The sequence below is a fragment of the Bacteroides sp. MSSM.1001136sp1_RTP21357st2_D2_RTP21359_211015 genome, from assembly GCF_040913205.1.
Taxonomy (GTDB): Bacteria; Bacteroidota; Bacteroidia; order Bacteroidales; family Bacteroidaceae; genus Bacteroides; species Bacteroides ovatus.
This window is the reverse complement of record NZ_JBDFVF010000040.1, coordinates 1-57,598: the sequence shown is the minus strand read 5'-3', so window position 1 is coordinate 57,598 and position 57,598 is coordinate 1. Positions and strand designations below refer to the sequence as shown.

Annotated in this window: 50 protein-coding genes and 1 riboswitch; of the genes, 27 read left to right on the top strand and 23 right to left on the bottom strand. The window is 41.2% G+C overall.

Annotated elements, in window-relative coordinates:
• Positions 1-74: 74 nt before the first annotated feature.
• A complete protein-coding gene (locus AB5217_RS21255) occupies positions 75-1,517 on the top strand; it encodes a UvrD-helicase domain-containing protein (protein WP_368112849.1) in 1,443 nt (480 codons plus the stop codon).
• 117 nt (positions 1,518-1,634) lie between these two features.
• A complete protein-coding gene (locus AB5217_RS21250; RefSeq protein WP_032844269.1) occupies positions 1,635-2,840 on the top strand; it encodes an IS256 family transposase in 1,206 nt (401 codons plus the stop codon).
• An 81-nt stretch (positions 2,841-2,921) separates the two neighbouring features.
• Here AB5217_RS21250 and AB5217_RS21245 read toward each other — a convergent pair whose 3' ends face one another.
• From AB5217_RS21245 to AB5217_RS21235, 3 genes are all read right to left on the bottom strand, one after another.
• Positions 2,922-3,323 (bottom strand): helix-turn-helix domain-containing protein, encoded by a 402-nt coding sequence (locus AB5217_RS21245; protein WP_032844268.1) that lies wholly within the window; start codon positions 3,321-3,323, stop codon positions 2,922-2,924.
• A gap of 134 nt (positions 3,324-3,457) precedes the next feature.
• Complete coding sequence (locus tag AB5217_RS21240; protein WP_032844267.1) at positions 3,458-3,868, bottom strand: helix-turn-helix domain-containing protein; 411 nt, start codon at positions 3,866-3,868, stop codon at positions 3,458-3,460.
• Between the two features lie 45 nt (positions 3,869-3,913).
• Positions 3,914-4,303 carry a helix-turn-helix domain-containing protein gene (locus AB5217_RS21235; protein WP_004315228.1) on the bottom strand — a complete coding sequence of 130 codons (390 nt, stop codon included), beginning with the start codon at positions 4,301-4,303 and terminating at the stop codon, positions 3,914-3,916.
• Between the two features lie 331 nt (positions 4,304-4,634).
• Between AB5217_RS21235 and AB5217_RS21230 the strand changes: the two genes are divergently transcribed.
• The 3 genes from AB5217_RS21230 to AB5217_RS21220 all read left to right on the top strand — a co-directional run bounded on the left by AB5217_RS21230 (position 4,635) and on the right by AB5217_RS21220 (position 10,305).
• A complete protein-coding gene (locus AB5217_RS21230; RefSeq protein ID WP_368112848.1) occupies positions 4,635-7,721 on the top strand; it encodes a SusC/RagA family TonB-linked outer membrane protein in 3,087 nt (1,028 codons plus the stop codon).
• A 15-nt stretch (positions 7,722-7,736) separates the two neighbouring features.
• Positions 7,737-9,575 (top strand): RagB/SusD family nutrient uptake outer membrane protein, encoded by a 1,839-nt coding sequence (locus tag AB5217_RS21225; RefSeq protein WP_004315230.1) that lies wholly within the window; start codon positions 7,737-7,739, stop codon positions 9,573-9,575.
• A 244-nt stretch (positions 9,576-9,819) separates the two neighbouring features.
• Positions 9,820-10,305, top strand: coding sequence for a flavodoxin domain-containing protein (locus AB5217_RS21220; RefSeq protein ID WP_004306452.1), 486 nt, complete (start codon positions 9,820-9,822; stop codon positions 10,303-10,305).
• Between the two features lie 90 nt (positions 10,306-10,395).
• Here AB5217_RS21220 and AB5217_RS21215 read toward each other — a convergent pair whose 3' ends face one another.
• Complete coding sequence (locus tag AB5217_RS21215; protein WP_004309086.1) at positions 10,396-10,908, bottom strand: GNAT family N-acetyltransferase; 513 nt, start codon at positions 10,906-10,908, stop codon at positions 10,396-10,398.
• Positions 10,909-11,242: 334 nt separating this feature from the next.
• Between AB5217_RS21215 and AB5217_RS21210 the strand changes: the two genes are divergently transcribed.
• Complete coding sequence (locus AB5217_RS21210; protein ID WP_004309084.1) at positions 11,243-11,608, top strand: DUF6463 family protein; 366 nt, start codon at positions 11,243-11,245, stop codon at positions 11,606-11,608.
• A gap of 54 nt (positions 11,609-11,662) precedes the next feature.
• On the opposite strand, the gene AB5217_RS21205 is transcribed toward AB5217_RS21210, so the two are convergent.
• From AB5217_RS21205 to AB5217_RS21190, 4 genes are all read right to left on the bottom strand, one after another.
• Positions 11,663-12,241 (bottom strand): DJ-1/PfpI family protein, encoded by a 579-nt coding sequence (locus AB5217_RS21205; protein WP_004306443.1) that lies wholly within the window; start codon positions 12,239-12,241, stop codon positions 11,663-11,665.
• Between the two features lie 82 nt (positions 12,242-12,323).
• Positions 12,324-13,178 (bottom strand): bifunctional helix-turn-helix domain-containing protein/methylated-DNA--[protein]-cysteine S-methyltransferase, encoded by an 855-nt coding sequence (locus tag AB5217_RS21200; RefSeq protein ID WP_004306442.1) that lies wholly within the window; start codon positions 13,176-13,178, stop codon positions 12,324-12,326.
• The gene (locus AB5217_RS21195) at positions 13,175-13,705 is read right to left on the bottom strand and encodes a methylated-DNA--[protein]-cysteine S-methyltransferase (protein ID WP_004306441.1); all 531 of its coding nucleotides are present in this window, start codon (positions 13,703-13,705) and stop codon (positions 13,175-13,177) included. The genes AB5217_RS21200 and AB5217_RS21195 overlap by 4 nt, the downstream gene beginning before the upstream one ends.
• A 435-nt stretch (positions 13,706-14,140) precedes the next feature.
• Entirely contained in the window at positions 14,141-16,234 is a 2,094-nt protein-coding gene (locus tag AB5217_RS21190) for a BT4734/BF3469 family protein (RefSeq protein WP_004315231.1), read from the bottom strand.
• A gap of 347 nt (positions 16,235-16,581) precedes the next feature.
• Between AB5217_RS21190 and AB5217_RS21185 the strand changes: the two genes are divergently transcribed.
• Positions 16,582-17,232 carry an HU family DNA-binding protein gene (locus tag AB5217_RS21185; RefSeq protein WP_008640760.1) on the top strand — a complete coding sequence of 217 codons (651 nt, stop codon included), beginning with the start codon at positions 16,582-16,584 and terminating at the stop codon, positions 17,230-17,232.
• Between the two features lie 213 nt (positions 17,233-17,445).
• On the opposite strand, the gene AB5217_RS21180 is transcribed toward AB5217_RS21185, so the two are convergent.
• The 3 genes from AB5217_RS21180 to AB5217_RS21170 form a co-directional block, all read right to left on the bottom strand.
• Entirely contained in the window at positions 17,446-18,525 is a 1,080-nt protein-coding gene (locus AB5217_RS21180) for a linear amide C-N hydrolase (protein WP_008777382.1), read from the bottom strand.
• Between the two features lie 167 nt (positions 18,526-18,692).
• Positions 18,693-20,405: a GAF domain-containing sensor histidine kinase gene (locus AB5217_RS21175; RefSeq protein ID WP_032845244.1), complete on the bottom strand. Its 1,713-nt coding sequence runs from the start codon at positions 20,403-20,405 to the stop codon at positions 18,693-18,695.
• A gap of 299 nt (positions 20,406-20,704) precedes the next feature.
• Positions 20,705-21,025, bottom strand: a complete 321-nt coding sequence (locus tag AB5217_RS21170) for a DMT family transporter (protein ID WP_004306435.1) — start codon at positions 21,023-21,025, stop codon at positions 20,705-20,707.
• Between the two features lie 153 nt (positions 21,026-21,178).
• Here AB5217_RS21170 and AB5217_RS21165 point away from each other — a divergent pair, with 153 nt between their 5' ends.
• The 5 genes from AB5217_RS21165 (at position 21,179) to AB5217_RS21145 (ending at position 26,063) form a co-directional block, all read left to right on the top strand.
• Complete coding sequence (locus AB5217_RS21165; RefSeq protein WP_004306434.1) at positions 21,179-21,751, top strand: Crp/Fnr family transcriptional regulator; 573 nt, start codon at positions 21,179-21,181, stop codon at positions 21,749-21,751.
• Between the two features lie 74 nt (positions 21,752-21,825).
• Positions 21,826-22,191, top strand: coding sequence for an MmcQ/YjbR family DNA-binding protein (locus tag AB5217_RS21160; RefSeq protein ID WP_008020106.1), 366 nt, complete (start codon positions 21,826-21,828; stop codon positions 22,189-22,191).
• 259 nt (positions 22,192-22,450) lie between these two features.
• On the top strand, positions 22,451-24,583 hold the full coding sequence (locus AB5217_RS21155; protein ID WP_004306431.1) for a cation:proton antiporter: 2,133 nt from the start codon (positions 22,451-22,453) through the stop codon (positions 24,581-24,583).
• 103 nt (positions 24,584-24,686) lie between these two features.
• Positions 24,687-25,163 carry a DinB family protein gene (locus tag AB5217_RS21150; protein WP_004299152.1) on the top strand — a complete coding sequence of 159 codons (477 nt, stop codon included), beginning with the start codon at positions 24,687-24,689 and terminating at the stop codon, positions 25,161-25,163.
• A 54-nt stretch (positions 25,164-25,217) separates the two neighbouring features.
• Positions 25,218-26,063: a 23S rRNA (adenine(2030)-N(6))-methyltransferase RlmJ gene (locus tag AB5217_RS21145; protein WP_004299151.1), complete on the top strand. Its 846-nt coding sequence runs from the start codon at positions 25,218-25,220 to the stop codon at positions 26,061-26,063.
• A 73-nt stretch (positions 26,064-26,136) separates the two neighbouring features.
• On the opposite strand, the gene AB5217_RS21140 is transcribed toward AB5217_RS21145, so the two are convergent.
• Positions 26,137-26,757 (bottom strand): hypothetical protein, encoded by a 621-nt coding sequence (locus tag AB5217_RS21140; RefSeq protein ID WP_008777379.1) that lies wholly within the window; start codon positions 26,755-26,757, stop codon positions 26,137-26,139.
• A gap of 198 nt (positions 26,758-26,955) precedes the next feature.
• On the opposite strand from AB5217_RS21140, the gene AB5217_RS21135 reads away from it, so the two are divergent.
• The 4 genes from AB5217_RS21135 to AB5217_RS21120 all read left to right on the top strand — a co-directional run bounded on the left by AB5217_RS21135 (position 26,956) and on the right by AB5217_RS21120 (position 31,013).
• Positions 26,956-27,372 (top strand): DUF3788 domain-containing protein, encoded by a 417-nt coding sequence (locus tag AB5217_RS21135; protein WP_032845243.1) that lies wholly within the window; start codon positions 26,956-26,958, stop codon positions 27,370-27,372.
• Positions 27,369-28,499 (top strand): GyrI-like domain-containing protein, encoded by a 1,131-nt coding sequence (locus AB5217_RS21130; protein ID WP_004306425.1) that lies wholly within the window; start codon positions 27,369-27,371, stop codon positions 28,497-28,499. The genes AB5217_RS21135 and AB5217_RS21130 overlap by 4 nt, the downstream gene beginning before the upstream one ends.
• 31 nt (positions 28,500-28,530) lie before the next feature.
• Positions 28,531-29,001: a GyrI-like domain-containing protein gene (locus AB5217_RS21125; RefSeq protein WP_032845242.1), complete on the top strand. Its 471-nt coding sequence runs from the start codon at positions 28,531-28,533 to the stop codon at positions 28,999-29,001.
• A gap of 599 nt (positions 29,002-29,600) precedes the next feature.
• Entirely contained in the window at positions 29,601-31,013 is a 1,413-nt protein-coding gene (locus AB5217_RS21120; protein WP_008770674.1) for a PLP-dependent aminotransferase family protein, read from the top strand.
• Here the strand turns inward: AB5217_RS21120 and AB5217_RS21115 are convergent.
• Positions 31,005-32,201, bottom strand: coding sequence for a PLP-dependent aminotransferase family protein (locus AB5217_RS21115; RefSeq protein ID WP_004306421.1), 1,197 nt, complete (start codon positions 32,199-32,201; stop codon positions 31,005-31,007). The two genes, AB5217_RS21120 and AB5217_RS21115, sit on opposite strands and share 9 nt — an antisense overlap.
• 249 nt (positions 32,202-32,450) lie before the next feature.
• Here AB5217_RS21115 and AB5217_RS21110 point away from each other — a divergent pair, with 249 nt between their 5' ends.
• Positions 32,451-32,669, top strand: a complete 219-nt coding sequence (locus AB5217_RS21110; RefSeq protein ID WP_004299141.1) for a hypothetical protein — start codon at positions 32,451-32,453, stop codon at positions 32,667-32,669.
• Positions 32,670-32,716: 47 nt separating this feature from the next.
• Here AB5217_RS21110 and AB5217_RS21105 read toward each other — a convergent pair whose 3' ends face one another.
• The 6 genes from AB5217_RS21105 to AB5217_RS21080 form a co-directional block, all read right to left on the bottom strand.
• Positions 32,717-33,673, bottom strand: coding sequence for a GNAT family N-acetyltransferase (locus AB5217_RS21105; protein WP_004299140.1), 957 nt, complete (start codon positions 33,671-33,673; stop codon positions 32,717-32,719).
• A gap of 138 nt (positions 33,674-33,811) precedes the next feature.
• Complete coding sequence (locus tag AB5217_RS21100; protein ID WP_004299139.1) at positions 33,812-35,185, bottom strand: MATE family efflux transporter; 1,374 nt, start codon at positions 35,183-35,185, stop codon at positions 33,812-33,814.
• Positions 35,186-35,278: 93 nt separating this feature from the next.
• A complete protein-coding gene (locus AB5217_RS21095) occupies positions 35,279-36,013 on the bottom strand; it encodes an alpha/beta hydrolase (protein ID WP_368112846.1) in 735 nt (244 codons plus the stop codon).
• Between the two features lie 80 nt (positions 36,014-36,093).
• Positions 36,094-36,624: a GNAT family N-acetyltransferase gene (locus AB5217_RS21090; RefSeq protein ID WP_004306419.1), complete on the bottom strand. Its 531-nt coding sequence runs from the start codon at positions 36,622-36,624 to the stop codon at positions 36,094-36,096.
• Between the two features lie 13 nt (positions 36,625-36,637).
• A complete protein-coding gene (locus AB5217_RS21085) occupies positions 36,638-37,264 on the bottom strand; it encodes a CatB-related O-acetyltransferase (RefSeq protein ID WP_004306418.1) in 627 nt (208 codons plus the stop codon).
• Positions 37,265-37,335: 71 nt separating this feature from the next.
• Positions 37,336-37,806: an Lrp/AsnC family transcriptional regulator gene (locus tag AB5217_RS21080; protein ID WP_004299136.1), complete on the bottom strand. Its 471-nt coding sequence runs from the start codon at positions 37,804-37,806 to the stop codon at positions 37,336-37,338.
• A 178-nt stretch (positions 37,807-37,984) separates the two neighbouring features.
• Here AB5217_RS21080 and AB5217_RS21075 point away from each other — a divergent pair, with 178 nt between their 5' ends.
• Together AB5217_RS21075 and AB5217_RS21070 are read left to right on the top strand one after the other, a co-directional pair.
• Entirely contained in the window at positions 37,985-39,271 is a 1,287-nt protein-coding gene (locus tag AB5217_RS21075) for an O-acetylhomoserine aminocarboxypropyltransferase/cysteine synthase family protein (protein ID WP_004299135.1), read from the top strand.
• Between the two features lie 68 nt (positions 39,272-39,339).
• Positions 39,340-39,579 carry a hypothetical protein gene (locus AB5217_RS21070; protein WP_004306417.1) on the top strand — a complete coding sequence of 80 codons (240 nt, stop codon included), beginning with the start codon at positions 39,340-39,342 and terminating at the stop codon, positions 39,577-39,579.
• Between the two features lie 102 nt (positions 39,580-39,681).
• On the opposite strand, the gene AB5217_RS21065 is transcribed toward AB5217_RS21070, so the two are convergent.
• Positions 39,682-40,590, bottom strand: coding sequence for a mechanosensitive ion channel family protein (locus AB5217_RS21065; protein WP_004299133.1), 909 nt, complete (start codon positions 40,588-40,590; stop codon positions 39,682-39,684).
• 127 nt (positions 40,591-40,717) lie between these two features.
• Positions 40,718-40,814: riboswitch (TPP riboswitch) on the top strand.
• 1 nt (position 40,815) lies between these two features.
• On the opposite strand from AB5217_RS21065, the gene AB5217_RS21060 reads away from it, so the two are divergent.
• From AB5217_RS21060 to AB5217_RS21050, 3 genes are read left to right on the top strand one after another with little or no spacing between them, the layout of a single operon-like run.
• The gene (locus AB5217_RS21060; protein WP_032844372.1) at positions 40,816-43,065 is read left to right on the top strand and encodes a TonB-dependent receptor; all 2,250 of its coding nucleotides are present in this window, start codon (positions 40,816-40,818) and stop codon (positions 43,063-43,065) included.
• Between the two features lie 12 nt (positions 43,066-43,077).
• Complete coding sequence (gene pnuC, locus AB5217_RS21055; protein ID WP_032844371.1) at positions 43,078-43,644, top strand: nicotinamide riboside transporter PnuC; 567 nt, start codon at positions 43,078-43,080, stop codon at positions 43,642-43,644.
• Complete coding sequence (locus AB5217_RS21050) at positions 43,641-44,267, top strand: thiamine diphosphokinase (protein ID WP_004306414.1); 627 nt, start codon at positions 43,641-43,643, stop codon at positions 44,265-44,267. The genes pnuC and AB5217_RS21050 overlap by 4 nt, the downstream gene beginning before the upstream one ends.
• Before the next feature lie 132 nt (positions 44,268-44,399).
• Here AB5217_RS21050 and thrC read toward each other — a convergent pair whose 3' ends face one another.
• The 3 genes from thrC to thrA form a co-directional block, all read right to left on the bottom strand.
• Positions 44,400-45,701, bottom strand: a complete 1,302-nt coding sequence (gene thrC, locus AB5217_RS21045; RefSeq protein WP_032844370.1) for a threonine synthase — start codon at positions 45,699-45,701, stop codon at positions 44,400-44,402.
• A 13-nt stretch (positions 45,702-45,714) separates the two neighbouring features.
• Positions 45,715-46,923, bottom strand: a complete 1,209-nt coding sequence (locus AB5217_RS21040) for a cofactor-independent phosphoglycerate mutase (protein WP_032844368.1) — start codon at positions 46,921-46,923, stop codon at positions 45,715-45,717.
• Between the two features lie 99 nt (positions 46,924-47,022).
• Positions 47,023-49,458, bottom strand: coding sequence for a bifunctional aspartate kinase/homoserine dehydrogenase I (thrA, locus tag AB5217_RS21035; protein ID WP_004299126.1), 2,436 nt, complete (start codon positions 49,456-49,458; stop codon positions 47,023-47,025).
• A 401-nt stretch (positions 49,459-49,859) separates the two neighbouring features.
• Here thrA and AB5217_RS21030 point away from each other — a divergent pair, with 401 nt between their 5' ends.
• The 5 genes from AB5217_RS21030 to AB5217_RS21010 all read left to right on the top strand — a co-directional run bounded on the left by AB5217_RS21030 (position 49,860) and on the right by AB5217_RS21010 (position 57,242).
• Positions 49,860-50,897: an asparaginase gene (locus tag AB5217_RS21030; RefSeq protein ID WP_004309066.1), complete on the top strand. Its 1,038-nt coding sequence runs from the start codon at positions 49,860-49,862 to the stop codon at positions 50,895-50,897.
• Between the two features lie 86 nt (positions 50,898-50,983).
• The gene (gene radA / locus AB5217_RS21025; protein ID WP_008777372.1) at positions 50,984-52,351 is read left to right on the top strand and encodes a DNA repair protein RadA; all 1,368 of its coding nucleotides are present in this window, start codon (positions 50,984-50,986) and stop codon (positions 52,349-52,351) included.
• A gap of 66 nt (positions 52,352-52,417) precedes the next feature.
• On the top strand, positions 52,418-54,070 hold the full coding sequence (locus AB5217_RS21020) for an NAD(P)/FAD-dependent oxidoreductase (protein WP_032844366.1): 1,653 nt from the start codon (positions 52,418-52,420) through the stop codon (positions 54,068-54,070).
• Positions 54,071-54,086: 16 nt separating this feature from the next.
• Positions 54,087-54,689 carry a response regulator transcription factor gene (locus AB5217_RS21015; RefSeq protein WP_004306407.1) on the top strand — a complete coding sequence of 201 codons (603 nt, stop codon included), beginning with the start codon at positions 54,087-54,089 and terminating at the stop codon, positions 54,687-54,689.
• Between the two features lie 90 nt (positions 54,690-54,779).
• Positions 54,780-57,242 (top strand): TonB-dependent receptor, encoded by a 2,463-nt coding sequence (locus AB5217_RS21010; RefSeq protein ID WP_032844365.1) that lies wholly within the window; start codon positions 54,780-54,782, stop codon positions 57,240-57,242.
• Positions 57,243-57,598 lie beyond the last annotated feature (356 nt).

The following is a 57,598-nucleotide window of genomic DNA, read 5'->3' as shown; positions in this document are numbered from 1 at the left end:
TTGACAAACTTTTCAAAGAACTCATTTTATTTACTGCCAGAGCCGCTTAGGCGTGGCGAATTTTTAACGAACTATTGACTATTATTAATGCACACGACACAGAATCCTACCTAACTTCGTTATGTATTCCATATGCATCAGCAAAACCTAAAATTACATATTGGGACTGCCAGTGTTTTTATTTCACGTCACGTGGATTAGTTATAAAATGTACAAATTCTCAAAAAACAGAGTCAGTCATATCTATAATTAAAAGCTATTATCAAAATCTAAAAGAAAAAAAAGAAATTGATTTTGAACTGATTTTATATTATTCATACCTTCTTTTAAGAGATAATAAAAGCATTTGTAAGACATTGTCACATATCTTCCCTTTTATATTAGTTGATGAATATCAAGATACGAAGGAATTACAATATATGATTTTAGGTGCAATTTTAGAAACAGGGAATAGCAGTAAGGCTTTCATTGTAGGAGACCCTAATCAATCTATATTTAGTAATTTAGGTGGATTTCCTATGACCAAAGTTGATTTAGAAAAAAATACAGGATTACATTTTGATGAATTATCGCTAACTAAGAATTATAGATCATCATCTCGTATTATATCGTATTTTAACTACTTTAAAACTTATAATAATACGATAGAAGCGGTTGGAAAAGATAAGGATTATCAAAGCATTATTCGTTACAACAAACGGGTTTCTATTAATGATTTAGAAGATGAAATAATTCGTATAATTCAATTTAATATTGATGAATGTGGTATTTCGCCAAATGAAATTTGTATTCTTGCACCATGGTGGATTCACTTATCTGGGCTAACAAGAAATCTAATGGCTCGTCTACCTCAATACAGTTTTGATGGTCCTGGTATGGCACCTTTTGCAAGAGATATAGATAACTTCTGGTATAAATTATCACGTATTATATTAACAGATGCAACACCATCTTTATATATAAGACGACTCCGTTGGGCTAATGAAATAAAAACAGATTTTTCATCAATAGGAATTGATAGAAATCTATCTGCTAAAAAAATATTATGTATCTGTAATAGTATATTAGTTAATGAACAAGATGGTTTAGAGTATTTAAAGAAGTTTTTCTTTCTGTTTCTCCATGAACTAAATATAGATATACATCAATATAATTATTTAGAAATGCATTATAATGCTTTTTTTGAAAGCTCTATAAAAAGAATAGAAAGGCTAAGAAAAGAAGGGTCTGAATTTATTTCGCACATTGATACTTTTAGAAAGGTTTTTCGTCAAAAAGAAGGGATAACTATTTCAACTAATCATGGAGTAAAAGGAGCTGAATTTGACACAGTGATAGCTTTCGGACTTTTAGAAGATTATGTCCCACATTTTAGTGATCCTAATAAAGTAGAAAATGCAAAACGAATTCTATATGTTATAGCTTCGAGGGCTAGAAAAAATTTATATTTAATATCCGAACAAGATAGAGGGAAAATTCCAACAATCATACTAAATAATTATAAATACAAATATTAGTAATACGCGAATCAGTATATTCCGGGACTTTCCATAATATTGTGTAAATAGAAAACTACGGGATTCTTCTCGTAGTTTTTTTTATTTATATATTAACTTTGTAAAAAAGCAGATTTTATGGACATCCCCAAAGAATTTTTAAGTAAAGAGTTCCTGTCTCAGTTTAAGACAGGTGAAGATGTTACCGCTTTCATGAAAGAGCTTCATACTCGTGTCTATGAGCAAATGTTGGAAGCTGAACTTGATAACCACTTAGGTTATGAGAAACACTCCAATCAAGGCGATCATAGTGGCAACTCCCGCAATGGTAGTTATAAGAAGCAGATTCAAACAGAGATGGGAGAATCTGTTATTCAGGTTCCCCATGATAGAAAAAGTGAATTTGAGCCAATTGTAGTCCCTAAGCATCAATCCCGTGGCTTGTCTATTGAACGTCTTGTAATCTCTCTTTATGCCAAAGGCATGAGCGTATCTGACATTGAGTCAGAAATGCAAGAAATATACGGTATCAATCTTTCCACCTCCGCTATCTCTATTATTACCAATAAAGTCAGCCAGGCTGCTTCAGAGTGGCAGAATCGTCCTTTGGAGAGCTTATATATGATTGTCTGGATGGATGGTATCGTATTTAAAGTCAGGGAAAATGGTAAGGTCATCAACAAGACCGTTTATTTATGTGTAGGTCTAAATAAGGAAGGCTTGAAAGAGGTATTGGGTATGTGGGTTGGTAAAAATGAGAGCGCTGCCTTCTGGATGGGCGTTTTAACGGATCTCAAAGCTCGTGGTGTAGAAGATATACTGATTACGGTTACTGATAATCTGAATGGATTTACAGAAACTATCAAGAGTGTGTTTCCAACATCTACCACTCAAATATGCGTAGTGCATCAAATAAGAAACTCCTGTCGGTATGTGGTCTGGAAAGAAAAAAAGGAGTTTACTTCTGATTTAAAGAATATCTATAATGCACCTACTAAAGAAGCCGCAAAGATGGAGTTGGAGAACTTTGAGCAAAAATGGGGGACTAAATATCCATATGCGATACGCTCATGGAGAAATAATTGGGAAGAACTCACCGTATTCTTTGACTTCCCGGTTGAAATTAGAAAGATCATATATACAACGAATCTCATTGAGAATCTGAACGGAAAAATTAGAAAGTACACCAAAAACAAGCTATCATTCCCAAATGATGATGCCTTGAAAAAGTCTGTGTATCTGGCTATTACAGAAATAGAAAAGAAATGGTATCAACCTATTTGGAATTGGGCATTGATTTTTAATCAATTTATAACTATATTTGAAAACAGGATTCAAGCATAAAACTCGAATCCTCTAGTTTTCTATTTACACAAAATCGTGGACAGTGCCTATATTCCCCTGATTCGCATTATTTATAAAGTTTCACTTATTTTTGAGTAATTCTATTTTTTCTCTCTCGCTTTGCAACAAGCGTTCATACAATTCGATTATTTTATCAACTGGATTAATTTGTTGAGAGGCAACATAAACTGCCGCTATTGCTCCCGGAGAAATAGTAGCATCTTTATAGCTATTGATATTGTATATAGCTCTTTCAACATCAAAGTCCTTAATTACTTCAGCAGAAATACCTAACACAGAAGCAATCTTATTCAAAAGTCCTTCCTCTATCTCCGATTCCTTCTCTATCTTTGAAATGACATTTTGACTTACTCCAAGATCAGCCGCCAAAGCTTCTTGCTTCATACCCAAATATACACGAATCTTTTGTATATTGCGTCCGATATGTCTCCGGTTCACTATGTCTTTTACATCATTATCCATATCATTATTTCTTTAAGTGATTACATTGCGACAAAGATAATGAAAATCAATTCAGAACAAATTATAGCTATCTCTATTTTTCACAACTATAAATTGCAACTTGATATTTATTACAGAAAAAGTAGTAACCTTGGTTATTTATCATTTTTACTGTTCTCTTTATTGTATTTCTCTCTTTCTATTTTTAACAATTCCTCAAATAGTTTGACGGCTTGCTCCATTGAAAAGTGATTAATATTCTCAAGATTCGAGATTGTGCCAATATTGGTAGCAGTTGCATTTGAATTCTCATAAAAGTTATTTGTGTAGTACAGCACAGTTTCTTCAGTAAACTTTTTTAAGCCTTCTTCTGTAACACCCAAAGCATCCGCAACCCGTTTAATTCTTTCATCCTCAATCTTTTCAGACTGTTCCATTTTGGACACGGCTTGTTTTGTAATTCCCAATAAATCTCCTAGATCAGTTTGAGTCATCCCACGAAGACGGCGAATCCTCTCTATTTTTCGACCTATGTGTGTAGCATTCGTATTAATTTCATTTTCCATAATGATGAATTTATTTCTAAGTCTGATAAACAGAACAATTAATAATCACTTATTTTTAAGCAACTCTATTTTTTCTCTTTCACTTTGCAACAAACGTTCATACAATTCGATTATTTTATCAACTGGATTAAACTGCTGCGCAATTGATGTAGAGCCTTGTTCAAAAGTATTATCTCTAATATTATTGATGTTATAAATAGCCTTTTCCACATCGAAATCTTTAATCACCTCTGCCGAAATTCCCAGTGCAGAAGCAAGCTGATTCAAAAGTCCCTCTTCTATCTCCGGCTCCTTCTCAATCTTCGAAATGATATTTTGGCTAACGCCAAGATCAGCCGCCAAAGCTTCCTGCTTCATGCCCAAATATACACGAATCCTTTGTATATTGCGTCCGATATGTCTCCGATTCGTTATGTTTTTTACTTCATTATCCATATCATTACTTATTAGTGAATACGTCGAGACAAAGATAATGAAAATCAACTCAGAACAAATAAAAGTCAACTCTATTTTTTTCAATCCCCAGTTCTATATGCATAATTTTGCCCTGTCAGTTTTTTTACAGACATGAATCGTGGCGCCACATTTAAAACAGTGCAGAAGGATGCGCAATTGACATTGACATTCTGAACAATCATCATTTAACCAATAAAATCTAATAGCCTATGGGGTAAGTAAAGTCGTTACAATCGAAACATAGCTTTAAATCATCTGGAAATTTAGCTATCCAAAAACAAATTAGTAAACATACAATTAAACAAAAAGCATGAAATCATTTTCTGATAAAACAAACATAGGGGAGAATAATCCCCTAAAGACTGCTTATAGAATGAATTTTTACCTATTATTCCTATTAATAGGTTCCTTATCGATACTTGGATCAACACGGGCTTATTGCCAACAGAGCAGAACGATCTCAGGTATAGTGAAAAACTCTCAAGGAGAGACTATTATCGGAGCGAATATCGTTGAAAAAGGTACCAGTAACGGGACGATTACAAATGTAGACGGACTGTTCACACTGCGCGTAGCACCCAATGCAATATTAAAGGTATCTTATATGGGATACACGGAGCAGGAAGTCAATACACGCAACAAGAACAAGCTGGAAATCATACTGACGGAAGATGCCAGATTGATTGATGAAGTAGTGGTGGTAGGATACGGATCGGTCAAAAAACGGGATTTGACGGGGGCGGTAACCTCCGTCAAAAGTGCGGAAGTACTGGCCGCTCCTACCAATAATGTGATGGAAGCCCTTCAAGGCAAGATACCCGGAATGGATATCACCAAAACTTCGGGACAGGTAGGAGGTGATGTCACTATCCTGTTACGTGGTTCACGATCTATCTATGGCAGCAACGAACCGTTGTTTATTATCGATGGAATCCCCGGCAGCTATAGCCAGGTCAGCCCGTCGGACATCGAGAGTGTAGATGTATTGAAAGATGCTTCTTCCACCGCCATTTATGGTTCTGCAGGAGCAAACGGTGTTGTCATCATCACCACAAAAAGAGGAAAAGAGGGAAAAGCGACCGTAAACTTCGATGCTTATTACGGATTCAGCGGTTCACCTAACTACAGGCATGGAATGACGCGGGATGAATGGGTCACCTACCAGCAAGAAGCCTATAAATATAAAAACGGTGACTATCCTACCGATATGTCCGCCCTACTGGGGAAACAGGATTTTATAGATGCATACAACGACGGCAAATGGATAGACTGGATAGATGAAGTGTCGGGCAACACGGCTACCACACAGAAATACAGTCTTTCGGTCAGCAGTGGCACTGAAAAGACAAAATTATTTGCTTCGACTTCCTACAACCGGGAAGAAGGTTTACTTAATAACGAAAATCTGAACAGATATTCGTTACGCCTCAACCTAGATCAACAGATATTTTCATGGGCAAAGGTGGGCTTTACCTCCAATTTAGTCTACCGGGACTTGAACTCCGGCGTAAAAAACACATTCACAAAATCTCTCTCTGCCATCCCGTTGGGTGATGCTTATACCGAAAAAGGGGAGATCAATCACGAATACATCACAGGACAATATTCCCCGATGAGTGATTTTATAGAGAACCAGTATGTAGACAACACACGTTCTACCTACCTGAATATGAGCGGCTATGTCGAACTAACTCCCGTCAAAGACCTGACTTTTACCAGTCGTGTCAATGGTACGTTGAATCACTCACGCCGCGGGCAATACTGGGGAGAGAAGTGCAATGCCAACCGTCCGTCTTATGCAGGTTCACCGCATGCTTCCATCACCAACAACAATGCCTGGAATTACACTTGGGAGAATATTCTCGCTTACAACACAACCATCGCCAAAGACCATAATCTGGGAGGTTCACTGATTACTTCCTGGAATAAGAACCAGTCGGAAAGTAGCATGGCTGCCGCCAGCGGTCAGATGGTAGATCAATGGTCTTTCTGGCGACTGACATCGGGTACTTCCCAACATGTGGAATCCGACTTCGCACAGACACAGAAAATGTCTTTTGCCTTCCGTCTGAACTATTCGTACAAGGGCAAATACCTGTTTAATTTCTCTACCCGTTGGGACGGTGTTTCACAATTTTCTACCGGACATAAATGGGATGCCTTCCCCGCAGGCGCACTGGCGTGGAGAATATCAGACGAGGCATTTATGGAAAAGACACGTAGTTGGCTGGACAACCTGAAGTTGAGAGTGAGCTACGGCATCACGGGTAACTCGGGAGGAACCACCGCATACAGCACCACAACACAAGCCTATGTATATACAGCTTCGGGAATTTCCATTAACGGGAAGATCGTTCCTTTCACGCAATACGCTGATAGTTATGGTAGTTCCGATCTCGGATGGGAAAAATCATACAACTGGAATATAGGGTTGGATTTCGGTATCCTGAACGGTCGCATCGACGGCTCGGTAGAATGGTTCAAAACGACAACCAAAGGATTATTATTCAAACGTACATTACCCATCACCAGCGGTCTGACCGGATGGGGATCGCCTTTGGCCATCTGGCAGAACATCGCCCAGACCAGTAATCAAGGTGTGGAAGCAACGATCACTTCGCACAACATACGGCACAAAGATTTCACCTGGAACACGACCTTATCCGTCACTTGGAACAAGGAACAAATAGACGACCTGCCTGACGGTGACCTGATTGCTGAAAACCTGTTTGTCGGTGAACCGATTAAAGCTATTTACGGATATAAATATGCCGGAATCTGGGGAACCGATACCCCACAGGAGACATTAGATGCCTACGGTGTAAAACCCGGATTCATCAAGATAGAAACCTTAGACCAGAAAGGCGATGGAGGTGTGCATAAATACAGTACGGAAGACCGGCAAATTCTAGGACATTCCAATCCGGACTGGATCATCGGATTCAGCAATTCCTTCACCTACAAGAATTTTGATTTATCCGTTTTTGCCATGGCACGTTACGGACAGACAATCAACAGTGACCTGCTCGGTTATTATACCGCCGAACAAAGCGTAACCAAGAATCAACTGGCAGGCGTAGACTACTGGACAGAGGATAATCAAGGAGCCTATTTCCCCCGTCCCGGAACGGGAGACGAACAAAAAACCGTATATCCTTCATTAAGAGTGCGCGACGGCTCCTTCATTAAGATTAAGAATATCACGCTGGGATATACACTACCCGTCAATATTTCCCGCAAAGTTTTAATGGAGAAATGCCGTATTTATGCCACAGCCTACAATCCGTTCATCTTTATAAAAGATAAGCAGTTGAAAGATACTGATCCCGAAACCAACGGTTCGGATGCATTTCCTACCTACCGGCAATTTGTTTTTGGCGTTAATTTGACATTCTAACAAAAGATTATAATCATGAAAAGGATATATATAAAATTCATATTTTGCAGTGTGCTGTTCTCGGCCTTATCTCTACATTCCTGCACCTTGGAGGAATACAACCCGGGCGCATTTACCAAAGAGGCTTTGGCTACTTCCATCGATGGATATGAAACCCTGATTAACCAGTGTTATTTTGCTATGGAAAGGTTTTACTACGGTTCTGCGGACTGGATGTCACTGACTGAAGGCGACACCGATCTTTGGACGTATAAAGCCAACGAATCAACAAGTTACACACAGTGGTTCTGGTTTTTCGCAGGAACATCACCCAATACGACTTACACCAATAATTGGTGGAACGGGACGTACGACGGTGTGGGAGCCTGTAACGAAGCTATCGCATTAGGAGACAAACCTCCCTACACCACGGAAGAGGAGCGGAATGCCAAGATTGCGGAAGCCCGTTTTCTTAGAGCTGTCTATTATTTCAATGCAGTGGAACAATTCGGAGCAGTGACGATGCTCACAGAACCGATAACAGCGGAAACACTGACTTACTCCCCCACCCGCACCGATCCGATGACTATCTATCAGGAAGTAATCCTGCCCGATTTAAGATTCGCATCCGAATGGTTGCCAACAGGTACGCATGCAACTACTACCACCCCGACGAAGAAAGCCGCTCTCGGTTTTCTGGCTAAAGCCTGCTTGCAGACGTACGAATATGGAAGCACCGAATATTTGCAGGAAGCTCTGGATACAGCCAAGAAATTGATTACCGATTGCGAAACCGGCGGTGGGAAATACAATACGTATATGTATCCATCGTATAGCGAAGTGTTTAAAGAGAGCAATAACTGGGAAAACAAGGAAGCTCTCTGGAAACATCGCTGGTATGCAGGAGCAGACGGTCACGGATCAAGCAACGGAAATTACAAGCTAAATCGCAACGATGAGTATTTCTTATGCAATATCAATAAGTTCGGTGCTCGTGAAGATAATCAGGAAACACGTCTTACTTGGGAAGGCTCAATTACCGGTATCTTTATGCCCACACAGCATTTATTGAGTTTATATGTACAGAAAGACGGAACATTGGACCCCAGATTTCATGAATCGTTCACTACAGAGTGGAACGCGAACAAGAATTACACGTGGGATGAAAGTGCCGTCCACATGTATGACAAGGAAGAAACCGTCATTGGCAAAGCTCTGAATAAAGGTGATTTAGCCATTAAATTCATCATGCCGCAGGACATCGATTATGCGACAGAGAAACAAAAAGAACACATTTCTGATTATTTGCTAATTGATTATCATCATGTATATAGTGATGACAATAATAATGTGAACATGAATTATGCTTATACAAACGTCACTGGCAATTACAAAAATGACGGCACAAATGAGAACCAATTCCGCTACTATTATCCATCACTGAATAAGCATAACAGCAGCAATTATTATGTAGCCAATGCTTCCAAACAGAGAAACGGTAATCTGAATGCAACGTTTATCATGCGCATGGCAGAAGTTTATTTGATTGCGGCAGAAGCTGATATTTACCTGAATGGTGGTGCGAATGCAGCCGGTTATATCAACAAGGTTCGTGAACGTGCCGGAGCAAATCCGCTTACAGGGAGTATTACAGTACGAGATATCTTAGACGAAAGAGGCCGTGAACTTTGCGGAGAATATTGCCGCTTCTACGACTTGAAACGGACAGGAATGTTTAAGAACTCGGAGTATCTGGAGAATACTCATCCGGACTTAGCACAATTCTTTCACCCGAATTATGCATTACGTCCCATTTCAACTACATTTACTGCAACAATCACCAATGGCAGCGAGTATCAAAATCCGGGATATTAAGTAGGAATTTCAATATGTACAGGTATTATGGAATCAATCTTGGCACCTGTACATTAATTATATATTAAGAAATGCTCCCTATCTCGTTTTGAGATGGGGAACATACTTTTCAAATATGAGAAAAACAAGATATAGATTAATTATATCGAAAACTGTTTGCTAGTCAGAATAAAGTCTCTACCTTTACAAAGGATAACCATGTCACTTATTAGTGGCTATTTAAAACCGCTTATGCCTGTTGAAAATGAAAACAGCTATCATATATTATTCAAAACATGGAACTACCGAGCGAGTAACACACCTTATCGGAGAAAAGTTGACTAATAAAGTTGACTACATCTCATTAAAAGAGTGTCCGAGACCTGATATTCGAACTTACGATCGAATAATTCTCGGAACAGCCATTTATGCGGGCTCTCCAAACCGAAAAATTACTCAATTCTGTCACAATAATCAACTGTTATTAGAGCAAAAAGTAATAGGGTTATTCATCTGTTGTATGAACGAAGAGCAAGAAGCGGAAGAAATGAATAAGGCTTTCCCGGAGTTCTTGCAGAGATTATCGATTCCCAAAGCCATTTTAGGTGGCGAGTTTCAGTTTGACAAAATGAATTTCATCGAAAGATTTTTGACGAAGAAAATAGCGAAAGTAAATTCTTCCGTTTCGAAGCTGAGATATGATGCTATAAATGAGTTTACAAGTCAGATAAAAGATAATCATTTATGGTAACTTCTTGAGTTATCTATTGAGCAACTTTGTATTCAAATAATAAATAGAATGGCCGTATAAGAAAACTTCTTTCAAAAGAAGTTTTCTTATCTATTTAAGACAATACCTATAATCGCAATCTTTTACTTTTACGAATCCATTACTTAACAATGTTCTTATGGATAAAACATTAGCCTCATCAGGGTCAGCCAATATCTCTTTCCCTCCTATTTCGGCAATTTCCCCGATCAGCTTCTTTACAATAATCTTCCCGATGCCCTTACCCAAATATTCCTCTTCGCCTATGAGATAACCTATTTCAAAGACTGTCTCTTTCTCATCGACAGTTTTTCCGTAATGTTCCGGTATATATTCTTTTTCAAAATAACAATCCAAGTATAAACAAAAGCCAATGGCTTTATCATTATAATAAACAATGAAATGTTTCATATAATGATATTGGGTATTTCTATTATTTACCTCATCCAACCAAGCCATTTTATGTTCTTCTCCGTCAGGGCAGAACCATTTATAAATATATTCTTTAGCCAACCATTTACTGAAAATGTCTACATCCTTATCACGCAAAGGCTTTATTGTGATCTTATCATTCTTAATATCCATACTTTTTTGTGGTGAGACGCCAGCCTCTTTTATAAACTCCATAAATCCAACTATCTGAAATACAAAGATATAATTTTCAATACAATAAAGAAGAACTAAAGGATATTTATAAAGCAACTCATGTCCACAGATATCACAACAAGAAAACGAATGACCAAGTATAAAGAATCTAAAACAAACACAAATGTCGAAATCATACGTTGGGAATCGTACATGATTACTTATATTTGCGTTATCGAGCAACTTATTAAGAACCGGATGATATGTTAAAACGGATTAAATTTCAAATTCTGTAGAAGTGTACATCCCAATAAAATACTAAAAAGGCAAGAACATGAAACTTTGGAAATATAGTGGAACACTTTTAACAGCAACAGGAGTCATTCATACCATTTATGCGTTATTTCTTGGAAAAGAAGCTTTTACGGAAATGCTTAACAATGGATTAATAGACTCTATTGGAGAAAATCATAACCTGGGCTTTGCTTTCTGGTTCCTAATCTGCGGAATAATACTTATTCTTTGGGGAGAGACACTTCAATACTATATCAGAAAAGAACAAAAACCGGCACCTTTATTTTTAGGTTACTTCATTCTACTGTTCACCATAATCGGTTGCATAGTCGAACCAATATCCGGTTTCTGGCTTTTCTTACCGCAAGCACTTATTATTATTTATTCAAACATGAAAAAGCAGTGAGAAGCATCATCCATAGCGAACTCAAAACCGAGTGCAGTGCTTAAATGCAACTTATTAAAATCCCATAGCATCTTTCACTAAAACCATTTCTTTATGAGAGGTCAACTTCTCTAATAAAAGCAATGCAACCCCGTATGATGTTTGAGGACAATAAGAAGTTATGATATTATCATCCACCACGATGGGAGAATTTACGATAGTTGCTCCAAATCCCTGAAGCACTTTCTGTTTATGAGCACCTCTAAGATGATAAGTTGTTGCTTTCCGACCGTTCAACACTCCACTTTTCCCAACAGGCAAAGCTCCCACGCAGACTGTTGCGATCCATTTCTTTTGTGAGTCAAACAGTCGTATCAATTCCAGAAGTTGTTCATTATATGCCTCCTCATAGAATCCGAATTCTTCAAATCCGCCGGGTATCGCAAGCGCGTCATATTCATCTGCAGACACTTCATCCATGACTTTATCCACCAAAACAGGAACATTGAAAGAACTAATCACTTTTTGATTCAAGCCACAGGTCACAACATCTATTTTACAATCAAAATCCGTCTTTGCCCATCCCATAACATCTATAAAAGCACTAAACTCAATCGTTTCAAACCCTTTAGCAAGGAATACCAATAATTTCATAATCAAATTAGTTATATATTAATAATATAAGAAACAGCATTGCACTAAAAAGAATGTGAACTAAAATCACCTTCATTCTTTCCTATAATCCCCTCTTTACCTCACCTTTTGCAGCCTCCCAACCAATCATTGCAGTCTTGCGAATCTCTCCCCAATGGTAATTTCCCAACTCACCGGAAGCACGAATGACCCGATGACACGGAATAAGGAAAGCTACGGGATTCTCACCGACAGCCGTTCCAACAGCCCGGCAAGCTCTCGGATTATTGATTCCTACGGCTATATCTCCGTAAGTAGTCAAGCCACCGACAGGAATTTTCAGTAAGGTTTCCCATACCTTTAGCTGAAAGTCAGTACCTTTCAGATGCAATTTTATTTCTTTGAGTTTACTCCAGTCCTGCGTGAAGATAAATAAAGCATTTTGCTGCACTTCATCCACAATCGAGGTAAACTTTGCATTAGGAAACTTCTTCCGTAAAGAGTTAAAAGCCGCGTCATGTTCGTCTGCAAACTCCATACAACAAATACCTTTATCGGTAGACGCAATGAAGATTTCACCGAAAGGACTTTTGGCAAAACTGTAATTGATAGAAAGACTTTCACCTCCGTTTTTATATTCGCCCGGCGTCATCCCTTCTATATTTACAAACAAGTCATACAATCTGCCCGTACCGGAAAGCCCTGTTTCCTGTGCCGCATCGAATAAAGACGCATGAGTTTCATTCAAGATTCTCTTGGCATATTCAATACTAGTATATTGCAAGAACTTCTTAGGGCTAATTCCCGCCCACTCCGTAAACATACGTTGGAAATGCGCCGTACTCAACGCCACCTCCCCGGCAATCTCATCCAATCCCGGTTGCCTTTTAAAATTCTCCCTTATATACCCGATTGCCTGTGCAATGCGTGCATAGTCAAGCGTTTTTTGCTCATTCATAACAGAGGTTTGCCATTTAATTCCAAATCCAGCAACCGCTTTTTAGCAGGAAGCCCGCCACCATATCCCACAAGAGAGTGGTTGCTGCCGATGACACGATGGCACGGAGCAAAAATAGAAATAGCGTTCGCCCCGTTAGCGGCAGCAACAGCACGGACAGCTTTCGGCAAATCGAGTTGTTTTGCCAGCTCACCGTATGACACAGTCGAACCGTATGGAATCTCCAACAACTTATACCATACACTCTTCTGAAACTCCGTACCAACAAAAAGCAAAGGCACCTCAAACACAGTCCGCTCGCCATTGAAATATTCATCCAACTGGCTCATCGCCTCCAGTATCACATCTGATGTACTTTTCTCATAACCAGCTTTCAGCACTTTCCGCAATCTCCTGTCTACGATATCCCTATGACTTTCAGCCGCCCAGTCACAAAGACAAAGCTTATCCTCAAACGAGCCAAGCATCAAATCACCACAAGGAGAATGATAACGCTGTATCTTAATTACATTCGTTTTATCTTCCATACTTCCAAAGATACGTTTATTATATTTACAGTTGAAATAACAGCTAATAATATTTTCGTTTTTACACTCGCACTCTCATTTCCAATGCCGCAAAATTACTACACGCATCACTGATAAACGACCCGAAAATTGCTGTTTTTACGTAGAAAAGACAATCCCCCTCCCACTCCTCCATACAATCAATCGTTCTCAATATACTTTATCACCCGGCAAGGACTGCCGACCGCCACACAATTCTTTACCATCCGATTCAATATCCAATTATTTTTTATACATGATTTACTCTCACACCCTCACACTTTCCCTGCATCCCCCTATTCATCATCCTTTCAGTGATGAGGGTAAGAGTGAGGGTAGGTGAGGGTAACTTTTTGCCCTCACCCTGTCTCGTCCTGATTGGGTTGACAAAGCCCCCTTTCACACCACCTTTATCAATTACTTCACTTTCATCAAATGATAAAGCGTCCCTTTACGAGACTTACGACAAGGAATATTCAGTTTTTGAAGTGCACGCCCAAACTGTCCTACCTTATTAATAGCCAGTTTATCCCGTGTTTTCGTCTGTAAATAACTCAAAATCTGCATGGCAGTCAGCCATTCGCCTTCCATTTCCTCTTCTACGGGATTAAGATAGCAGTGGAACAGCTGTTCCAGCGGACTCGCCTGTTCAAACTCACGGTTAGTCTGTTTTAATATGTTTTCATCCTCATCATTCAGCCAATAACGTTCACCTTTATAAATAGCCTCCATCGCTTGAGCATAAAGCTGCTTGTAATTAATCGTAACATTCGTATTAATAGGAGCCGTCACCTCAATGCAAATAAAACGGCGGCTACCGCTAGGATCGGTAAGCAAATCTTTCTGATTGCTGGTACCGATAAAAGAAGCATAACGCCTCATTTCCCGAATCGTATTACCGTATGGTTTGCGCAGATTCGCCACAGGCTTCTGCAACAAATGCTTCAAGAACCCCTGCTGACTGACATTAATCTGATCGAACTCATCAATATTTATCAGAAAAAAACGTCCCAAATAGCGTTCCGCCTCCTGTTTACTTTTAAAATCAATACTGTCCGTATAGCCGAAACGCAACTCCGGCGGCAGAATAATGCGACAGAATGTAGACTTACGATACCCCTGCGAACCAACCAGCAAAGGCGAAGTATTATTACCATGCTGCCGATCGACTCCCCTCCAATGCGCCACCATACTAAGAAACCAGCGGTAAAATAATTCCTGCCAATGCGGATTATCACAAGGCACCAGACCAGCCAATGCACGGATACGATCCTTCCCGTCCCAGCGACCTGTCTCATAAAGATATTCCTCCACAGGATTATACAAAGGAACACATTCCGAATTCAGAAAACGATCCACATCACGGTCCCACGCACTGATGCCTTCCTTCAAAGCATTGATTGCAATACTGTTGCGCACCCGTTTATCCACCGGCTTAAAGCAAAAGTGAACAGAATCGCGCTGCCGATATTCCAAATCGTCCTGCACCGTATTGTAACGGAATTCATACCGACGTTTCATAAACTCTTCCAACAGAAAAGCCGTCTCCTGCTCTTTACTGATACTGCTTTTCTTGCCGAATCCCTTACATTCCTGATAAAGATTATGCAATATCGAACGGATCACCTGCTCTTCTTCTTCGCGATAATAATGAATCATCGTCTGCCGTATCGCTTCCTCTTCGGGAAGCCCCGCTTTGAAACAATGCTCGGCAAGGCGAACCAATAAAGGCTGCAAGTCGTCCCCACGTTTCCAATCCTCCATTTCCTGAAGTGCCCTGTTCAAGGCCGCTTCATAAATCTTCGTGAATGTTTGCGCCGACTCATATCCCGGCTGCAACCGTAATAACGGATTTTTCTCTCCCAGTTTCCGCTGACGGAAAGTCTCTTCTCCCGGCATCATAAGCGGTTGTTCCAAGCAGAACGGCACCGCATCCGGATTATAATAAGGAGATTCGTCCAGCGTCATACGGCATCTCTGTGCCAAAACCGGTTCTTTCAAGTCAATATCGAAAGGCAACATCGGCTGATAACATTTCACAGCCAGCCAATAAGCATGAACATGAAATAATTCCGCCTCCGCTTCCTTGGTCGGCAATCCTCCGTCATCCGGCAAAGCGAAGCGCACCCATATCTTCACACTACGCCCGCTCGAACCACCAAAAGTAGCAAAAGTCTGTGGCAAAAGCGCCGCTTGTCGCTTCACAAATTCCACTTCCGAGCCGCTCGCCAGCCTACTCACTTCCAACTGTACCAATCCGTTATACTGCTTCATCTTCCGTTCGCCCTCTTTGGTACGGGTATATTCCACAGCAGAATAGATGTATGGCAATTTATCAATATGTTCGTATCGGGCATGCGTACCTTCCAGCAATGGTATGATTCCCCGCAAAGCCGTGATATGCCCCGCCTTTGTTTCCGTTTTCATTTTGTCGAATAATGTGCCTGCCTCACAAACGCTAAGAGTCTCTTTTCCGCTCCCGTTGTCTTGTCTGATTAAAGTAATTTTCATCCTATTTTTGTCTATTTTTTCTACAATTACATCTACCTATTTAATTCCTGTAAAGATACGCTTTTATCTTCCGGTAAACAAGCATTTTATCCGATAAATACCTGCATATTATTTGCATTTGCCTTATTATTTATGTATCTTTGCTTAGTAGTTGTCAAGGGCTCACCCGTGTGAACAAACAGGCTATCAATTGTAAATAAAAACGTCTACAGACGTAAACAGCCTTGTTCACATGGGTGAGCCCTTGCAAAGCATTAGAGCTTAACAAAAGAAACATTAAGCATTAATGTATTACTATCTAAGAGAATACATAACAAGAACAGTTCATTTAAAACAAATATAGAGCTATGGCAATATTATTCGATTGGTATGAAGACCCGAAGCCTTCAAACAAACAGCAGGGAGAAAACGGAAACACCCTGCATCCGCGCATCAAATACAACGGTTCCACAGGGACCGACGTACTGCGCCGACGTATTCAAGAACGTTGTTCACTGACAGAAACAGACGTCACAGCCGTACTTGATGCGCTTTCGCACATCATGGGACAGGAATTGGCGGAAGGACGCCAAGTTCATCTGGACGGCATCGGTTATTTCCATCCCTGCCTGACGACCACGGAACCTGTAACGGTAGACACAAAACGGAAAGTGACCAAAGTGAAGCTAAAGGCCATTCAGTTTCGTGCCGACCAGACATTGAAAAACGAATTCGGCGTTCTTAAAGTGAAAAACCTCAAAGGTGGACTGGATTTCACCCAACTGACGAACGAGGAAATTGACCTGCAACTGACTAAGTACTTCCGTACTCATCCATTTATGCGGAGACACGACTTCCAATATCTTTGCGGAATGGCAAGAAGTACAGCCATGCGACATATCCGACGTCTGCGCGACGAGGGTAAATTGAAAAATATGGGTGGAGCCATGCAGCCGATTTATGTGCCGGGAAGTGGATATTATGGTAAGAATAAAGAAGTTAGTGTGAAAACGGAATAAGATTGGTCAACTCAAATCAGGACGAGACAGAGTGAGAGTAAAAAGTTACCCTCACCTACTCTCACCTTTACCCTCACACCTGTAACCCCGATGAATAAATGGATTGAGCACAAAGGGTGAGGGTGTGAGGGTAAAACGTCACCAACATTTATTTGAAAACATTCTTAATGCGAGCAACTATTATACAAGAGCACCTCCATACCGTTCCATATTTTACCGGGGAATCTTAACCATTTCAACCGGCTGCTCCTGTATCTTATCCAACGGTTGTGATTGATATTTTACCTTTGAGAAATCAATAGCTTTTAAGTCAATGCAACGTATCGAATTGTTATAAGCTGTTTTATAATAAACCTTCCGGTTCGTGAGGTCGATAGCTGAGGTCCATTGCGTAGCACTGGGAATATCCGGAATATCACCCTGTGAATGTTCTATACCAATAGGAATATCAAAATTATTAAGCAAGTGGAAACATTGCTGCACGGTATCAAAGCCTGTGGCACGTTGCGGAGCTGTCCCCCGGTAAAAGGCCGCACGCACAAACCGCGAAGGAGGCGTGGCATCACCCGGAATGCCGAGAAAACCGGAGTTGCCACCAGTAGGTTGCAACGTAATACCGCTCAATTTTTGCACGGAAGCGTCACCCGGATGAAGATTGACGTAATTGTTCAAATTTGTAAGTTGCCATTCAAAACCGGGGGCATTCGTCAATACTCCTACTTCATTCTCATAAAAATGCGGCACACCACCTACAATTTCCAACACAACCTGACGCCCCGACGGTTCACCGATACGCCAATGTACTACCGCTGTCTTTTCCAATCCTACAACACATACAGAAGAAAGGGCTGCCTTCACCTCGTCGATAGTGGAAAACTGCGACAACAGCCACTCCGTCACTTGAAGGTCTGCCAGTGTCCGCTGGTTCTGTGCAGCATCATACGTTTTATATCCCCCATAATGAGGAAAGAAAAATAGTCCGGCCGAAAGTCCGGCCTCATTGATTCCTTCGGCAATAAATTCTTTTTGTACAACAGCCAGACCAACCACTCCATATTTTGCCGTAAACGTTAGTCCGTTGACACCTGTAGGAGTGAATGACGTGAGCTGTTGACCACGTGGAATAATCACATACTCGCTTTGCAACACACCGCGCGCCCATTCAATCGTACGGGCTTGCACATAACTGCCGTCACGGGATGTCAGCGAGATTCCCGTACAAGCTACAGCCTGAAAAGTGCTGCCACATACGGCAGCAATCCCTAGCAATAAGTTCTTTGTCATCTTCATCATTATTTATATATTTATTCGCTAAAAACTCAATACTGTATAAAGACAACAAAATATAGGTTATTTTAGTTGCAGACACCTCTCTCAAGAAAACTATTGTTTTTTGTTCGTCCCGTACTTTGCGGAACAATATACGTAGTTTGCTTCAATATGCAATCTCTTTTTTTTGGTTAAGCACCGGGAACATACGGATGAGTGAACCAGAAGCACGACCCTTCCCCCTCACGGGATTCGACTCCAATCTTTCCGCCCATCCTATTGACCAGGCTTTGACAGATGGATAATCCCAATCCGGCACCTTGTACAAATGAGTCCAGTTTTACAAAACGATTAAATATTTCATGTTTTTGTTCATCGGGAATTCCTTTGCCCGTATCCGTTACACAAAAACGTACCTGATTTTCATCTTCCAATGAATAGGAAAGTGTAATTGAGCCCTTAGTGGTAAACTTCAAGGCATTAGTCAGGAAATTAGATAGTACTTGCACGATTCGGTTTTTATCAGCATCAATCACAATCTGCGGTGAATTTTCATCAAAACGCAGTTCGACCGCACTGTCACGTTTTTTATGTGAGAAGGTAGCAATCACTTCCCGGCAAAGTTGTGGTACATCCACTCGTCCCATAACAAGATCTATCATACCGGCTTCGATTTTGGAAATGTCCAGAATGTCGGAAATAAGGTTGAGCAACAGCTCATTGTTCTCCTGCGCTAAAGACATATATACATGACGTAGCTCCGCCTCATCGGTTTCGGCAAGCAGACTGGAAAAACCGACGATGGCATTCAAAGGAGTACGTATTTCATGGCTCATATTGGCAAGGAATGCTGATTTGAGCCTGTCCGATTCTTCCGCTTTTTCTTTAGCTTGAATCAGCTCTAGTTCCACCTGTTTGCGGGTGGTGATATCGGTAGCCAGTTCCATGATTGCCCAACGTCCGTCGAGCCATTTTATTGCCATGCTCTGGATGGTATACCAACGTTTGGTGACCGGATTGTAGTCTTCCCAAAAATGAACGCCTGTAAACTTACGGTTGGCATCGAGCAACTTCGGCTTCGGGCAGTGTTTACACCCATTTTCCAGACCTGCATTCAACATTCTCCAACATTCCGCATTTGCCGGAACTTCTCCTGCTTCTTCCCTGAAAGGCTTATTGGCAAAAATCACTTTCAACGTATCGTAATCACTCACAAAAATATTGGCATTGATATTGTCCAATACCTTTTGCATGGTTCGCTGTGACTGTTGCAACGATGTTTCAACTTGCCAGCGTTTGGTAGCAGTAGATACGATTTGCGATATCTGGCTCATCAGTTCCACATCTTTTTCATCCCATTGTTTGTTCCAGCAAAAGTTGAACGAAAGAAAGCCGAAATGTACTCCCAATTGTGACAGGGGAAAAACAGCAATGGCTTTTACGCCTTGCACTTCGAGCATTTGAGTAATAAAGGGATCAAGCGAATAAATATCGGACGTACAAATGATATGGTTTTCTTCCAGCATGTCGAACCAGGGTTTTCCCGCTTCAATGGTCATACTCCGCAAGTAATCGATAGCGGGTTCTATACCGTCGTTGCACCATTCGTTGGTGCAGCCATACGTAACTCCGTCGAGGTGGTTTTCCCATGTCGCCAAACGGTCGACACCAGTATAACGGCCAATTTCGGCCAGTGCCATATTCATAGCAGTAGGTATATCCGGTTCCAATTGCAAAATTTGCAGTACCTTGATAAATAATGCCTGCCGTCGGTTGGTTGCTTCGAGATTCTCCTGAATAGCGATCAAGTCTTTAGATTTCTCTTCAACCATCTGTTCGAGGCTGGTACGGTACTGTTCCAGTTCCATACCGCCCCCTTGAGGTTCAGAATCAGTGGATTTCATGTTTAATAGATAACAGTAAATAGAATTTTAGTTTAGTTTCGAATCCGGACGAGATGCGTCCCACATTCTGCAAATATATACATTTATTTTAGAAACCAAACTTTTTCCCATCAAAACGACTTCTTATAAATGCCTAATAATCGCAGAATTACGAAAGCATATATTACATAATCGACCTCGTCAATTCCAAACTTCCTCAATATTATACCGGATGGAATCTTTTCAACAATATATGACTTACACTGAAAAAGTCCTTATCACACTTTTCTATCTATTAAAACTAAATCCTATTCGTCTGGTTATATCAGTTTCAACCCTACGATTGAAATAATCAGAGTCGTCATAAAAAACAAACGACCCAAAGTTGCCGGTTCATGAAAGAACAGGATACCGATCAATACAGTCCCCACCGCTCCTATCCCCGTCCAAACAGGATATGCAGTGCCGATAGGCAATGTTTGCGCAGCCTTTGCCAGTAGGAACATGCTTAAGGTTACAGAGATTACAAATCCCGCTCCCCACAAATAAAAATCGGTGCCTGTCGCTCCTTTAATCTTGCCTAGACAAAAGGTAAAACCAACCTCAAACAGTCCGGCAATAATCAATATAATCCAATTCATATCATTCTATTTTAATATTAGACTGCAAAATTAACAAGATGCCCGGAGCTTTCACTTTACATTTGATAAGAAACGACGGTGTAAGAGTATCATCAAATCTTCTTTTCCTAATATAACTTTTTGTATTTTTGCAGAATAATGATTCAATGCGATATGGATATACACGAGATTATAAACAGGATATATCGGATGCCGGAGGCTTCAGCGGATAAGGTGGTCAAACATCTGTCAAAAATCACATATCCCAAAGGTTATCATATATTGGAGGCTGGCAAGACTGAAACGAATATCTTTTTCATCGAGAAAGGGATTGCTAGAGCTTATATTCCCGTAGACGGAAAAGAGGTAACGTTCTGGATTGGGAAAGAAGGGTCAACCATTGTCTCATTGAAAAGCTATGTAAATAATCAACAAGGGTATGAGTCAATGGAACTGATGGAAAACTCGGTGTTGTATCTATTAAAGCGCAAAGACTTACACGAATTATTCAAGGAAGATATCCATATTGCCAACTGGGGGCGCAAGTTTGCCGAATCAGAGTTCCTGCAAACAGAGGAAAGACTTATTTCTCTCTTATTCACCACCGCGTCCGAACGGTATATGAAGCTGATACAAAATAATCCGGAGCTATTACAGAGAATACCATTGGAATGTCTTGCTTCTTATCTGGGAATAACTCCGGTAAGTTTAAGCCGGATAAGGGCGAAATTGAAACGGGTACTTTGAGATAGAAACATATTTTTCAAAAGCGAACAGAAAGTGATATAGTTGTGTTTTGAATGAATCAAAAGAGAGAAGTCATGAATATCGAAGATTATAGAGAATATTGCCTGTCAGTCAAAGGAGCAACAGAATGTATGCCGTTTGATGAACATACTTTGGTTTTCAAGGTTATGGATAAAATGTTCACTTTTGCTACATTACGTCCTAAAAACGGAAGATTCTGGGCGGATATGAAATGTAATCCTGATAAATCAGAAGAGCTCATAGAACAATACGAAGACATTTTTTGGGGACCTTTTTCGGATAAGAAACATTGGATAACCGTTTACTTGGAAGGAGATGTTCCCGATAAACTCATAAAGGAGTTGATTAGCCACTCGGTAGAAGAAGTTTTAAAGAAGTTACCCAAGAAAAAACAAGAGGAATACAAGAACATGATTTAGGATTCGAAAAATAGACATATCCGGCACTACTATTATTGCTAAAAGTAGAGCCGGATAAAATCACTATACACCCCAAAACGCACACACGGATAAAATCATCGTATATTTAAAAACGTATGTCCCAGGAACACTTGCATTCTTCATTCCGGCAATCATGAATCTGGAGAAAAAATAAATGACTAATTTTATTAACTAATGCTTTTTTAGAAGCATTTTTTTAGGTTATTTTGCGGAACAAATATCACGAACTCGTCAAATTATGGATTGGATTGGCCTTGATTTAACATTCCCTATCACCGACCCTACATGGATATTTCTCCTTGTACTCTTGATTATATTGTTTGCTCCGATATTATTGAATAAACTGCGCATCCCTCATATTATCGGTATGATCCTGGCAGGACTGGCTATTGGCGAACATGGATTTAATATCCTGGCACGAGACAGCAGCTTTCAGTTATTCGGGAAAGTCGGACTCTATTACATCATGTTCCTGGCTGGTCTGGAAATGAATATGGGAGATTTCAAAGAGACGCGAAACAAAGCATTGGTACTGGGATTACTGGCTTTTATCGTTCCTATCGGGATTGGATTCATGGCAAATGTATCTTATCTGAAATATGGTGTAATCACCTCTGTATTATTAGCCAGCATGTATGCCTCCCATACGCTCGTGGCCTACCCCATCGTCACCCGCTTCGGCATATCACGCCATCGTAGCGTAAGTATTGCCGTAGGAGGAACGGCCGTAACGGATACACTCACGCTGCTGGTACTGGCTGTTATAGGCGGATTGTTCAAAGGAGAAACCGGAGGATTGTTTTGGATTTGGCTGGTGGTAAAAGTAATCTTTCTAGGGGCACTAATTATTTATTTCTTTCCGCGCATCGGTCGTTGGTTCTTTCACCGGTACAATGACAACGTGATGCAATTTATTTTCGTGCTTGCGATGGTCTTTTTAGGAGCAGGGTTGATGGAGCTTGTTGGTATGGAAGGTATCTTGGGAGCTTTCCTCGCAGGATTGGTACTTAACCGGCTCATCCCCCACGTCTCTCCATTGATGGATCATTTAGAGTTCGTTGGTAATGCACTTTTTATTCCTTATTTCCTTATCGGAGTGGGAATGTTAATCAACTTACGTGTTATTTTCGGAGAGGGGGATGCCTTAAAAGTTGCCGCCGTGATGATAACCATGGCGCTGACAGGCAAATGGATTGCTTGCTGGCTCACTCAAAAGATATATAAGATGTCTGTTCTTGAACGAAATCTAATGTATGGTTTGAGTAATGCACAGGCGGCAGCCACATTGGCGGCTGTATTAGTTGGATACAACATTATTCTGCCCACCGGCGAACGTTTATTGAATGATGATGTACTGAACGGAACAGTCTTGCTTATCCTGGTTACTTGCGTAGTGAGTTCACTGATTACCGAACGGGCAGCCAGAAAAATGGCGATGGATGATTCACAACCTGAAAATGAATCGTCGAAAGAAACAGAGAAGATTTTAATATCCATAGCCAACCCGGACACTATCGAGGACATGGTAAATCTTTCTCTAGTCATACGTGACCCCAAATTGAAAGACAATCTCCTGGCATTAAATGTTATCAACGACGATAATAACTCTGATAATCTACGAATTCGAAGCAAACATTATCTGGAAAAAGCCGAAATGACAGCAACGGAAGCAAATGTACCACTCAAAAAGGTCACCCGGTATGATTTGAATATAGCTTCCGGTATTATCCATTCAGTCAAGGAGAATGAGATTACGAGTATTATCACCGGCCTGCACCGCAAGAAAAACATCACAGATTCATACTTTGGAATACTTGCCGAACACTTATTGAACGGATTAAACTGTGAAATAATTATCTCTAAATTTCTGATACCGGTCCATACAATCAAACGGATTGTCGTTGCCGTCCCTCCTAAAGCCGAATATGAATCCGGCTTTCCGCATTGGATGGAACACTTCTGTCGCATGGGGAGCACTCTTGGATGCCGCGTACACTTCTTTGCCAATGAAAAGACTACCATCCGCCTACAAGCGTGGATAAAGAAAAGGCATAAACAGACGCTTACCGATTTCTCTCTCTTAGAAGACTGGAATGACCTGCTGGTATTGACAGGACAGGTAAGTTACGATCATTTATTGGTTATTATCAGTGCACGACCAGGAACTCTTTCGTATGACAGTTCTTTTGAGAAGTTACCGAGACAGCTCGGGAAATATTTCTCCAACAATAGCTTCATCGTGCTGTATCCTAACCAGTCGGGAGAGCCGTTGGATACGTCTTTCTTCTCCAAGCTATATACTGATACCGAAACCCGACATTATGAGAAGGTGGGCAAATGGTTTTACAGGTGGTTTAAGAAAGAGGGATAAAATTAGAATTGAAAAGTTCCGTTTAATTTATAAATATCGACACATTTATCTATATTTGTACCATTAGCAATTTTGCTATAAACACCTAAAGGAAAAGAATGGTATGTCAAACGTCGATTTTTCCAAAATAACAGAAGGAATCTATCATGTGATAGAAACTGAAGAGAAAATACTAACCGGGCTACAAAATGATACGATCACGTTGAAACGTAATAAACAAAATCGTACCATCAAACAGATTCTCGGACATTTGATTGATTCGGCATCAAACAATCACCAACGCATGGTCAGATTGCAATACAGTAAAGATTTGCTTTTCTTTCCCGATTACCGTCAGGATAATGATCTGTGGATAGCATTACAAGATTACCAAAATGAAGATTGGAACAACCTGATTCAACTATGGAAGTTTTTTAACCTGCATATCATTCAGGTTATAAAATCTGTAGACCAGACAAAACTGGATAGCTACTGGTGTGATTTTGAAGGAACAAAGGTTACGCTACAAGACATGATAGAAGGTTATCTAAGTCATTTGCACCTGCATATTCATGAAATCCATGAATTAATGAATGCCTAAAAAGGATAGCGGTTGCAGTTCTTTTATATTCTATAAATATTAAGATGTACCCACATGGCAACTTACACTCATTTCGCAAAACAACCCGATGTACTGAAACATCTGATACTCTGTGAAGTTCTTAGAAATGAAGCCCCACAAGTATATGTAGAAACCAATTCCGCATGTGCCATCTACTCCATGACGCAAACTCCGGAGCAGCAATATGGTATCTATCATTTCCTGGAGAAAGCAGATGATGACAAATCTCTAAAAGATTCCATTTATTACCAACTGGAAAACCCGGAAATGACAAAAGGAAATTATCTGGGTTCTCCTGCCCTGGCAATGAATGTATTAGAGAAGCAAGCAAAAAGGTTTGTATTCTTTGATTTAGAAAAGAGTGCGTTGGAAAATGTGGGTACCTATGCCAAACAAGTCGGATTAAGTGCATCTGTAGAGATGCATCATGCCGACTCTTCGAGAGGTACCATAGAGCTATTGCCTTCACTTCCTTCATCCTCTTTCATTCATATCGATCCTTACGAAATAGACAAGAAAGGAGATTCAGGAGTAACCTATCTCGATATCCTGATACAGGCTACTCAATTAGGAATGAAGTGTTTATTATGGTATGGATTCATGACCGAAGATGATAAAGAATCTTTGGACAACTATATTGTATCCAGTCTGGAAAAGGCAGGTATCAAGGATTACATAGGTGTAGAGCTTACTATGAATTCAATAAGAAAAGACAGTATATTATGTAATCCGGGCATTTTGGGAAGTGGTATTTTGGCTACAAATTTATCACAAATCTCCAAAGATACCATTCTTGATTACAGTAACAAACTGGTTGATATATACAAAGATGCTAAATACAAAGATTATGATGGAAGTTTATATATTCAGCATCTTTGATATCCACTTATTAATTTAATTACCTAGAACATTACTCTACAAACAGAGCGTCAGAAAGCCGGAGCTTTTAAAATCAGTTTCCGGCCTTTTGGCTATAAATTAACTTATTTCTTTGGCTGATTGTCCACAAACCATCTATTAGCCGTACATTTTTCGTATCGTCATCTTCCACGTTCCATGCATAACCTCCTGAAGGCAGGCCACGTCTCTCCAATATTTCATTGGGCTGATTATTGGAAAAGAAAAGTTCCAGTTGCGTAGAGTCAGGACTAAACACAATAAAGGCAGAAGCATTGCTATCGTCCACCGATTCCGTGCGGATTCCTTTCTCAAACAAGCGGATACAGTCTTTTTGCACTTCACACCATACATATCCGGCAGAACCGATACAGCCATGTTCATCCCGATCACCTCCCACAATCGGAGATTGCGGATACTGAACTAATTTAGAAGCCGGCATTCCCGGTGTATATTTTCCGGTATAGAACACTTCCAGCGTATCATTCAGAAGCAAACCGTTGACTTCATCTTTATTTGCATCCATCGTACTGAACGAAAGGGTATCATTCTTATCAGTAACAATCGTTACCGTATTCATGGTTGCATCACTAACGATTCCTTTTGAGCTTGCCACTTTTGACGAGCAACCTGCCATGAGGCAGAGCGTACCTACTGCTAATAATATTGTTTTCATTTTCTTTAATTGGGGCTTTGTTTTAAAATTAATGCAAAGATAAAGGTTATACAGCCAATATTTCGCTTTTACAAAATAAATTAATTTCCGGGCAGATTGTTCACCAGCTACACACAAAATGCCTATATTGGACAACGATCTATTAGAAAATCAGCCTACCTTTGTGATATGGATAATCAAAAGTAAATACAGAATACCATGAAAGAAACTTTGCAGATTCCCACTCCCGAAACACTGGAAGCCTTGATAGGTAAGGAACTTTATGATATATGGACTTCACTTTGCCAGCTTATCGAGCAAAAGTACAATATGGAACAACTATGGAACCATGGAGGAAAAAAATGGATATACGAATATAAATATCGCAAAGGCGGAAAAACGCTGTGTGCCCTATACGCCAAAGAACAAACGATTGGTTTCTTGGTCATTTTAGGTAAAGATGAGCGTACCAAATTTGAATCTCTGCGAGAAGTATTCTCCAATGAGACTCAAAAGATATACGATGAGACGACTACTTTCCACGATGGGAAGTGGCTTATGTTCGAATTGAAAGACACTTATTTATTTAATGATATGGAGCGACTGCTATCCATCAAACGAAAACCCAACCGATGATTGAATCAGATATAAATAAAAGGTATTGTCAAAGTTGCGGGATGCCTCTCCGCTTTGATATAGAGAAATATCTGGGTACTAACTCCGACGGTTCCCGAAGTGATGAATATTGCTACTACTGCCTGAAAGATGGAAAATATATCGTCGACATTCCGATGTCGGAAATGATTAATATCTGGATAAAATACACCGATAAGTACAATGAATATGCAGATACCGCTTATTCGCCGAAGGAACTTAGACGAATACTCAACGAACGGCTCCCCAAACTGAACCGATGGAAACAGAAGTTGGAAACCAGTAATATCCATCACCAAAAGATTCAGGATATAGTCGTTTACATCAACAATCATTTATTCGATAGTTTAGATGCAGATATACTTAGTACGATAAGCGGACTTTCCAAATATCACTTCAGAAGAGTGTTTCAAACCGTTGCCGGAGAAAATATTGGAAGCTACATACAACGTTTGCGCCTCGAACATATAGCACATCTGTTAGTATCCACCGACTTTACATTAAATCAGATTTCGGAGCAAACAAACTATCAGACTAAATTCAGTCTGGCAAAAGCCTTCAAAAAACATTTTGGAGTGTCAACCTCTCAATATAGGGAGAAGTATAAGCCGATGTATGACGAACAGCATGCGGTTATCACTCCTGAAATCCGGTCGATTCTGCCGATGAAAGTATTTTGTATCGAGGTGGGTGAAAAGTATAAGGATGAACTCCGATACAAATTAATATGGGACAGGCTCACCAACTATGCTAGACAGCGCAATGAAGAAAAGTCGAATGATAAGTTTGTCAGCCTTAGTATGGACGACCCGGCCATCACCCCAATAGATAAATGTCGCTTCTATCTCGGGGTCATAATCGATAACAAAGAAAATGATTTCCAGCCGGGAGTGATAGAAGTTCCCGGTGGTCGTTATGCTATATTCAGGCATATCGGTGACTACTCTTTATTGCATAAATTCTACCGGACTATTTATGAAGAGTGGTTCCCGGAAAGTAAATATCGTCCTCAAAGCACCTTTAGCTTTGAAATGTATATGAACCGCCCTGCCTCCACCCTTAGAACAGAACTAATTACCGACATCTATATTCCGGTCATCAAGAAATAATTAATTATCAACCCTCTAAAAACAATGTATTATGGGAAAAATTTCAGAAATCATGCTATTGAAGCAACCGAAACAGCCCGCTTTGGCTGTTGAAGTACAAACAGATATGAACGGAATGTCGGAAGCTATCGGAAAGAACTTTGTAAAAATAGACTCTTTATTTAAGGAACAGGGTGAAGTCACTACCGACATCCCCTACGTTGAATATCCCAACTTTGAAAGTCTGACGGAACACAATATCAAAATGATTATCGGTCTAAAGTCATCCAAAGAATTACAAGGTGAAGGGGATATACGATCTATAACGATACCGGAAAGAAAAATAGTTTCCTGTTTGCATAGAGGAACTTACAGTGAATTGGCTGTCCTATACAACGAAATGATGGAATGGATAAAAGCCAACGGTTACAAACCTTCGGGAACATCCATTGAATATTATTACAGCAATCCCAATGTACCCGAAGAAGAACAGGTGACGAGAATAGAAATGCCACTATTATAAATGTTGATTTCATCTACTTCATCATGTAGATTCTTCCCAAGCTCCAATTATTGTTATTTGATTCAAAACGGTACAGAAAGGAATGGAACAGATTCTTTTATAAATGCCATATTTTAGTTCTAATGTAAATATTATTGCAGTAATAGATGCAATAGAAATAAACGGTGTTGCCAAAAAAAATGTCAACAAAATTCCTATGTATTCCTGATAGATAACATTATTTTGTAAAGCACTGTTATCCAGGCGGTTACTATTCGGGCTTTTCCTTTAAAACCAATAACCCGTTTCTCACCGAGAAACAACCTTTTCGACACCGAGAAACGAAGTGTTTCTCACCGAGAAACGAATCGACTGTTGAAGTCCTAAACTTAAATTAAGAAAATTGTTCGTCTCTTTTATTTTTGACGCTTCTATCGTAGGAATGTATATGTTGAAATATATTTCAATGATAATCTTGTCATGTCTAAAATATAATGATATGGAATAAATTTATAACTGAATAGCAAGCAATTATAAAAAATGACTGAATGAATTATTTGCAATCAAACAACAACAGATACAGACATCATTTTTGTATCTTTGCCAAGTACAGAATAAACATGAAAAGAGAAATCCTATATCAAAAGATAGCCGGCACTATCGCCTGGCAAATAAAAACAGGTATATGGAAAGCAGGCGAGAAATTACCTTCTTTACGTACTATCAGCAATGAATATGGCGTAAGTTTAAATACAGCCATTCAGGTATATTATGAACTGGAAAAGGAAGGATTCATCATTTCCCGCCCCAAATCAGGGTACATTGTCAATTATAAGCCACTAAATTTGTCTGCGCCGGCAACAACGCAGCCTTCCGCTCAATCTCCGGGAAAGGAAGAAGCAGACTTAATCATGGAAGTATATCATTCCATCGAAGATTCGTCTATCACCCGTTTTTCGCTGGGAATACCGGAAGATGTTTTATTGCCTATTGCCAAACTCAATAAAGAACTGACCAAGGCCATGTATTCACTTCCGGGGAACGGCACTAGGTATGAAGACCCTCAAGGAAACATTCGTTTGAGAAACTATATTGCCCGTTTTGCGTATAGCTGGAATGGAAATCTGACCGAAGATGATATTGTTACTACCACAGGAGTAACCAATTCCATCTCTTTAGCATTATCTGTTATTGCTCAAAGAGGAGACACGATAGCTGTTGAAAGTCCTGTTTATTTCGGGATATTACAGTTGGCCAACAGTATGGAGCTTCATGTGCTGGAACTGCCGACCAATCCTGTAACAGGCATCGAACCCGATGCTTTAAGAAAAGTATTGCCGCAGATCAATCTATGCCTGCTTATCAGTAATTTCAGTAATCCGCTTGGGAGTTGCATGCCCGATGAACATAAGAAAGAGATAGTACAGATGTTGGCGGAACACAATATTCCTCTGATTGAAGATGATTTATACGGCGATGTATTCTTCGGACATTCACGCCCTAAGCCATGCAAAGCTTTCGATGAAAAGGGACTTGTGTTATGGTGTGGTTCTGTATCAAAGACGTTAGCTCCCGGTTATCGGGTAGGCTGGATTGCCCCCGGTAAGTTTAAGGATGCTATTATTCGTCAGAAACATATTCATTTAATATCCACTCCTACCCTCAACCAAGAAGCCATTGCCAACTTCATGGAGAACGGCAGGTATGAGAATCATTTACGCAAGTTGCGCCATGAGCTACATTCCAATAGTCTTCATTTGGCACAAGCTATTACCGACTATTTTCCCGAAGACACTAAAATCATCACTCCACAAGGAGGTTTTATGCTTTGGGTGGAACTGAATAAAAAGATTGATACCACGGAGCTATATTACAAAGCGATGCAACATAAGATCAGCATTGCTCCCGGACGCATGTTTACTCTGCACGACCAGTACAGAAACTGTATGCGCTTGAGTTTCGGTCAGCAATGGAGTGCTTTCATTGAAGAACGCTTGCAGGTTTTGGGAAACATTATCAAAGAATCATTTTGATTGACTGATATACTCCTTTACCACTTCGCCGAGGGTTTTAAGTCCTTTCTCTATTTTGTCTTCGGGCATATTAGAGTAGTTGATCCGAAGCGTATTTTCCTTGTTTCCGTTCGGATAAAAGGAGCCTCCCGGAACAAAAGCAATCTTTTTCTCCAGGCTTCTGACTAAAACATCACGTGCCGAAATCCCTTCGGGAAGTTCTATCCATGTAAATAATCCGCCTTCGGGACGAGTAAACTTTATAGTATCAGGAAAATAACGTTCTATACTTTCAATCGCCACATTTCTGCGTTTTCTGTATACTTCTACTATTTTGGCAATATGTTTATCAATATCATAGCGCTTCAGGTATTCGGCGATGGTCATTTGGGCAATAGTGTTGCATTGTAAATCCGTACCTTGCTTGACCAATACGTATTTGCGGATAATCTCTTTATCCCCCGCAATCCAGCCAATCCGGAAACCGGGACAGAATATTTTCGAGAAACTACCTGTACACAGGATATTTCCAGCCTCATCAAAAGACTTTATAGATGGCAAAGACTCTCCTTCAAACCTTAACTCGCCGTACGGATTGTCTTCAATAACCGCAACACCATACTTTGCGGATAATTCAGCCAGCTTCCTGCGTCTTTCCAAACTCCACGTTTTTCCTGTAGGATTTTGAAAAGTAGGTATTGCATATATCAGCTTTATATGAGGAGTATTGCTCAAAACATCTTCCAAAACATCCATCATCATACCGTCCCCATCCGTAGGAAGTTCAATAAAGCTACATCCATACGCTTTGAATGCACTGATTGCAGCCAAATACGTAGGGCTTTCGCAAAGTACGATGTCTCCCTCGTCCAGGAAAACTTTTCCGGATAAGTCCAATCCTTGTTGCGAGCCATGGGTAATCAGAATATTATCTTTATCGAAAGTCGTGCCCAAACGTTCGTTCATCCGGTTGGCAATCCATTCGCGCAAAGGGACATAACCTTCTGTTGTGGTATATTGGAGCGCTTTCGTACCTGCCTCTTTCAATACGATCTGATTGATCTCATTGATTTCATCTATCGGAAAAAGTTCCGGAGCAGGCAGACCACCTGCAAACGAAATCACATCTTCCTGTTCGGTAACTTTTAATATTTCTCTTATTTCCGAAGCCTTTATATAAGACATTCTTTTAGCAAAATTCAACTTCATAACCTTTAAGTATATTAGGAGATTAAAACAACACTGCAAAGTAAATCAAAAAAGAAAGACGAGAACAGATACACTTTTTTATATATTGACAGGTACAGATGACTGACTTTTCAAAGGATAAGTATATGAAGTTAATCTCCCCGATTACTTATTTCGTCATGAGTAATCAGGGCATTCGTCGAATAATCCTATACAGAACCTTGTTTAAACCTACCTTTGCACTGAAAACAAAAGTAATTGATAGTAACTATGGAAGAGCAAATACTCATTTTTCGAACCTCGGTTAGAAATGCACGGGATATAAAACATATCGCAGCGCTGTTCACCCTATGTCCCCAAATCTACAAATGGAATGTAGATATGGAGGACTGGGAAAAAGTGTTGAGAATAGAATGTCAGGGAATCACTCCGACTGAAATATCAAAGGCATTACGCGCTATCAACATTTATGCGCAGGAACTGGAATGAAGGGGCAATGCGCCCCTTAATAAATTCACCATCCACCTTTTTCATTTTCACTCTTCAATCATTAATTCCATCTGTATGTCTCCTCTTTCATAAGTCGTGTGATATTCGGGAAGTTCCTTGAAGCCCAACTTATGATAAATATGGATAGCCGGTTTCAGACGCGTATTGCTCTCTATAAAGATTCTTTTACCACCAAGCTCCTTCGCTTTATTTACAACTGCTTCGCAAAGCAGTACTCCAATACCTTTGCCCTGAACCTTAGGGCTGACAGCCAGTTTGGCCAACTCATAATCATAAAGCGGATGATCCATCTTACACAAAGCACATACACCGACCGGCTCATCTTTATAAAGAGCCACCAAAATAGCTCCTCCCTTATCCAGAATATATTCCTTTGGATGATCCAAAGCCTTGTAATCGGCCTCTTCCATCCGAAAATAAGCAGTTATCCACTCTTCGTTAAGGGTCCGGAAGGCAGATTGATAGCAAGGTTCATAAGGAACTATTTTGATGTCCTTACTCTCTCGTTCCTTTTTCGCTTCCTTCACCCGCTCCAACAGGGATTTATCCAACAAAAGATTCTCCCATTCTTCGATAGCCTCCCAAAGGTCATTCCGGGTTTGCTGCGTGATTTGCTCAATAGCTGCCGTAACATCTATACACTGTTCCGAAAAAGAGTCGGACATTCTTTTTCCTTTGGCAGATAACATGACCATGTTTCTTCTCCCGTCGGATTTGTCCTTTGTCTCCTTCACTAATCCTTTAGCTACCATTTCTTTAATAATATTACTCACGGAAGGATGAGAATGACCAATCTCTTTGGCTATGGACGTAATGGTTTTTGCCTCCCCACGTGATAATACAAAAAATACAGGAAACCATTTCGGTTTGAGGTCTACTCCAAACATTTTATAGATGGCGGCTGCATCTACTGTTATTTTATCGGTCAACATGCGTAATCTGCTACCGATGGCTAATTTGCCTGTCTGATTAAAAAAGTCCATGTTTTTATTAGTTGCGTCACTAAATACGTAATTGATTACGCAAATATATTAGCTTTTTATAATATGAACAAACATTTTTCGCAAAAATACGTAAGCCGTTACATAATTAGTTCTATTTATGGATAAACATCAGGAAATTTAGCTTATGTGCAAAGTGCTCCTTTGGATTTTTCCCAATATTTTGGGGAACTGCCAGAAGAACAACAAAGTACAACAAATTGCCGCTGTCGCATCGGATATTGCTTCAGCCGCATATACACCGGCTACTCCCATAAAATGTGGCAATATTAATGCCAATGGGATCAATAGGATTGCTTTGCGCAACAAGGCTATGAAAATAGAAATTTTTGCTTGTCCCAAGGCTACAAACATATTTTGGCAGGCTCGTTGCAATCCGAAAATAGTCATACCACCCAAGAAAACAGGCATTGCCCAGCGGACTGTTTCTATCAATCTTTCATCACTCGTAAAGGCGGAAGCTACTGTTGAGGGGAAAAGAATCATAAACAACATCAGCAGTAAGTTGAATGAGAACATGGTTATCAATGCGACACGGAAACAGTCTTTGACACGTTGTTTATCGCCGTGCCCATAATTATAACTCACAATAGGAACGAACCCTTGCGCAAATCCTGTTAATGGGACACTTGCAAATTGCATCGCACTTTGCAAGATGGTCAATGCGCTGACATAAATATCTCCAAAATCTTTCAGGCTGCTGTTCAGAACAAAGCCGACCAGGCTTTCGGTACTTGCCATAATAAACGGTGATACGCCCAAAGCAAATATAGAAAGTATTATTTCCCGGTTCAACGCCATATAACGTTTTTCTAAAGGGAGAGAGGCGTGCCGGGAGAAAAGGAAAGTTAAAACCCACACTGCACTACATGCCTGTGAAAGCACTGTAGCCAGAGCTGCACCTTTTACTCCCATATCGAGCCAAAAAATGAAAATCGGGTCGAGGACGATATTCAACAGTGCTCCTATTAATACCGAGTACATGGCGATAGCAGGACGCCCTTGTGCATTGATAAAAGAATTTAATCCTGTGGATATTTCTACGAAGATAGTTCCTAATAAATAGATAGAAAGATAGTTGACTGCATACTCCAATGTATTTTCTGAAGCTCCTGTAAAGAGTAGAATCGGCTCCATAAAGGTATATGCGATGAGAGAAGTAAACAAGGTGAATAGTATCAGCAGGATAAAACCATTACCCAGAATTTTTCCGGCACGTGAACGATCCCCCTGTCCGAGTGCGATAGCCGCTAACGGCGCACCGCCACCTCCTACTATCGCTGAAAAAGAAGAAATCAGTATAACAAGAGAAGTCGTTACTCCTACACCCGCCAATGCATCCGTACCAATCCCAGGGATATGACCAATATAAATACGGTCGACCATGCTATAAAGCAAATTAACAAATTGCGCTGCCACAGCCGGAAGTGCCATCTTAAAAACAAGCGGTAACATGCGCTCTGTCCCCAGTCGTTCTTCATATTTATTTATCATCCCAAACTTCTTTTTCTAAAATCAGTTGCAAAGTTATAAGAAAAACAGGCTTCCGATTTAAAACCATTGGATAAAATAAATATAATACATCAGTTATCTCCGTGTAAGAAATCCATAGATATACTGATTGATAAGGTTGTGTTGTTCTTCCGTTCCATTCTCCCCCATATTACTATGCGTTATTCCGTCCAATTTCACAACCTTCATCCGGAATTGTTCCTGCTCCTTTTCAGTGGGTAATACTCCTGAATCCGCATCATAATCGCATCCTCTTAACGTATAAAGTCGAGGATTCCGTGTTCTAGGCATTATCATTCTGCGATGATCCATAGATATGGCTTTATTTATCAACTGCGGATATCGGGTAGCAAATAACATGGTCATATCTCCGCCATTGGAATGTCCTATCAATATAAAGTCATTCCAATTTAATTGTGGCTTCAATTTCTTAAATTCCTGAATAGTAAAAAGAATATTTGCCACTCCCCTTTCCCAATTTGGCATGCGTGTTTCCATGAAATTACCTTCCATGGCCCAAAGAGGATCATCTGCCAATTCATGTTGTATGCTTATTACGTAAAAGCCTTTCTGGGAAAGGAATCGTGTTAGATAGGCATAAGTCTGATTGGACTTATTATTTTTATTTCCATCGTGGCCGTGGCTAAATATAATGACTTTTGTTTTCGAATTCACTTTGTGCGGCTGATAGACGGCTAGCGGTATCACTCTGTTTCTTGAAGCATCAAAAAGGCAAGTCGAAAACTCTATTTGTGAGAAACAAGAGAGTGCTGATAATAAAAGAACAAATACAATAATTAGTTTCTTCATGTCTATGATGTGATATTTATTATTCTATAAATCTAAGAGCAACTGAATTATAACAATGAATGCATAATGTAAGGAAGGGATTATAAAATGATTTTCTCATAAAGTTTGAACCACTCTAAACCGTAATGACCCAATCCTAAATCTACGGTATCAATGTATTCGAACCCACACTTTTCGTACAATGAAATAGCCGGAAGATTTTTCTCGTAAACATCTAACCGCACAGACTTTATCCCCGAACTTTGAGCCAATTCCAATGAATAATCCATTAATGCATGCCCTACTCCTATTTTCAAAAAAGAAGGATGTACAACAAAAGTATGTATCACAAAGATATGACTATAGTCCAGTTCTATTTTCCATTTGACATTCTCATAAGCCTTTTCCGGTTGATGATTTAAAATGACTGAACCGACAATTCTTCCATCATATCTTGCTACGTAAAGCGTTTCATCATTTACACCGGCAACCGCATCTTCCCGAACAGGATAAACACCTTTTATCCACCCGGGATAATTAGTCGTAGCAGCCAGATAATCATTCAGTTCATCATACAGCTTTTCCAGTTCATCTATATCAGCAGAAGTTCCGGGCTCTATTGTAAATTTCATATATACACACTGTTTATCTTTTTATCAGTTCTTCAATCTTTCCACCTGTAATATAAGGTATACATTCGGATATCTTCTCAATACTCCAATCCCACCATTGCAATTTCTGCAATTGGACAATCGTATTCTCATCAAAACGCTTCCGGATTTCTTTGGCTGGTGTCCCACCTACTATCGTATAAGGAGGAACATCTTTAGTAACCACTGCCCGCGACGCAATAACCGCTCCATCTCCGATATGAACTCCTGCCATGATAACAGCTTCATATCCAATCCAGACATCATTACCTATTACTATATCCCCTTTATTATCCCAAGCAGAAGTTACATCTCCTTTATCTAAATTCCATTCCTCAAAAAAGATAGGAAACGTATAATTGGATAAAGAACCCAATGTGTGGTTTGCGCTGTTAAAAAGAAATTTGGCTCCACAAGCAATGGAACAGAATTTGCCAATTATCAATCGGTCTTTATTAATCGGATAATGATATAATACATTGTTCTTCTCAAAAAGAACAGGATCATTTACAAAGTCATTGTATATTGTATAATCACCTACCATAATGGCAGGATTCTTAATCACTGTATTCAGATAAACAGTCTGGAAATCATTGGTGCGAGGATATGTTTTTGAATTCATTGTGTCAGCAGAAGAGGATTTATATTACATAGCAAATATACAAGATAAATTTCAGACTATCACACAACGAACTAAATATGTATCCCATATTGATGCTTCACTTCAGCCATTACAAACGTGCTTTCCAGTGATCCTAAGCTATCAATCGTCCCCAACACATTCAGAATAAACTCCTGATAGTATTTCATATTGGGAGCATGAATCTTCAACAGGTAATCATAACTTCCTGATATGTTATAACATTCGGTTACTTCAGGAATATCCTGTATAATCCGTGTAAACTCGGCTGCTATATCCCTGTTCAGACGTCTAAGCTTCACACTGCAGAATACGACAAATCCCTGATTCAGCTTTTCCGCATCCAATACGGCAATATACTTCTTTATATATCCTCCACTCTCCAACCGTTTAAGACGTTCAAAAACAGGAGTTGAAGAAAGGCTCACCCGTGCAGCCAACTCTTTTGTCGTCAATCGGGCGTTTTCTTGCAAAGTACGGAGTATTTGCAAATCGACTCTATCCAGTTTATCAAAAGTATCCATAAGAAAAATATTCTTCTAAAAGGTGATTTCTAGGAATAGCACAGTTATATTATTCCATATAATGGCACAAAAATAGCATTATTTTCTATATTTTAGATATATATTGTTCGATATATCTTCATCCAATAACTTTGCAAGAAAATAAAGAAAGAATATTAAACTTAAAAAATATACGATTATGGCAACAAAGAATTTACATTTCGAGACTTTACAAGTTCATGTAGGACAAGAACAAGCAGATCCGGCAACAGATGCCCGTGCAGTACCTATTTATCAGACTACTTCTTATGTATTTCACAACTCCGCTCACGCAGCCGCACGTTTCGGCCTGCAGGACCCGGGAAACATCTACGGTCGTCTGACCAACTCCACTCAAGGAGTTTTTGAACAACGCGTAGCCGCTCTTGAAGGAGGAGTAGCAGGGCTGGCAGTTGCTTCGGGTGCCGCTGCTATCACTTATGCTTTCGAGAACATCACTCGTGCAGGCGACCATATTGTGGCAGCCAAAACTATTTATGGAGGAAGCTATAACTTACTGGCTCATACCTTACCCAGTTATGGCATCACAACAACATTCGTTGATCCAAGTGATTTATCGAACTTTGAAAAAGCCATTCAGGAAAATACGAAAGCCGTATTTATCGAGACATTGGGAAATCCGAACTCAAATATCATTGATATAGAGGCAGTAGCTGAAATAGCCCACCGCCACAAAATACCTTTGATTATTGACAACACATTTGGTACCCCGTATTTAATCCGCCCTATCGAACACGGAGCAGATATCGTAGTACATTCCGCAACAAAATTCATTGGCGGACACGGTTCGTCATTAGGAGGAGTCATTGTAGATTCGGGCAAATTCGACTGGGTAGCTTCCGGCAAATTTCCACAACTAACCGAACCTGATCCATGCTATCATGGCGTACGCTTCGTTGATGCAGCCGGTCCGGCTGCCTATGCCATCCGTATCCGGGCTATTCTGCTGCGCGACACAGGTGCCACCATCAGTCCATTCAACGCTTTTATCCTGTTGCAAGGCTTGGAAACTCTTTCCTTGCGCGTAGAACGCCATGTAGAAAATGCATTGAAGGTAGTGAATTTCTTAAACAATCATCCGAAAGTGAAGAAAGTGAACCATCCGTCATTATCCAATCATCCTGACCATGCACTGTATCAACGTTACTTCCCGAATGGTGCCGGTTCCATTTTTACTTTCGAGGTAAAAGGCGGACAAGAGGAAGCACACCGCTTCATCGACAGCCTGGAGATTTTCTCCCTGCTTGCCAATGTTGCCGATGTGAAATCATTGGTGATCCACCCGGCAAGCACTACCCATTCACAGCTCAATGCACAGGAACTCGCCGAACAGGAGATTTATCCGGGCACCGTACGTTTATCAATTGGAACGGAACATATTGATGACCTGATTGCGGATTTGGATCAGGCGCTTGCCAAAATCTAACATTCAATCATTGAACTTTCCATGACTGCAAGATGTTATACCTATATAACATTAAAAACATTGCAGTCATGGAAAAATATTTAATACACAGCAACGAACTGCATCTGATAGACGCAGAGAAAATCCATCAAGCCGTAGAAAAGATGGTGGAATCACTCGATTTAGCCGCAGGATCAACCACTAACTTCGATCTCTATCAGGTTGTGGAAAACTACTTTAAAGATCTCGAGAAAAGGAGAAAAATTAATCATGTACTGGGAATCAAAGAAGATAGATATGAACTAGCCGAAGATTTCGGTATAAAATAAAAAAGAGATTTATTCAATCACACCAGACAAGTTTTCCAAAAAATAAGGGAGTTGCACGTTAAGTACAACTCCCTTATTTTTTGAATTATCAGAGTATAACAATCAATTTCCCTGATGCACAGTAAGCTGTGGGAAAGGGAAGTTGATACCTTTTTCATTGAAGGTTTCGTAAATAGCTTTATTGGTATCGAAATAAACACCCCAATAATCTCCGCTATTTACCCATACACGTACCACCACATTCACACTGCTGGCATCTAGCGCATGAAGAGCTATAAACGGAGCAGGTTCATTCAAGATACGTTTATCTTCAGCCAGAATATCACGAACTATCTGCTGAACCTTATTGTAATCTTCCCCATAATCTATACCAATAATCCATTCTACACGGCGGGTTTCCTGGTGACTGTAATTAATCACTACTCCACTACTTAATGAACCATTCGGTATATAAATCAGTTTATTATCCCCAGTAGTAAGGATGGTATGGAATATCTGAATTTCTTTTACTGTACCGGCTGATCCCTGCTGTGTTTCTATCCAATCGCCAACTTTATAAGGTTTGAACAAAAGAATAACCAGTCCACCGGCAAAGTTTTGCAGATTACCGGATAAAGCCATACCGACAGCGACACCGGCGGAAGCCAATAAAGCCGCAAATGAAGTTGTCTCAACTCCCAAGGCACCGACAACAGAAATGATTAACAGGATTGTCAACAGAATATTGACCAGACTTCTAACGAAAGTTTTGATACTTACATCTACTTTTCGTTTATCCATCAGACGCCTGATGAATTTGTTGAGCAGCGAGATGAGGAAACGTCCGACGACAAAGACAAGGACCGCAATCAATATACGTTCTCCGGCACGAATACCGAAGTCTATCAATTGTTGAGTAATCAGCGAAAGCTTATCCAATCCGTCAGCATTGGCAATCGCCTCTTTCATTAATTCGTCTGCAGCCACTTGCACAGAGTCCGCAGCTTGTGTTGCTTGCAATAATAGTAGCATAATTAAATATATATTAAGTGAATAAATGCAGTTTTGTTATTTCAACAATTTACAAAGTTATATTGTTTTTAGTGAATCTAAAAGTTTTTTTTGCTTTCCTCCTGCAAAAGCAGTATTTTTGTCACCGATTCACTGGTAGGGGTGCCTTAACATGACGGGCTGAGAACATACCCATAGAATCTGATCCGGGTAATGCCGGCGTAGAGAACTAATTAGTAAGCAAAAATGAAAAGAATTGTATGGATGGCCGTCGCCTTATTGGGCGCAGGTATCACTGTTCATGCACAGACGAGTGCAAAGGATAGTATGAGAGTAGTAAACCTGCAAGAGGTGCAGGTAGTGTCCACACGTGCCACAGCCAAAACTCCCGTGGCATTCACCAATATAGGCAAAGCAGAACTCAAAAAGGTAAACTTCGGACAGGATATCCCCTATCTGCTAAGTATGACTCCTTCCACACTGACCACATCGGATGCAGGAGCTGGTATCGGCTATACGACACTTCGCGTACGTGGAACCGATGGCACACGAATCAACATCACGGTAAACGGCATACCGATGAACGATGCCGAAAGCCATAACCTGTTCTGGGTGAATATGCCCGACTTTTCTTCTTCCGTAAAAGATATGCAGGTGCAGCGCGGAGCAGGTACATCGACGAACGGAGCAGGTGCTTTCGGAGCCAGTGTCAATATGCAAACCGAAGGTGCATCTATGAAACCATACGCCGAATTCAATGGTTCATACGGTTCGTTCAACACGCACAAGGAAACAGTGAAAGTGGGAACCGGCCTACTCAATAACCACTGGACGTTTGACGCCCGCCTTTCCAATATCGGTACGGACGGATACATAGACCGTGCTTCGGTGGACTTGAACTCTTACTACCTGCAAGGAGGTTATTTTGCAGAAAACACATCTGTGAAGCTCATTGCATTTGCCGGAAAAGAAAAAACATATCATGCTTGGGGATACGCAACAAAAGAGCAAATGGAAAAATTCGGCAGACGCTACAATCCTTGCGGGGAAATGTACACTGATGCCAACGGCAAAAAATATTATTACGACGACCAAACAGATAATTATCTGCAAAAGAATTATCAGCTTCTCTTCAATCATACTTTCTCGACAGCCTGGAATCTGAACGTTGCCTTACATTATACCAAAGGTGACGGTTATTACGAAGAGTACAAAGACGGCAGATACCTGATAGAATATGGTTTAAAACCATTTACAATAGATGGAACCGAAGTATCTAAAAGCGATTTAGTCCGTCAAAAGAAGATGGACAACAAATTCGGCGGCGGCGTTTTTTCTCTCAATTACACGGCCAACAGGCTAAATGCGTCTCTGGGAGGTGGTTTGAATCAATACCGGGGCAATAACTTCGGAAGAGTTCCCTGGGTGAAAAACTACGTAGGTTCTCTATCTCCCGACCATGAATATTACCGCAACAAATCCAAGAAGACCGATGGAAATATTTATCTGAAAGCGAACTACGATCTTACTAGAGGACTAAGTGCTTATGCCGATCTCCAGTATCGCCACATCAACTATACCATCGACGGAAACAATGATAAATATGACTGGAGCAAGAATGCCCTGCGTCCACTGGCAGTAGATAAAAAGTTCGATTTCTTTAATCCGAAAGTAGGATTAAACTGGAACATCACTTCCAACCATCGTGTCTATGCCTCTTTCTCGGTTGCTCAAAAAGAGCCAACAAGAAACAATTATACGGATGGTGATCCGGACTCGTACCCCAAAGCAGAAAAGCTGCTCGACTATGAAGCAGGATATACCTTCGCCAACCAATGGCTGACAGCAGGTGCAAACTTCTACTACATGGACTATACCGACCAACTGGTTCTGACCGGAGCCTTAAACGATATAGGTGAAGCACTGACCGAAAACGTGCCGGACAGTTATCGCATGGGAATCGAAATCATGCTGGGAATCAAACCGTGCAAATGGTTTCAATGGGATATCAACGCTACATGGAGCAAAAACCGTATTCAGGATTTCGTAGAGAGCCTGCCGGGCTACCACTATAATGACGACGGTAGCTCTACTTCTCTCCCGACTATTCAGATAAAGCATAAAGACACTCACATTGCTTTCTCACCGGACTTCTTACTCAACAATCGTTTCTCATTCAATTATAAGGGATTCGAAGCTGCCCTGCAATCACAGTTCGTGAGCAAACAGTATATGACAAACGCAGAAGTTGAAGAACTGACTCTTGATAAGTATTTTGTCAGCAACCTCAATCTGGCGTACAGCTTCCGTCCCAAGAAAGTACTGAAAGAAGTCACCGTAGGATTTACTGTATACAATCTGTTTAATGAAAAATATGAAAACAACGGCTGGGCATCAAGTGACTACACCGATACGCTGGAAAATCGGGGAAACTATGCCGGATATGCTGCACAAGCAGGAACAAACGTTATGGGACATGTTTCTTTCCGCTTTTAATCACACAGAGTTATGGAATTGAATTTTCTGGAAATATTCGGTACGATTGTCGGGCTGATCTACCTTTGGTTAGAGTACCGGGCAAGTATCTACCTTTGGATAGCGGGCATTGTGATGCCTGCCATCTACATCTTCGTATATTACAAAGCCGGATTGTATGCTGACTTTGGCATCAATATCTACTACCTGATAGCTGCCATTTACGGCTGGTTCTTCTGGATGTGGGGAGGGGAAAAATCCAAAGATCTTCCTATCATACATACTCCGGGAAAATGTTACTTACCTCTTTTTCTGATATTCATCGTTTCTTTCCTCGGTATTGCATGGATACTGATAGCATATACGGATAGCAATGTTCCTTGGCTAGATAGCTTTACTACCGCATTAAGTATTGTCGGCATGTGGATGCTGGCACGCAAATACGTCGAGCAATGGTTTGCCTGGATTCTTGTGGATATTGTCTGCTGCGGACTTTATATCTACAAAGACCTTTATTTTACTTCCGCTTTGTATGGACTTTACTCCATTATAGCTATCTTTGGCTATTTTAAGTGGAAAAAATTAATGAGCATACAATGAAATACGAACACTATACTCCCGAAGCCGTGATACTAGCCAATGGCGAATATCCCAGCCATCCTCTTCCCCTGCAAATGCTGAAAAATGCAGAATTTGTAGTTTGTTGTGACGGGGCTGCCAATGAATATATCCTGCGTGGGCATACCCCCGATGTAATTATCGGTGACGGGGATTCTCTTTCACCGGAATATAAAGAACTTTTCTCCCCTATTGTACATCAGATAGCGGATCAAGAAACGAACGACCAAACCAAAGCTGTTCATTTCCTGCAAAAGAAAGGATTCCGAAGAATTGCCATTGTCGGAGCCACCGGCAAACGGGAAGATCATACATTAGGAAACATCAGTCTGCTGATCGACTACATGAAAGATGGTATCGAGGTACGTACCATTACCGATTATGGTATGTTTATCCCCGCCAAAGACACGCAAGCTTTCGCCTCTCATCCGGGGCAACAAGTTTCTATTTTCAATTTCGGAGCGAAAGGATTGCAAGGAGAGGGATTAGTTTATCCTCTTAGTGATTTTACTAATTGGTGGCAAGGAACGCTTAATGAAGCAACAGCAAATGAGTTTACTGTTCATTGTACGGGAGAATATTTAGTATTCTTAGCTTCTATATAAACTATATTGCAATTATCCGGTTTATGCCACCCTATTGTCACAATTGTGCCACCTTGTTGGCACGACCGTGACACTTCGATGGCACAACCGTGCCAACAAGGTGGCACAAATTCATTCATAGGAAGAAGAGGATTAAAGCGTCAACAAATACTTCTTGAAGTCCGCAAAGTCATTTGTCATTTGAAGGCTTTTTTTCTCGCCTTTCATAAATTCCTGCAATTTGGCAGGGATTTCTACCGCTTCTCCAATAATGCTTTCCACTGTTTCGAGGAACTTGGCAGGATGAGCCGTTTCAAGGAATACACCTGTTTCTCCCTCTTTCAAGCCTTCTACCAACGCACGATATCCACAAGCACCATGAGGATCAAGGAGATAATGATGTTCTTTCCAGGTTTCCTTCACCGTTTCGCGGATTTGCTCATCGGTATAAGTTGTTCCTGAAATCTCGGCAGAGATATCAGCATGTGAACCACTATATAAATCGAGTACGCGGGCAAAGTTACTCGGATCGCCTACGTCCATAGCATTAGCAATCGTTGCGATAGACGGACGGGGATTATATTTACCTGTCTGCAGATATTGATAGAAAATATCGTTGCGGTTATTGGCAGCAATGAAACGCTTCACGGGTAAACCCATCTTCTTGCCAAACAATCCGGCGGTGATATTTCCGAAGTTTCCACTAGGTACACAGATTACAGCATTATCAGCTTTTCCGGCACGTTTCAATTGTGCATAAGCATAGAAATAATAGAATGCCTGCGGCAAGAAACGGGCTACATTGATGGAGTTGGCAGAAGTCAACGAAAGGTGTTCATTCAATTCTTTATCCATGAAAGCAGATTTCACCAATGCCTGACAATCATCAAATGTTCCGTCCACTTCAAGCGCAGTAATATTCTGTCCGAGCGTAGTGAATTGCTTCTCCTGTATTTCGCTCACTTTTCCTTTCGGATAAAGCACATACACATGAATACCTTCCACACCCAGAAAGCCGTTGGCAACAGCACTTCCCGTATCACCGGAAGTAGCTACCAATACATTGACATTCTTTTGTCCTTCTTTTTTAATGAAGTATCCCAAAAGACGCGCCATGAAACGACCGCCTACATCTTTAAATGCTAACGTCGGTCCGTGGAAAAGTTCAAGTGAATAGATGTTATCTGCCACCTTAACCAAAGGTACATCGAAACTTAATGTATCATATACAATCTGTTTCAGCGTATCGGCAGGAATATCCTCACCGAAGAAAGCATCGGCTACGCGATAAGCAATTTCCTGAAAGGATAAACTATCAATCGTATCGTAAAAGTCCTGTGGAAGAGGTTTGATAGACATAGGCATAAACAGCCCTTTGTCGGCAGCAAGCCCTTTTACCACCGCTTCTTGCAGTGAGGCAACAGGTGCTTGTTTATTCGTACTATAATATTTCATAATCTGTGGTGACTTATTTCATGAATTCTTTTATAAACTCGTCTTCTTTCAGAAGTCCGTAACTACCGTTGCAAGCGGCTATTTCATCATACGTCTGCACTTCGTCCGGCTCGATACCCGGATACCAGATAAGAAACGGAATGGGATCAGATGTATGAGTACGAAGCTCACAGGGAGTAGGATGATCGGGCAATACAGCAATGGCTACCGGTTCGTCCCAATCTTTCACTGCTTCATAAATAGGTCCTACGGCACGTTTATCAAGATTCTCGATAGTGAGAAGTTTCAAGTCGATGTCTCCTTCGTGTCCGGCCTCATCACTGGCTTCGATATGCAGATAAACAAAATCATCCGTCTTCAATGCTTCCAAGGCAGCGGTCACTTTGTTTTCATAGTTCGTATTATAAAGTCCGGTCGCTCCCTCTACTGCGATGCGACGTAAATCAGCATAATAACCGATTCCGTTTATCAGATCGACAGCCGAGATGACTGCTCCTTTCTTTACCTGTGGGAAAGTCTCGGAGAAAGTAGGCATCTGCGGACGGTAACCGGGACTCCAGGGCCAAATACTGTTCGCAGGATCTTTACCTTCTGCCATACGTTTCAGATTCAATGGATGATCTTTCAGCAGTTCCTGTGATTTCAGAATCAGGTCGTTAATCAGATCTGCCGTTTCTTGCGCTTCCGGAACCAATGGTTTCACCATCAATGGACGGAAAGGTTTCAAAGGTACATCATGCGGAGGTGTACAATCCAGTTCTTTATTACCTCCCTTGATAACCAATAGATGGCGGTACTGAACTCCTGTATGAAAGCGTACGCGGTCATTGCCCAGTTTTTCTTGCAAATATTGAATCAATACATCTGCTTCTTCCGTAGATATATGTCCGGAGGAGTGATTCTTCAGAATATCTCCTTCCACACAAATCAAATTACAGCGCATTGCCATCTCACCCGGTTTCAGATCCACACCAATACTGGCAGCTTCCAGCGGTCCGCGACCTTCATATACCTTTGGCAAATTATATCCCAACACGGACATATTGGCAACTTCACTACCCGGATGGAAACCTTCCGCCACAGTAATCAGGCGGCCGTTACGTCCCATGCGAGCTAGCTTATCCATATAAGGCGTCTTTGCATATTGCAGGAGCGTCTTGTCCCCTAATGACTTTACTGGCCAATCGGCCATTCCGTCTCCCAATATGATAATATGCTTCATAAATTGAAAATTGAGAATTGAGAATTAAAAAATGAAAGAAAGCCTTAGATCCGTTTCCGAATGGTATTTCTCAATTTTTAATTCTCAATTTTTAATTTATTAAACGTTTGCGATACTCATGATGTCGGCAAATACTCCGGCAGCCGTTACGCCGGCACCGGCACCGTATCCTTGAATCATCATCGGATATTCTTTATAGCGTTCCGTAGTGAGCAGGATAATATTGTTGCTGCCTTCCAAGCCGTAGAACGGATGGTTGGCTCCTACTTCCTGCAGGCCGACGGAGGCTTTTCCATTCTCCAGTTTGGCGACGAAACGCCAGTGCTTGTTTTCTTTTTCCAATACCTGGCGACGGGCTTCAAAGTCTGCGTCGAGACTTGGAACACGTTTCCAGAAATCTTCCAGAGAACCTTCGAAGAAGTCATTCGGAACAAAGAGGTTCTTTTCAACATCTTCCTGTTCCAGACGGTATCCGGCTTCACGTGCCAGAATCACCAGTTTACGGATCACATCTTTTCCACTCAAGTCAATACGTGGGTCCGGTTCAGAGTAGCGTTCTTCCTGTGCCATTTTGATGGTACGGCTGAAAGGAATATCGGCGCTGATTTTATTAAATATATAGTTCAGTGTACCGGAAAGCACCGCTTCAATCTTCAGAATCTTGTCACCGCTATGAATCAGGTCATTAATTGTATTGATGATCGGAAGACCTGCACCTACGTTTGTTTCGAACAGATACTTCACACCCCGTTGGCGGGCAATCGTTTTCAGTTCACGATAGTTTTCATAAGCGGAAGAAGCCGCAATCTTATTGGCTGCTACCACAGAGATATTGTGTTGCAGGAAATCTTTGTAAAGCGATGCGATGTCAGCGCTGGCCGTACAGTCTACAAATACAGAATTAAAGATATTCATTCCGATAATCTCGTCGCGGATGGTTTGCAAGCTGCTGTCCTTGCCCTTTTCCAACAGTTCTTCACGGAAGTTGGCGAGGTCGAAACCTTCACGGCTGAACATTGCCTTGGCTGCATCAATGATGCCTACTACATGGAGTTTCAGTCCGTTTTCCATCATCAGCTTTTGTTGCTGGCAACGAATCTGTTCTACCAGACTGCCCCCTACCGTACCGACACCACAGATAAAGAGGTTCAATACCTGATATTCGGAGAGGAAGAAAGAGTCGTGGATTACGTTCAATGATTTACGCAAGGATTTGGAATCGACAACAAAAGAGATATTAGTTTCCGAAGCTCCCTGTGCGCAAGCGATAACGTTGATACCATTACGTCCCAGTGTACCGAAAAGTTTACCTGCGATACCCGGTGTATGTTTCATATTCTCACCTACGATAGCCACTGTTGCCAGATTTCTTTCCGCCAGAATCGGAGAAATCTCCCCCATCTCTATTTCTTTCGCAAATTCTTCGTTCAGCACTTCACAAGCCAGGTCGGCATCGGCATTACGCACACCGATAGAAGTACTGTTTTCCGATGAAGCCTGTGAGACGAGGAACACGCTGATTCCATTCTTTGCCAATGCTTTAAAAATGCGGTAGTTTACACCGATCACACCTACCATACCAAGACCCTGAACAGTAATCAGACTTGTGTCGTTGATGGAGGAAATCCCCTTGATAGCCTTGCTCTGCGGGTTGGAAACTTCTTGTTTGATAACCGTTCCCACTCCATCCGGGTTGAATGTATTCTTTATTATAATAGGAATATTCTTGTGACATACGGGATAGATAGTCGGCGGATAAACCACCTTTGCGCCGAAGTTACAAAGTTCGGTCGCTTCTACGTAACTCAATTCCGTAATCGTATAAGCAGTCGAAATGACACGCGGATCAGCCGTCATAAATCCGTCTACGTCCGTCCAGATTTCCAGACTTGCCGCATCCAGCGCCGCAGCAATAATGGCAGCCGTATAGTCCGAGCCACCGCGTCCGAGGTTTGTTACATCCCCTGTCGTTTTATCCGAAGAGATGAATCCCGGCACCAGCGCTACTTTAGGAATAGACTGGAAAGCCTCTTTCACCAGTTTATTAGTCAATTCTGTATCCAGCGTGTGCTTGCTATGCTTTCTTTCCGTCTTGATAAAAGTGCGCGAATCGAACCATTTTGCTCCCTCAATCAGTGCGGTGACGATGATCGATGAAAGGCGTTCACCATAGCTGACGATTGTATCCGAAGTTTTCGGGGAAAGGTCTTTAATCAGGTAAATTCCCTGAAAGATATCCTTCAATTCGTTCAGCAGCTCGCCAATCTGACGTTGCAACGATACTTGCTTTTCTCCGGCAGGAATCACCTCCTTAATCATCTCCACATGACGGTAAACGATTTCGCGAAACTCACCCTCATAGGCTGAATCTCCCACTGCCGCCATCTTCGATGTATTTATCAATTTGTCAGTGATGCCTCCCAATGCGGAAACAACTACAATTACCGGCTCATTTGCCGACTCTACAATTCTCTTTACGCTTAAAATGCTGTTCACGGAACCTACGGATGTTCCGCCGAATTTCATTACTTTCATGAAGATACTTATTTAAATGCAATGTCCTGCAGTTTGCTTTTTACAGAACGATTGGTTGTTTACGAATAAAATTGAATTTGAATTTTGCCTGCTTATACAAGCGTGAATCACGTAGATACACAAAAACTATCCATTAACCCCTAAGGGTCATGGTACACATGGATGTGACTGTATGTGGATAGTACTTCATCATAGTCCTTGTTTCTACTCTTGTTTTTGATAAGTGTCGCAAAAGTAATAATAAAAACGTTCAATCTATCACTTTTTTCGGTTTTTTTCTGATAAAAAGAATCTTTCGCCTGCGCTTTATCCGGTCATTCGCCTTCACTTTTATGACATTTTGTTACTTATTTATCAAATCTATTATTATATTTGCGAAAACAATCGCACAAAATCAGCTTATGAACCCATTAAATACTTCCGTATTGTTAATATACACCGGTGGAACAATTGGTATGATTGAGAATGCCGCGACAGGTGCTCTGGAGAACTTTAACTTCGAGCAACTGCAAAAGTATATCCCCGAACTGCAAAAGTTCAATTTTCCAATTGACACCTATCAGTTTGATCCTCCGATGGATTCGTCGGACATGGAACCGGATATGTGGCGGAAGCTGGTACGCATTATTCATGACAACTACAATCGTTACCACGGCTTCGTCATCCTGCACGGAACGGACACGATGGCTTATACCGCTTCCGCACTAAGTTTTATGCTGGAAGGACTGGACAAACCTGTTATCCTCACAGGCTCACAGCTTCCCATCGGCGTACTCCGCACGGACGGAAAGGAAAATCTGATGACCAGTATCGAGATTGCCATTGCACAAAACAAGGAAGGAAGGGCACTGGTGCCCGAAGTATGCATCTTCTTTGAAAATCACCTGATGCGGGGAAACCGTACGACAAAGATGAATGCAGAAAACTTCAATGCATTCCGTTCTTTCAATTATCCGGTATTGGCGGAAGCGGGAATCCATATTAAATATAATAATGTACAAATTCACGGAAATGGTGAAGAACGGGAATTGAAACCGCACTATTTGCTGGATACCAATGTAGTGGTACTGAAGCTCTTTCCGGGCATCCAGGAAAATGTAATTGCCACCATTCTGGGGATTGAAGGTTTAAAGGCGGTTGTGCTCGAAACATACGGTTCGGGGAATGCTCCCCGAAAGGAATGGTTTATACGCCGGCTCTGTCAGGCCAGTGAACGTGGAATTGTGATTGTCAACGTAACACAATGCAGCGCAGGAATGGTAGAAATGGAACGTTACGAAACAGGATACCAGTTATTGCAGGCAGGCGTTGTCTCCGGATATGACAGTACAACGGAATCGGCAGTCACTAAATTAATGTTCTTACTGGGACATGGATATACCCCGGATGAGGTACGCGACCGGATGAACCGTTCGATAGCGGGAGAGATAACTCTGTAGGCTTCATCTATTTCTATTAGGCAGGGATAACTTATTTCTAATAAATTATCCCTATTTTTGTACCCTACAAGAAGAAAGGAATTTCGATGGCAAAAGAGAAAACCGTATATGTATGCAGTAATTGCGGACAGGATTCACCGAAATGGGTGGGTAAATGTCCGTCGTGTGGAGAATGGAATACGTATGTTGAAGAAATCGTACGGAAAGAACCCACTAACCGCCGTCCGGTGTCGGGCATTGAAACACAGAAGCCCAAGCCACTGGCACTTAGCGATATAGAGGCAGACGACGAGCCACGCATCAATATGCACGATGATGAACTGAATCGTGTATTGGGAGGCGGACTTGTACAGGGTTCTCTTGTCCTGATAGGCGGCGAGCCGGGAATCGGTAAATCGACGCTCGTCATGCAGACCGTACTGCACATGCCGGAAAAGAAGATTCTTTATGTATCCGGTGAAGAGAGTGCACGACAGCTGAAACTTCGTGCCGACCGTCTCTCTGACACTTCCAGCGATTGCCTGATCGTTTGCGAGACTTCACTCGAACAGATTTATGTGCATATCAAGAATACGAATCCCGATTTAGTGATTATCGACTCTATACAGACTATTTCCACCGAAAGTATCGAATCGTCTCCCGGAAGTATAGCGCAAGTCAGAGAGTGTTCGGCGTCTATTCTTCGTTTTGCGAAAGAAACACATACGCCTGTATTGCTGATCGGACATATTAATAAGGAAGGAAGTATTGCAGGACCTAAAGTGCTGGAACATATCGTAGATACTGTTCTTCAATTTGAGGGCGACCAACATTATATGTATCGTATTCTACGCAGTATCAAGAATCGTTTCGGTAGTACGGCAGAATTAGGTATTTATGAAATGCGTCAGGATGGGTTGCGCCAAGTGAGTAATCCTTCCGAACTTTTGCTAAGTCAGGATCATGAAGGGATGAGCGGGGTAGCCATTGCCTCCGCCATTGAGGGGATTCGCCCGTTTTTGATTGAGACACAGGCTTTGGTAAGCTCTGCAGTCTACGGAAATCCGCAACGTTCGGCAACCGGTTTCGATTTGAGAAGAATGAATATGCTGCTGGCTGTTCTCGAAAAGCGGGTGGGATTTAAGTTGGCACAGAAAGATGTGTTCCTGAATATTGCCGGAGGATTGAAAGTGAATGATCCGGCTATCGATCTGCCGGTTATCAGTGCAATCCTTTCTTCCAATATGGATGCAGCCATTGAGCCGGAAGTTTGCATGGCGGGAGAAATCGGATTGTCGGGAGAGATACGTCCTGTGAATCGAATTGAACAGCGTATCGGTGAAGCTGAAAAGTTAGGTTTCAAACGTTTCTTGCTACCTAAATATAACTTGCAAGGGATCGATACCCAAAAACTGAAGATAGAATTAGTACCGGTGAGAAAAGTAGAAGAGGCGTTCAGGGCTTTATTCGGATAAGACACTGATGCATAAATAGCCCGTTTTTCTAATTGGATAATCGAAAACAATATCAATAATAACTAAATGACACAAGAATACCAACTCCGTATACTTCCCGAAATCGCAGCAAACGAACAGAAATTAAAGGAATATCTTTCTAAAGAAAAAAGTCTGAATTTACGTGACATCACCGCTACCCGAATCTTGAAACGGAGTATTGATGCACGCCAGCGGACTATCTTCGTCAATCTGAAGGTAAGGGCATACATCAAGGAAATGCCGCAAGAAGATGAGTACGAACGTACTATATATAATAATGTAGAAGGAAAACCGCAAGTGATTGTCGTTGGCGCAGGTCCCGGCGGATTATTCGCTGCATTACGCCTTGTTGAACTTGGATTACGCCCTATCGTCATCGAACGTGGAAAAGACGTGCGCGAACGTAAAAAAGACCTGGCACAAATCAGCAGGGAACACACTGTTGATCCAGAATCGAATTACAGTTTCGGAGAAGGAGGTGCAGGAGCTTACTCGGATGGGAAACTCTATACCCGGAGCAAGAAGAGAGGAAATGTAGATAAGATTCTGAACGTATTTTGCCAGCATGGAGCTTCAACTTCGATATTGGTGGATGCGCATCCGCATATCGGAACAGACAAATTGCCACGTGTCATTGAAAATATGCGGAACACCATTATCGAATGTGGCGGAGAAGTACATTTCCAGACACGAATGGATGCATTGATTATTGAGAACGATGAAGTCAAAGGTATCGAAACAAATACAAGAAAGACTTTTCTCGGACCCGTGATACTGGCAACCGGACATTCGGCGAGAGATGTATATCGTTGGCTGGCTGCGAATCATGTGGCGATTGAAGCGAAAGGCATTGCAGTCGGTGTCCGTTTGGAGCATCCGGCAATGTTGATCGATCAAATACAATACCATAATAAGAATGGACGGGGCAAATACCTGCCCGCTGCTGAATACAGCTTTGTAACACAGGCAGAAGGCAGAGGAGTATATAGTTTCTGTATGTGTCCCGGAGGTTTCATCGTTCCTGCCGCCAGCGGACCGGAACAAGTGGTAGTAAACGGCATGTCTCCTGCCAACCGTGGGTCACGGTGGAGTAATTCGGGAATGGTAGTGGAAATTCAACCGGAAGATTTGGGAAATGAAGAATTAAAAATGAGGAATAAAGAATTGGCTGCGCAACAAGATGAACAGCTGATGGCACTAAACCCGAATTTGAAAAGTTCACAACTTTCAGAGATTAATTCACAGTTACTATCTGTTCTTCACTTTCAAGAGGAATTGGAACGTCAATGCTGGTTGCAGGGAGGCAGACGACAGACTGCTCCGGCACAACGCATGCTGGATTTTACCCGCAAGAAATTGAGTTACGATCTGCCCGAGTCATCCTATAGTCCGGGATTGATTTCGTCTCCACTTCATTTCTGGATGCCATCATTTATTAGCAAAAGGCTATCTCTTGGTTTCCAACAATTCGGACGAAGCAGTCACGGATTCCTGACAAATGAGGCAGTAATGATTGGTGTGGAAACACGAACTTCTTCCCCCATTCGTATCATACGCGATAAGGATACTCTACAACATGTCACCGTTCGCGGATTATTTCCTTGCGGAGAAGGCGCAGGCTATGCCGGAGGAATTGTGTCTGCCGGGGTGGACGGCGAACGATGTGCAGAAGCAGCAGCCAACTATTTCAATCATTAATTAAACTTACACTAAAATGAATTATCAACCCGAAATAGCAATCGTAGAAGCCAATACATTGACCTGTCTCGGTCTGAAAGGAATCCTGGAGGAAATGATTCCTATGGCAACCATACGGACTTTTCATCACTTCAGCGAACTGATGGACGATACTCCCGATATGTATGCCCACTATTTCATTTCCGCACAGATTTACGTGGAGCACAATGCTTTCTTTCTCCCCCGGAAACGAAAAACGATTGTATTGGCAAGCGACAGTCCGCAATTCCAACTGTCCGGCGTACCTGTACTCAACATTCACGAATCCGAAGAAGAGCTGGTGAAAAACATATTGAAACTTCACCAACATGCTCACCATGACGGTTATCCGGTAAAAGATATGCCACCCATGCCTCCGATGCAGCCTCATCAGGAAATTCTATCCGCCCGTGAAATAGAAGTGCTCGTACTGATAACCAAAGGATTAATCAACAAAGAAATAGCAGATAAACTGAATATCAGCCTGACTACCGTTATCACTCACCGAAAAAATATCACGGAGAAATTAGGCATTAAGTCCGTCTCCGGGCTGACTATTTATGCTGTAATGAACGGATATATCGAAGCTGACCGAATCTGACCTCTTAAAAAATAAGTCATAATCCTAATAAATGAGGATTGACCGTCATCTATATTTGCCGTTACTTTGCACCAGATAAATTAACAGCAGATGAAGACAAAGAATATTATGATTGCCCTCACGCTCCTGACGACAGGTACAGCATGGGCGGAAGATTTCCCGAAAGACTCACTAAAAATAGTAGACATCGAAGAAGTGGTAGTGATTGCCACTCCGAAAGAGAATCGTAAGTTGCGTGAATTACCGGTGGCAGCCACTGTTTTATCGCAAGATAATATGCGCGCCAATCAGGTGAACTCTGTGAAAAACCTGACAGGCATCGTCCCTAATCTGTTTATCCCCGATTATGGTTCCAAACTGACCACTTCCATTTATATCCGCGGAATCGGCTCACGTATCAACACTCCGTCCGTAGGACTTTACGTAGACAACATCCCTTATATCGACAAATCCGCTTTCGACTTCAACTATGCTGATATCGAACGTATTGACATTCTCCGAGGACCACAAGGTACTCTCTACGGACGTAATACGATGGGAGGACTTATCAAAGTGCACACAAAATCGCCTTTCACTTATCAAGGTACTGATATCCGCATGGGAGCAGCGACCTACAATAATTATAATGTGTCACTCACCCACTATCACCGGACATCCGACCGCTTCGCTTTTTCTACCGGAGGTTTCTACGAACACACAGGTGGCTTCTTTGAAAATTCGGCAAGAAATAACGAAAAGGTCGACAAAAGCAACGCCGGAGGCGGACGTTTTCGTGGAATTTACCTGCCGACATCTAATCTAAAAATAGATATGGCACTTAGCTATGAATATAGCGATCAAGGTGGGTATCCGTATTATTATACCGGTATTACTCCCAGTGCCATAGCCAAAGCTCAAAAAGACGGTAAAGAAATTACAGAAGACCGGGCAGATTATATCGGAAAGATTTCATATAACGACCGCAGTAGTTACCGCCGTGGATTGCTCAACTCCGGTGTTAACATCGAATATCAAGCTAACAACTTTATATTAAGTGCCGTGACAGGTTATCAGAACCTGAATGACCGTATGTTCCTCGATCAGGATTTCACAGAAAGAGATATTTTCAATATTGAGCAAAAGCAACGTGCAAACACCATTTCCGAAGAGATTGTGTTGAAAGCCAAACCCGGAAAAAGATGGCAATGGGCTACGGGAGCTTTCGGATTCTATCAATGGCTGCATACTACAGGTCCTGTTTTGTTTAAAGAAGAAGGAGTGAAGTCGGTCATTGAAAACAACGCCAATGCTGCTTTTGAAGAAGCATCTGCCAAACCCGGAGCTCCCACCATGGGAATGACTGTACACAACCCGACTTTAAGCGTAGGAGGAACTTTCGATACCCCGACTCTTAGCGGTGCACTTTATCATCAGTCTACTTTCAACAACTTGTTCATAGAAGGGCTGTCCGTTACAGCCGGCCTCCGGCTCGATTACGAGAAAATCAGTATGAAGTATAATTCTCTTAGCACTCCTATCGATTTTGGTTTCGATTTTCACTTAGCTATGGGCCCCAACCAAATCAACCTGTCCGATCAGAATATGAAAGCTCCGGCCTCTTTTGTAGGCAAACTCTCGACTGATTATGTACAGCTTCTACCCAAATTTGCTATTCAATATGAATGGAAGAATCAAAATAACGTTTATGCCACCGTTACCCGGGGATATCGTTCGGGAGGATATAACATCCAAATGTTCTCTGACTTATCACAAACAGAATTGAAAAATTCGATGATGAATGCCATCAAAGAAAGTCCGACAATAGGGCAAGATGCCACATGGGGGGCAACCATTATAAAAATGATGGACCAAATGGTACCAGCAAAAGAGATTGACGTAAAAACTTCTACTACTTACAAGCCCGAATATTCGTGGAACTACGAAGTAGGTAGCCACCTTACTTTATGGGAAGGCAGACTTTGGGCCGACGTCGCAGCATTCTACATGGATACCCGCGACCAACAACTCTCCCAATTTGCAGAAAGTGGTTTGGGGCGTATCACGATTAATGCAGGAAAAAGTCGCAGCTATGGTGCAGAAGCAGCTCTTCGTGCCAGTGTGACTAAAGAACTTAGCCTGAATGCCAGTTATGGATATACGTATGCCACCTTTACTGATTATGTAATCACCGAAGAGAAAAAAGATGGCACTCCCATAATTACGGATTACAATGGCAAATATGTTCCCTTTGTTCCCAAGCATACATTAAATATCGGTGGAGAATATGCCATCACCTGCAGCCCACGTTCTATCTTCGACCGGGTTGTATTCCAAGCGAACTATAACGCTGCCGGACGTATCTACTGGACTGAACAAAACGACGTCAGCCAATCCTTCTACGGCACACTCAACTGGAGAACGAATCTGGAAATCGGTGATGCAATGATTAGTTTCTGGGCACGCAACTTCCTGAATAAAGACTATGCCGCCTTCTATTTCGAAACAATGAACAAAGGTTTCATGCAGAAAGGACGCCCAATGCAATTTGGGGTAGATCTTCGCTGCCGCTTCTAATCATTTTTACTCATAAGGATATTATTTAGTCTTTTTATTGTCAGCTAAAGATTTCATCCATATAGAATAATGATTTTCAACGTATTAACAGCTGACAATAAGTGCTGACAATAACCCAAAACAGGCTGACAATAAAAGATTCGGACTTTTATTGTCAGCCTGTCTCTTTGTAGATTAACAGCATAGAATACGGGATAGAAGAACGTATGTCCCTATGAAGTTTGCATTATAAAGCCGTTATACTTGATTTACCCAATCGGTATTGTTCTGTCAGAGCTACGCAGGGAAAACGCATTATACTCTTTCCTTAATCTTTTATACATTTATCTTACACCAATATTGTCTTTTCATCTTAT

Coding starts and splice junctions, on each gene's coding strand:
- AB5217_RS21175 (WP_032845244.1), bottom strand. CDS start 20,405: ATGAAATCCACTGATTCTGAACCTCAAGGGGGCGGTATGGAACTGGAA.
- AB5217_RS21185 (WP_008640760.1), top strand. CDS start 16,582: ATGGCAATATTATTCGATTGGTATGAAGACCCGAAGCCTTCAAACAAA.
- AB5217_RS21150 (WP_004299152.1), top strand. CDS start 24,687: ATGTCAAACGTCGATTTTTCCAAAATAACAGAAGGAATCTATCATGTG.
- AB5217_RS21115 (WP_004306421.1), bottom strand. CDS start 32,201: ATGAAGTTGAATTTTGCTAAAAGAATGTCTTATATAAAGGCTTCGGAA.
- AB5217_RS21010 (WP_032844365.1), top strand. CDS start 54,780: ATGAAGACAAAGAATATTATGATTGCCCTCACGCTCCTGACGACAGGT.
- AB5217_RS21155 (WP_004306431.1), top strand. CDS start 22,451: ATGGATTGGATTGGCCTTGATTTAACATTCCCTATCACCGACCCTACA.
- AB5217_RS21200 (WP_004306442.1), bottom strand. CDS start 13,178: ATGAATGAGCAAAAAACGCTTGACTATGCACGCATTGCACAGGCAATC.
- AB5217_RS21130 (WP_004306425.1), top strand. CDS start 27,369: ATGATTGAATCAGATATAAATAAAAGGTATTGTCAAAGTTGCGGGATG.
- AB5217_RS21100 (WP_004299139.1), bottom strand. CDS start 35,185: ATGATAAATAAATATGAAGAACGACTGGGGACAGAGCGCATGTTACCG.
- AB5217_RS21065 (WP_004299133.1), bottom strand. CDS start 40,590: ATGCTACTATTATTGCAAGCAACACAAGCTGCGGACTCTGTGCAAGTG.
- AB5217_RS21240 (WP_032844267.1), bottom strand. CDS start 3,868: ATGGAAAATGAAATTAATACGAATGCTACACACATAGGTCGAAAAATA.
- pnuC (WP_032844371.1), top strand. CDS start 43,078: ATGGAATTGAATTTTCTGGAAATATTCGGTACGATTGTCGGGCTGATC.
- AB5217_RS21140 (WP_008777379.1), bottom strand. CDS start 26,757: ATGAAAACAATATTATTAGCAGTAGGTACGCTCTGCCTCATGGCAGGT.
- AB5217_RS21190 (WP_004315231.1), bottom strand. CDS start 16,234: ATGAAAATTACTTTAATCAGACAAGACAACGGGAGCGGAAAAGAGACT.
- AB5217_RS21170 (WP_004306435.1), bottom strand. CDS start 21,025: ATGAATTGGATTATATTGATTATTGCCGGACTGTTTGAGGTTGGTTTT.
- AB5217_RS21180 (WP_008777382.1), bottom strand. CDS start 18,525: ATGATGAAGATGACAAAGAACTTATTGCTAGGGATTGCTGCCGTATGT.
- AB5217_RS21160 (WP_008020106.1), top strand. CDS start 21,826: ATGAATATCGAAGATTATAGAGAATATTGCCTGTCAGTCAAAGGAGCA.
- AB5217_RS21220 (WP_004306452.1), top strand. CDS start 9,820: ATGAAAACAGCTATCATATATTATTCAAAACATGGAACTACCGAGCGA.
- AB5217_RS21015 (WP_004306407.1), top strand. CDS start 54,087: ATGAATTATCAACCCGAAATAGCAATCGTAGAAGCCAATACATTGACC.
- AB5217_RS21215 (WP_004309086.1), bottom strand. CDS start 10,908: ATGGATATTAAGAATGATAAGATCACAATAAAGCCTTTGCGTGATAAG.
- AB5217_RS21210 (WP_004309084.1), top strand. CDS start 11,243: ATGAAACTTTGGAAATATAGTGGAACACTTTTAACAGCAACAGGAGTC.
- AB5217_RS21080 (WP_004299136.1), bottom strand. CDS start 37,806: ATGGATACTTTTGATAAACTGGATAGAGTCGATTTGCAAATACTCCGT.
- AB5217_RS21205 (WP_004306443.1), bottom strand. CDS start 12,241: ATGAAATTATTGGTATTCCTTGCTAAAGGGTTTGAAACGATTGAGTTT.
- AB5217_RS21110 (WP_004299141.1), top strand. CDS start 32,451: ATGGAAGAGCAAATACTCATTTTTCGAACCTCGGTTAGAAATGCACGG.
- AB5217_RS21030 (WP_004309066.1), top strand. CDS start 49,860: ATGAACCCATTAAATACTTCCGTATTGTTAATATACACCGGTGGAACA.
- thrC (WP_032844370.1), bottom strand. CDS start 45,701: ATGAAATATTATAGTACGAATAAACAAGCACCTGTTGCCTCACTGCAA.
- AB5217_RS21145 (WP_004299151.1), top strand. CDS start 25,218: ATGGCAACTTACACTCATTTCGCAAAACAACCCGATGTACTGAAACAT.
- AB5217_RS21070 (WP_004306417.1), top strand. CDS start 39,340: ATGGAAAAATATTTAATACACAGCAACGAACTGCATCTGATAGACGCA.
- AB5217_RS21105 (WP_004299140.1), bottom strand. CDS start 33,673: ATGGACTTTTTTAATCAGACAGGCAAATTAGCCATCGGTAGCAGATTA.
- radA (WP_008777372.1), top strand. CDS start 50,984: ATGGCAAAAGAGAAAACCGTATATGTATGCAGTAATTGCGGACAGGAT.
- AB5217_RS21075 (WP_004299135.1), top strand. CDS start 37,985: ATGGCAACAAAGAATTTACATTTCGAGACTTTACAAGTTCATGTAGGA.
- AB5217_RS21060 (WP_032844372.1), top strand. CDS start 40,816: ATGAAAAGAATTGTATGGATGGCCGTCGCCTTATTGGGCGCAGGTATC.
- AB5217_RS21090 (WP_004306419.1), bottom strand. CDS start 36,624: ATGAAATTTACAATAGAGCCCGGAACTTCTGCTGATATAGATGAACTG.
- AB5217_RS21250 (WP_032844269.1), top strand. CDS start 1,635: ATGGACATCCCCAAAGAATTTTTAAGTAAAGAGTTCCTGTCTCAGTTT.
- AB5217_RS21165 (WP_004306434.1), top strand. CDS start 21,179: ATGGATATACACGAGATTATAAACAGGATATATCGGATGCCGGAGGCT.
- AB5217_RS21195 (WP_004306441.1), bottom strand. CDS start 13,705: ATGGAAGATAAAACGAATGTAATTAAGATACAGCGTTATCATTCTCCT.
- AB5217_RS21095 (WP_368112846.1), bottom strand. CDS start 36,013: ATGAAGAAACTAATTATTGTATTTGTTCTTTTATTATCAGCACTCTCT.
- AB5217_RS21050 (WP_004306414.1), top strand. CDS start 43,641: ATGAAATACGAACACTATACTCCCGAAGCCGTGATACTAGCCAATGGC.
- thrA (WP_004299126.1), bottom strand. CDS start 49,458: ATGAAAGTAATGAAATTCGGCGGAACATCCGTAGGTTCCGTGAACAGC.
- AB5217_RS21120 (WP_008770674.1), top strand. CDS start 29,601: ATGAAAAGAGAAATCCTATATCAAAAGATAGCCGGCACTATCGCCTGG.
- AB5217_RS21040 (WP_032844368.1), bottom strand. CDS start 46,923: ATGAAGCATATTATCATATTGGGAGACGGAATGGCCGATTGGCCAGTA.
- AB5217_RS21225 (WP_004315230.1), top strand. CDS start 7,737: ATGAAAAGGATATATATAAAATTCATATTTTGCAGTGTGCTGTTCTCG.
- AB5217_RS21125 (WP_032845242.1), top strand. CDS start 28,531: ATGGGAAAAATTTCAGAAATCATGCTATTGAAGCAACCGAAACAGCCC.
- AB5217_RS21020 (WP_032844366.1), top strand. CDS start 52,418: ATGACACAAGAATACCAACTCCGTATACTTCCCGAAATCGCAGCAAAC.
- AB5217_RS21085 (WP_004306418.1), bottom strand. CDS start 37,264: ATGAATTCAAAAACATATCCTCGCACCAATGATTTCCAGACTGTTTAT.
- AB5217_RS21135 (WP_032845243.1), top strand. CDS start 26,956: ATGAAAGAAACTTTGCAGATTCCCACTCCCGAAACACTGGAAGCCTTG.
- AB5217_RS21245 (WP_032844268.1), bottom strand. CDS start 3,323: ATGGATAATGATGTAAAAGACATAGTGAACCGGAGACATATCGGACGC.
- AB5217_RS21235 (WP_004315228.1), bottom strand. CDS start 4,303: ATGGATAATGAAGTAAAAAACATAACGAATCGGAGACATATCGGACGC.
- AB5217_RS21230 (WP_368112848.1), top strand. CDS start 4,635: ATGAAATCATTTTCTGATAAAACAAACATAGGGGAGAATAATCCCCTA.